Source organism: Luxibacter massiliensis (assembly GCF_900604355.1).
GTDB lineage: Bacteria > Bacillota > Clostridia > Lachnospirales > Lachnospiraceae > Luxibacter > Luxibacter massiliensis.
The window spans coordinates 3,686,081-3,742,562 of the sequence record NZ_UWOE01000001.1 but is presented as its reverse complement, the minus strand read 5'-3'; the positions used below and the strand labels follow the sequence as shown (position 1 = coordinate 3,742,562).

Sequence of the window (56,482 nt, the reverse complement as noted above, 5' to 3'; positions counted from 1 at the left end):
GCAGATAAGCAGTCTACAGAGGCCGTGATTGAGGATCTGAACGAAGAAGGCCCTCCGATTGATGAAAGAACGATGCAGGATATTGCGGATGCCATGGCAGCATTTAGAAATATGTGATACAGGTCTTTGGGGAGAACTCGCATGGGTTCTCCCTCTTTTTCACCGTTTTTTCAGAATTTCCATAGAAAATCCATAGAACTTTTATAAAGATTTCCGAGAAGTGTATCTTACAATGGCAGAAGAGGTGGTTATGTGGGGTTCTCTGTCCGGGTATGTAGTCCTTTCAAGAGGCCTCGCAGCGTTTGCAGCACAATTACCTGCTCTTCTTCTGAGCAAGACTCCAATTCTATCAAGATCTGCTGCATCGTCGTACTGCCGCTATTGTTCTTACGGTCTTTGATCACCGCATCAATAGAAATGTTCAGATAGGACGCCAGGGAGCAGAGACTGTCAAAACGAGGGTTCGCCTTATAAGTTTCAATATCTGAAATAGTACGAAGGGATACGTGGGACCGTTCAGCGAGCGTATTCTGCGATAATTCCAAATTCATTCTGGCTTCTCTTACAGCATCCCCCAATCGTTGTCTATACATCCAATCACCTCATTTCCTGCATATATTTTACCGCAGACAAGCGGTATATGAAATGCGCTATCGTGCGTGTTGATAGGCGATATAACGCATACATAGAGGGGGAATCTACGGAAGATAAGGTGTGAACAGCCGGATGGATCAGACGCTATCTGAAACAATTTCAAAAAAATCCTGCTTCTTTTTGCAGGTGAAGAAACTCTTTTACACGCAGTATATGTGTTGGTTCTGACCACATATACTGCGTGTTCTCATGTAAAGTTAAATCCGCCGGATAGGATCGGGCTGCCGTTGGCAGCTTTCGGTCTTATTTTTTTGCCGTGGGAACGGAACGAAAGACTGCCAGGGTGCCGCTCGCCGCCGGCCTTCTGAATTTCTTTGGAACTACAGATGAAATTCAGGAGGAATCACATATGAATGAAAAACATACCTATTCAGGAGATCGGACAAAGAACCATTTTACGGCATACTTACTGGAGTTTATCAAAGGGCGCAGGAGCAGTTACCTGGACAAAAAAATCCGGACAGAGAAGGACTCCTTCTTGATGGAGGAAATTGCGGAGATTGAAGAACGGATCACATTTGAAGAAATGAGGGAGAACCAGGAGCGGGAAGAGATTCTGCTCAAAGAGGCTGCAGGTGAGTTCCCGGAGTGGAACGAACTCTCGGATGAAAAACTTGTGAAATCGCTGCTGATGCTCAATGAGAAAGAACGGGAGCTGATCTATCTTCACGTATTTGAGGAGCGCTCATTTAAAAAGATTGGCGAGATGACCGGGATGACAGCAGAGCGCTGCAAGGATGCGTACTTCTATGCAATCCGTAAAATACGCAAAAGATTGGGGGATAAAAAGAATGAGCTTTGATGAATTATTATACCGGGCAAAAGCTGGGGACATGGAAGCAAGAGCAGAAATTTTTGCAATGTACAGGCCGCTGTTGATTAAGTATTCATTGGTGAACAGAAGATTTGATGAAGATCTGTATCAGGAGCTGGCAGTGGAGCTGATGAAGTGCATCCGGTATTTCCGGGATGTGGAGTAATTAAGAAGGGACCGGGCGGTGTAAGCTGCCCGGTATTAGATAGGTACGCTATTACAGATTATGTTACAAAGATGGACGCCATGTTGCCCCGCATGATGGAGGCGGCGGGAGTTACCGAGGAATTGAAAGCCCGCGACCCTATGCAGTGGGTGGGGCTGATGAATACGCTGAAAGCACAGGTGGAGGAAATTATAGAAAATGAATTGATATATATTTAGCATAGGCAAAAGGCCGAAACACAAGCATAAGTGTTTGCTTGTATTTCGGTCTTTCATTTTGTCAATCCCACCCGTTGGTCTTGTTGCGATATTCGGATGGCGAAAATCCTGTTTCTTTTCTAAACCAATCTGAAAAACTGCCTTGATTTTTGAACCCTATGGAATGGGCAATTTCATAAATACTAATCCCTGGATGTTCCAGTTGTTTTTGCGCCTTCTCTAAACGCATTTTTTGAATATAATCAGGGATGCTTTCGCTATAAACCAAACGAAAGAGATAAGAGAGTTTGTTTTTATTGGTATAAAAAATCTTACCTAACGTTTCAAGTGTAAGGTGCTGATCGCAATGGTTTTGCAAAAAGGCTGCTAAACGATGTATCATGGCAATCGTATCTTCATCTAATGCTAATGTATCAGGAAATACCTTTTGCTGTTCTTGCTGTATCTGTATCAACGAAAGTAATTCCAGTACCTTGCTCTCAAAATAAAGTCCGCCGTATTTAGCCGATGGGTTGACGCGACAGATTTGAGCGAACAGATATTCAAGCTCCGGCATCGTTACCATACCAGCCAATCCTTCGACAGAGTGAACAAGCTCCTGATGGTCTACTGAAAAACATTTCGGGAGAAAGGAGCGAAAATATCCCGGCAGCATCGTTACAGATACACAGCGCATTGTACCGCCCTCGGATATTCCAGCACGAAACCTTGAGGCGTTGTTGATATAACCGACCAGATGATTTTCTGTCCGTACACACCGGGCAGAATAAGAGGCCACAGTGTTCCCTTGAAAATGTGGTACTAATGGCGGCGCATAATTGCCTACTGCAAGGAAAGAAGGGTGTTCGTAATTTAATTCTACTTCTTTCTTAAAAGTCAAATCAGCGATTGTAACCGCACACAAATTACGAATTGGTTGCACCCAATAATATCCCTCCCCCACATCCGGCGTGGGACGATAAGTGATGCCACTGCCTTTAATCTGATTGTTACCAGAAACAGGGCGTAAAGATATTTGCCTGAATTGAGGTTCAAATATCTGCTCTATGATATTTTCCAAAAGTAATGCCCCCTTTTTCGGCTTCTGGCACGAACCTTTCGGCTGTCAGCACAAAGGCCGTTAACCATATTGACCAAAGTATAAAATGACGCTAATGTAGAGATGTGTTAGTGATGTCTAACCGATAGAATAACACAAATAAAGAGAAAATGCAAATCGCATTTGGAAAGGGGTGTCCATCTATGGCACAAAAAAAGCAGGCAAGTGGAATATCACGCCTGATGCAATTTGCAGGAACCAAGAAATACTTAGTTTTTCTTTCCTGCGTGTTATCTGCAATCAGTACGGTTCTTTCGCTTTGCCCGTTCATTTGGCTTTGGTTTGTAGCAAAAGAAATATTTACCGCTCTTCCTGATCTCAGTCAAGTTTCTATTTCTGCTCTGATGCAATATGCGTGGCTTGCTGTGGCGTTTGCTGCGGGTGGTTTTTTGCTCTACTACATTGCGCTGCTTTGTTCCCATCTGGCGGCTTTTAGCGTTGCAAAAAACATGAAAATGACCGTTTTACAGCACCTGACGACATTGCCTCTTGGATTTTTTGGCAGTCAGGGCAGCGGCAAGATCCGCAAAGTGATTGATGAAAACTCTGACTCCACAGAAGCATTTATCGCTCATCAGTTACCAGATTTAGTGGGAGCTTTTATTACGCCTTTTACTATTTTGGCGTTTTTATTTATTTTTGATTGGCGGCTGGGTCTGCTTAGTTTAATTCCTCTGGCTTTGGGGTTTGTCGTGCAGGGCGCTGTCATGGGAACTACCGCTCCAAAATACATCAAACAAGTGCAGGATGCAGGGGAAACAATGAACCGCGAAGCTGTCGAGTATGTGCGGGGCATCCCTGTTGTAAAAGTATTTCAGCAGACTATTTATTCTTTCAAAAGTTTTTACCGTTCTATTCTGAACTACAAAGAAAACATTACAGCCTTTGCTCTTGTCTGTGAATGGCCTATGAGTATTTTTTACGCGTTAATCAATGCGTCATTTTTACTTTTAATTCCCTTTGGTCTGCTATTCCTTTCCGGGGCCGCAGATTACCGGGGGTTTGTGATCGACTGGCTGTTTTATATTCTGTTCACGCCAGCCTGTGCAGGAATGATTAACAAGATCATGTATGTGTCCTCTTATAAAATCGCGGCAGAAGAAGCCGTCAAGAGAATTGATTCCCTTTTAGGTGAAAAGCCGCTGGACAAAGCAAAACAGCCGATGGCGCCTGATGGGAATGACGTTACTTTCTCCCATGTCACGTTTACTTATCCGGGGGCACATACACCAGCGTTAAATGATTTGTCATTTGAACTCCCGTCTGGAAAGACCTATGCGCTTGTAGGAGTATCCGGCTCTGGAAAAACAACGGCGGCCAGCCTTATTCCACGTTTTTACGATGTGGATGAAGGCAGTATTAAAATAGGCGGTGTAGATGTTCGGGATATTTCTGAAGAACGTCTTTCGGAACAGATTGCATTTGTACTCCAAACAACACGACTGTTTAAGACCAGCATTTTAGAAAATGTCCGTATGGCCCGTTCCACCGCGACAGAGGCCGAAGTCTTGGCAGCACTCCATCAGGCACAATGCGATGATATAGTTCAGAAATTTCCGCAAGGTATTCATACAACCATCGGAACAGAGGGAGTCTATCTTTCTGGAGGCGAAGTGCAGCGGCTTGCTTTGGCAAGGGCTGTTTTGAAAAATGCACCGATCATCATTTTAGACGAGGCAACTTCCTTTGCGGATGCCGAGAATGAGTACCAAATACAAAAGGCATTTGAGTATTTGATGAACGGCAAAACGGTTCTGATGATTGCCCATAGACTGACTACGGTTCAAAATGCGGATTGTATTCTTGTTATGGATGATGGAAAAATCGTTGAAATGGGAACACACGAAAAATTGCTGAAGTTGGATGGTGTGTATGCAAAGATGTGGCGGGAGTATCAAAAGTCCGTTACATGGAATTTGGGAAAGGAGGTTGTGGCTCATGCTTAAACGATTGTTTGCTCTTAGCGATAAAGGAGCGGCAGACTTAAAAAAGGGCGGTGCTGCCTCCGCGTTTTCAAGTCTTAGTCTGTTTGTGCCGATGGCACTGTGTCTTATGCTTTTGCAAGAAATTTGTAAGCCCCTTTTAGGCGAAAAGGCCGATAGTCCTAACATTTGGCTCTATACCGTTCTTGCAGTAGTCAGCGTTGTTGTCATTTTCATTGCGAATTTTATTGAATATCGCTGTACCTATATTGCAGCTTATGAAGAGAGCGCGACACGGCGTATTACTTTGGCAGAAAAACTCCGCAAACTCCCGCTGTCTTATTTTGGAGAACATGACCTTGCAGAGATGACTACTTCCATGATGAGTGACTGCAATGAGTTGGAACGGACTTTTTCTGGTGCCATACCAAAGATGATTGGTTCTGTTATCAGTATTATTCTCATTATGATTGGTTTGTTTGCTATGGACTGGCGCATGGCGCTGGCGTTGTTCTGTGTTGCGCCCGTGGCCTTACTGCTGATTGTCGGCAGCAAAAAGATACAAGATAAAATGGGAACCAGAAGGATGGAGGCGAGGCTTGCTGCTGCCGATGGTATTCAGGAGTTTTTGGACAACATTGCTGACCTTAAAACCTGTAATCAAACAGAAAAGTATTTGACAGATCTTGAAACAAAATTACAGGATGTGGTCAATGCATCGGTCAAAGTAGAGCTTACTTCCGGCACGTTGCTGACCTCTGCTCAAATGCTTTTGAGACTCGGCCTTCCTTTGGTTATTTTAGTGGGAACTACTTTGCTAATCGGTGGCGGTATAGATTTTTTTACCTATTTACTATTTTTGCTGGCAGCATCAAGGGTATATGAACCACTAAGCGGCGTTATGATGCAGTTGTCTGAAATCTTCAACGCCAATCTGCAGATCAAGCGTATGAAAGAAATGGAAAGTCAGCCGGAGCTGTCTGGAACAGATAGCTGTGCGAATAAAGGATATGACATTACCTTTGACCATGTTTCCTTTTCCTATCAGGACGGAGAAACTGTTCTGAAAAACGTGAGCTTTACAGCAAAGCAGGGAGAAGTAACAGCCTTAGTCGGCCCATCTGGAAGTGGTAAAAGTACCGCCGTAAAGCTGGCAGCCCGCTTTTGGGATGCAACGGGTGGAGAAATCCGACTTGGCGGCATCAATATCAGGACAGTTGAACCGGAAACGCTGCTTTCCAATTACTCGATTGTTTTTCAGGATGTAGTTTTGTTCAGCGATACAATCATGGAGAATATCCGTATTGGCCGAATAAACGCCACGGATGAAGAAGTCATTGCGGTTGCAAAGGCTGCCTGCTGTGACGAGTTTATATCTCGTTTCCCACAAGGGTATCAGACGATGATTGGAGAAAACGGTTCTACCCTGTCCGGCGGTGAGCGTCAGCGTATTTCCATTGCAAGGGCGTTGTTAAAGGATGCTCCTGTTATTCTGCTCGACGAGGCCACAGCATCCCTTGATGTGGAGAATGAAACCTCTGTGCAAAACGCAATCACCCGGCTAACGAAAGGAAAGACGGTTCTTGTTATTGCACATCGTATGCGTACTGTTGCTGGTGCAGATAAAGTTGTTGTTCTGGAACAGGGAAAAGTTGTTCAGCAAGGTGCGCCTTCCAAACTCATAGAGGAAGATGGATTATATCGCCATCTTGTAGAATTACAGCAGCATAGTCAAACATGGACAATAAACACAAAAAATCAGGAGGATTGATTACTATGAATACGAAAACGGCTCGGATTGGAGCAAAAGACCTTGTTACAGTTGGCATTTATTCAGCCATTTATCTTGTCATTACCTGTGCGCTGGCTTTTTTAAGCCTGATTCCAATTATGTATCCGCTAATGACGATTATCTGCCCGATTGTCGGAGGCATCCCCTTTATGCTCTTTCTGACGAAAACAAAAAAATTTGGCATGATTACCATTATGGGCATTTTGATGGGCCTTGTCATGCTTTTGACTGGTATGGGATATTGGAGCCTTATTACAGGAGTAATTGCTGGACTTTTGGCTGACCTTGTATGGAAAGCTGGAAAATATTCCAGCGCAAAAATGAGTATCGTAACAAATGGAGTATTCAGCCTTTGGTATATTGGCAACTATATGGCGGTATTTGTAACCAGAGAAGCTTACTTTCAGCACGCAGTTGAAAGCTATGGTCAGGCATGGGCCGATACGATTCAAACTTACCTGCCAAATTGGATGGCGGTTGTGCTGTTAATCGTTTGCTTTATCAGCGGACTTGTGGGTGGTTTGATTGGAAAGAGCCTGTTGAAAAAGCATTTCAAGAAAGCAGGAATAGCATAATGTCCTGGGAATTGCTGAGTGCCTCAAAAAAAACAAAGGGAGTTACTCTCGATCCACGCACAAAACTAATTGTGTTGATTACTATTTGCTTTCTGGTTCTCGGCGGCGAGGGCGGCGGTCTTGCGTTGGTTACAAAGCCAATGCTGACCGCCATCCCCATTCTGCTGCTTTTCTGTTTTGGAAAAAAGAAAGCGGCTCTCGTTTGCGTAATCATTTATACGATCTGCTATTTTGGGGAACAGTTTGTTGTGCCTGTGACTACCGGGGCTGTAAATTTCATTTTGCTCTTTTTGTGTGGCTTTATTTCCCGTGTCTTGCCTGGACTGGCAATGGGATATTACACCGTTCGTACAACAACAGTCAGTGAGCTTGTAGCTGCCATGCAACGTATTCATTTGACAGAAAAGCTGATTATTCCTTTGTCTGTTATGTTCCGCTTTTTCCCCACGGTAGGCGAGGAATACCATGCGATTGGTGACGCTATGCGGATGCGGGGGATTCGTTTTGGCGGGAAGAAAACTGTAAAAATGCTGGAATATCGGTTTGTTCCGATGATGATTTGTTCTATTAAAATTGGTGAGGAATTGTCTGCGGCGGCTTTAACCCGCGGACTTGGAGCGCCAGTACGCCGTACTAATATCTGCAAGATTGGGTTTAAGGCATTAGACATAGTTCTCGTTGCATTTTGTGCTGTGCTTTTCATTCTGACCATCTTACGGAAATTTGGACTGCTGGGGGTGTTGGCATGATTGAATTTCAAAATGTTTCTTTTGCCTATGAAAACGGCGATCATGCCGGACAGCTTCATAACATCAATTTTACGATTCCGGACGGACAGGTTGTCCTGCTCTGCGGTGAGTCAGGTTGTGGGAAAACCACATTGACCAGGCTGTTAAACGGACTTATACCAAACTATTATGAGGGACGGCTTGAAGGGCGTGTTTTTATTGATGGGAAAAGTATTGTAGAAAAACCGTTGTACGAAATTGCTTCTCTGACAGGCTCGGTATTTCAAAATCCACGGAGTCAGTTTTTTGCCGTTTATACAAATTCTGAATTGGCTTTCGGATGTGAAAACTTGGGGATAGCGGAAAATGAGATTATCGCCCGGATGAAAAGAACAGTGGCGGAGCTGCATATTGAAACGTTGATGGACAGAAGTATCTTTGCGCTTTCAGGAGGAGAAAAGCAAAAAATAGCTTGTGCGTCGGCAGCCATGATGGAGCCGGAGATTTTTGTATTAGATGAACCATCTTCCAATCTGGATATAAAATCTATTCGTGAACTTGCAGAAGTTATTACACTTTGGAAAAATCAAGGCAAAACTATTTTAATTGCTGAACACAGACTAAGTTATTTAATGGATTTGGCAGACCGCGTTCTTTACATGAAAGACGGACAGATTGAGAATGACTTCTCAATGGCCGATTTCCGAAAAATCCCCCCGGATGAAATATCGCGTATGGGACTTCGTTCTCTTTACCCGGTGACATTCCACAATCATCACACTTTTACAGCAAAGAACAAAGACGAAATCATTTTATCCGATTTCCGATTTGCGTATGCTGAGAGCTTAGTGTTAAAAGTTGAACATCTTGTAATTCCACAAGGCAGCATTGTGGGGGTTATAGGCAATAATGGCGCAGGAAAAACAACTTTCGCCCGTTGCTTATGTGGTTTGGAAAAAAAGGCATCCGGGGCAATTACGATAAAGGGGAAAACTTACTTACGAAAAAAACGTCTCAATCAATGTTATATGGTGATGCAAAATCCAAGCCATCAACTTTTTACAGAAGATGTGTTGGATGAAGTTCTTTTGAGTATGGATGGAGACGAAGAAGAAAATCGGCCAATAGCAGAGAAAATTTTATCTGATCTAAATTTGACGCCATTTACTGAACGGCATCCTATGTCTTTGTCTGGTGGTCAGCAACAACGAGTGGCAGTAGCCAGCGCTGTGGCATCTGGCCGGGAAATCATGATTTTTGATGAACCGACCAGCGGATTAGACTTTCGCCACATGGAGGAAGTCGCAAAGGTGCTTGGAAAATTGCAAAAAGCGGGAAAAACATTGTTCATTATTACGCATGACCCGGAATTGATAGAAAGATGCTGTGATTACTTCATTTTCATTGAAAATGGAGAAGTGAGTTGGCATGGCGGCTGGAATTTGCAAAATAAACAGCAGTTAGAATTATTCTTCGGGCCACAAAGGAAAAGGAGATGAAAGATGAAACTTCATGAATCCGGAGAAGATTATCTGGAAGCGATCTTTGTTCTACAGCAGAAAAAAGGAATGGTTCGATCTGTTGATGTGTCTCAGCATCTGGGTGTGAAAAAGCCCAGTGTGTGTAATGCTGTGTCAATTTTGGAGCAAGGCGGCTTCCTAGTTAAAGATAAAGACCATTTTCTTCACTTAACTGAAAAAGGCCGTAAGACGGCTGAGACAATCTATGAACGGCACTGCTATTTTAAAAGCTGGCTGATTGAGGCAGGTGTGGAGGATGACACAGCGGAACAGGAAGCCTGCAGGATCGAGCATGACATCAGTGAGCAGAGCTTCCAGAAACTGAAGAGATGGAAGGAGCTGGAACATTCTGAAGAAACAAATGGTGATTGAATTTCCAGAGGAACGGCTGCCGGAGATCTGCAGCTTCAAGAGAAAGCTCCAGGCTCTGGAAGGTGTGAAAATCTACATGGAGCCGCAACAGATCCGATATCCGGGATTTTTCCTGGATATGCTCCAGCGTAAGGTTATGGTGGAGGAAAAAGAGGTGCTGTTGACTGCCAGAGAATTTGATGTCCTCGCAGTCATGGCCCGGCATCCGGGACGTGTGTATACCTATGCGCAGATCTGTCGTATGATCTATGGAGAAACGGATATAGGGGAAGAAATGTACAGCAGTGCCTACTGTCTGATTAGTAGCCTGCGGAAGAAGCTGGAGAAAGATACACGGCATCCCCGGTATCTCCATACCGTATATGGTGTCGGGTATCGGTTTGAGGACGTATTAGAAAAGTAAATTTATGATGAGATTAACAAGAGGGTGTTGCGTAAAAGCAGCATCCTTTATTTTATATGCGACATAGTTTTAGTACCAGGAACTGGAAGTGGAACTGATGAGGTATATCCGGTATTTCCTGGATATGGAGTGATTAAGAAGGAACTGTGTGGCGTAAGATATTCACTTTTGAAATCTTTATGAAATCTTCAAAATTATCCTGTATCCTATCTTTGAAATCGAGAGAAAGGATAAAAGGATATGGATTTGATCTTGAAAACAACTGACCTCTGCAAAAACTTCAAAGGGCAGATGGCTGTAAATAATGTATCGCTGAACATTCAGAGAAATTCCGTGTATGGCCTTCTGGGGCCAAATGGGGCGGGCAAGTCTACCACGCTAAAAATGATTACAGGTATTTTGCGGCCCACTTCCGGCAGTATCGAGTTTGACGGTCATCCGTGGCAGCGTGGCGATTTGACACAGATCGGTGCATTGATTGAAACGCCGCCCTTATATGAAAACCTGACCGCATACGAAAATCTGAAAGTGCGGACAACGATGCTGGGGCTGCCGGATAATCGGATTGATGAAGTCCTGCACATTGTCCGTCTGACCGATACAGGGAAGAAGCGGGCCGGACAATTTTCCCTCGGTATGAAGCAGCGGCTTGGCATTGCCATCGCCTTGCTGAATAACCCGCAACTTTTAATTCTTGACGAGCCGACCAATGGTCTTGACCCGGTAGGTATCGAAGAATTACGGGAGTTGATCCGTTCTTTCCCGGAAAAAGGGATTACAGTGATTTTGTCCAGCCACATTTTATCGGAAGTCCAGCAGATTGCCGACCATGTGGGTATTATTGCCGGTGGTGTGTTGGGATATGAGAATGAGCTTCGCAACGGCGAAAATCTGGAACAGCTATTTATGGATGTGGTAAAACGCCACCGAATGGAGGTGTAAGGAATGAATTACTTGAAAGCAGAACACCTGAAATTCAAACGGACAATTTCAAATAAGCTACTGTTTATTGCACCATTTTTGACGGCCCTCTTTGCATGGATCATCGGCGGTTTTTATGGCTTCCAGTATATGACCTTTTACTGGTGGTATGCGTTTCTTCTTCCCGGAACTATTGCTATCCTGTGTTCACTTGCCCATCAGAAAGAAGAACGGGCCGGAAAGTATTATTCTGTATTATCTGCGCCTATCAACCTGAAACGGTTTGAATATGCAAAAGCATTGCTCATGATCGAGAAACTACTTGTGGCTGCGGTATTCTTGGCCGTTTTTGTCGCAGTAAGCAATTTGATCTCCCCGGCTCTGGCTGTGTATTCTGCGGGACGAAACTTTGCCGGAAGTATTGCCTTGATAATTGCCTCAATCTGGCAAATCCCTCTTTGCCTGCTTTTGGCCCGGAAAACTGGCTTGTTTCTCCCGATTGCAGCCAACTCTCTGCTGGGTATTCTCATGCCTATCCTGCTTGGAAATACAGCTCTTGCATGGGTATGTCCCTATTGCTGGGCTGCGAAAACAGCGGAGTTGCTTATGGGAATAGAAAGCAACGGAACCTTTGCAGGTGTCGATCCTTTTTCATGGAGCGTTTTGCTGCCGCTGGTATTCTCCGTGATACTGTATGTCCTGCTCACTCTTTGGGATGCGGCCAATTTTTCAAAGAAAGAAGGGATGTAAATGGGAATGATTGCTCTGGTTCGTGCCGATTTTCTGAAACAGAGGCACACATCCTATTGGGGTATTCATACAGTGATCCCTATAGCTGGGGCCATCCTGTTTGTATTTTACTTCCTGCTTTATCAGAATGTCGATGAATTGAAAAAATTACGTTTGCTTCTGGAACTGACGGCAATGGTATTTCCACTTTTGATAAGCGTTATTGTCGGTCTGAATATCACGCAGGAAGAAAGGACCTCGCATTTTCAAAGTCTGCTGGCGGTGCCAGATCGCCGGAAAATACTGCTGGCAAAGTTTGCTGCCCTGTATCTGTCAGGCATCTTTTCCTTGGCGCTGCTTTTTGTACTATTTGCGATTGGGGCAGGAATGAACCGAACAGGGACTATCCCGTGGGGGATGTTGATACAATCCGTGCTGGGGCTGGCAATGGGCAGCTTCGTAATATATGCGCTACACCTGCTCCTTAGTCTGAAATTTGGATTGGGCATTTCCCTGTTTTGGGGCGTGTTTGAATGTCTGCAATGTATCTTATACAGCAACATTGAATTGCATGGCCTGTGGCGGTACATTCCTTTTTCGTGGTCTGTAAATTGGGTGCATGACGTTTTGAACGACAGGCTGATTGCCAATGCTGCACAGTGGCTTTTGATTGCCATATTATCTGTTGGCATTTTGCTTGCAATTCTCTATTGGTTTTCTCGTTGGGAGGGACGAAAGAATAATGAATAAAACAATGAAATTATTCCGGGTGATGTTTCTCATGGTATGCCTCTGCTGTGTCCTGCCTGGCTGCTCTGTCCTGCAAAACGGGATCAGAGAATATTCTAGCGACAAGGAGCAATGCCACTTAGTCAGTGAAGATGTGACGCAGTTTACCTATAAAGGAGAGGCATACACTATTTTGGATAACACCGTTTCCAATGATGGACTTGGAGAATGGCTTGGGTACATCCGACAGCTTGCAGCGGTGGACGAGGACGGAACTGTTTTGCTTCAGGAAACGATTGAAACCGCCTCTTTTGAAACCTTGTCCGATCTGGCAGATAAAGCCCCGGACGCCAAATACATCATCCCGTTTTTAAATGTGTATGCAGCCCCCAATAATGCCTCTCACCTGATTGTGGATGTCAATGGCGGCTACCATGAAGCGGTGCCGAGCGACCAGCTTACAGCAGAGGATGTAATTTTTGATTTCAAAGTTGCCGCTGAAAATACAAGCAGCAGTTATGAAGTTAATCCACAAAACGCAACACAACTGACTTATGGAGATCGTATTTATCAGGTAACAGAGGAAACCGTGCCGACAGAACAGCTTGGGGCGTATCTGGATATTTTGAACAAAACCGTAACTTTTGACATGGACAGCAAGCGCCCTCTATCAAAGGAAGAACTGAACAGAATTGATTGGGCCGGTACTTCTGCCGGGCAGCAACGGGAACGCTGGTTCTATATGGATGTGTATGAGATCTCCGACACCAATCCGGCGGACGCTGTTGCCGTAAAAGTAAATAATCAGTACCATATTGCAAGGGTACAGTAAATTCCCTTTGCTTGTGATATAATGGTAAATACAGATTTCAACGAAAGGAAGAGAGGGAATGGCTACTATTCTTGCGGTAGATGATGAACAGTCCATTTTGGACCTGATAAAAAACGGACTGCAAAAGGACGGACACTTGGTTACGGGTTATACATCTGCGGAGTTGGTGCCGCTGGATAAGCTGAACCGCTATGATTTAATTATACTGGATATTATGATGCCTGGAACCGATGGCTTTTCGTTCTGCGAAAAAATCCGGGATATGGTTGACTGTCCGATCTTGTTTCTTACAGCTAAAACGATGGAAAATGACATTACCTTTGGTCTGGGGCTTGGCGCTGACGACTATCTGACGAAGCCTTTCCGCATCCCGGAGCTGCGGGCCAGAGTAAATGCCCATATACGCCGGGAACAAAGGGAACGCCATAGCAGCCTGAACTTCGACCGCATCAAAATAGACCTGTCGGCTAAAACGGTACAGGTAGACGGAGAAACTGTGCCCCTTACTAAAAGCGAGTATATGATCTGTGAATTTCTTGCCCGCAATAAAGGGCAAGTGTTTACACGGGAACAGATTTATGAGGCTGTTTTCAGTTTGGACGGAGAAAGTGATAATTCCACGATTGCCACCCATATTAAGAACATCCGGGCGAAACTGAACCATTACGATATTCAGCCAATCACAACAGCATGGGGGATTGGGTACAAATGGGAATGAAGAAACCGTCATCACTTAAAACAGCTTTTTGGCGTTTCTTATTTATGCTGCTTGGTGGATTGTTTGGTGCGGTTGCTGTTCCTTTTCTACTTGTGACTGTCAGCACAACGTTAGGGCTTACTACTTATGGGGACTATTCAGAAATCCGTGCAAACGAACTTGCGCCAATCCTTGCGGCTACGCCAGATTTATCCGATGTGCAGATACCGATGGGGATTGAATATGCGCTGCTGGATAAAAACTATCAGCTTATTGAAACCACCTTAGATGAAACCGAGTTGGAACAGGCCATGCGGTATGCAACCACAGGTGCCAGCGACCAAAACCTACAGAAAAGATACCTGCTTATCACCCGAGAAAATGAGTATGTTGTCCTGCAATATTATATTGGCGCTCAATATACTAATGAGTGGATGAATGAGCATCTGCCGTCCCCGGATATACTACTGATTGTATTGATCGCAGCGGGTGGAATTTTTGTCTGTCTGCTCCTGACAACCAGATTTGCCAAAAAGCTACGATTGCAGCTTGTCCCGCTGTTTGAAGCCACTTCGGAGGTGGCAAAGCAGAACCTTGATTTCGAGGTGGGGCATTCAAATATCAAAGAATTTGAAGATGTGCTGATTTCTTTTTCTCACATGAAAGAAAGTCTGAAAGCCTCTTTAGAACAACAGTGGAAAGCCGAACAGATGCAGAAAGAACAGATTGCCGCACTTGCCCACGATTTGAAAACACCCCTGACAGTTATTCAGGGAAATGCCGACCTTATCAGCGAAACAGAGTTGGATGAGGAACAGCGTTTATATACAGAATATATCAGCAGTAGTTCCGAACAGATGCAGTTATATATTCGGACGTTGATTGATATTTCACGGGCAACTACCGGCTATCAGCTCCACATGGAGGATATTGACCTGCCTGCCTATGTGGAACAATTACGGGGGCAGGTTGCCGCTCTGTGCCAGACGAAAAAAATTGGATTGCAGATAGAAATTGAAAGCTTGCCTGCTGTTCTGTCTGCGGATAAGCTACTGATGGAACGGGCGATTATGAATGTGGTAAATAATGCGCTGGATTATTCCCCGCAGGGTAGCCATATTTCAATCTTAATAGCGGGTGATAAAAGAAGTCTGAAAATTTCGGTAACAGATGCAGGACCCGGTTTTTCGCAGGAAGATTTGCTGCACGCCGAAGAACAGTTTTACATGGCGGACCGCAGCCGTAGTTCTAACCTGCATTTTGGAATGGGCCTGTTTATCACAAAGTCTATTGTTCGACAGCATGGTGGACAACTGATTTTGAGCAATTCCGAAAAAACCGGCGGCGCACAAGTTACAATCTTAATTTTTAACATAAGGTAAATGGCATATTTTCTTTACTTATACGTTTGGCACGGGAGAACAATAAGAAAAATACTACTGCTTCAAGGGAAGCCTGCAGGATCGAGCATGACATCAGTGAGCAGAGCTTCCAGAAACTGAAGAGATGGAAGGAGCTGGGACACTCTGAAGAGACAAATGGTAATTGAATTTCCAGAGGAACGGCTGCCGGAGATCAGCTGTATCAAGAGAAAGCTTCAGACTCTGGAGGGTGTGAAGATCTACATGGAACCGCAGCAGATCCGATATCCGGGATTTTTCCTGGATACGCTCCAGCGTAAGGTCATGGTGGAGGAAAAGGAGGTATTGCTGACTGCCAGGGAATTTGATGTCCTCGCAGTCATGGCCAGACATCCGGGACGTGTGTATACCTATGCTCAGATCTGTCGTATGATCTATGGAGAAACGGATGTAGGGGAAGAAATGTACAGCAGCGCCTACTGTCTGATCAGCAGCCTGCGTAAGAAGCTGGAGAAGGATCCACGGCACCCTCGGTATCTTGATACCGTATATGGTGTCGGGTATCGGTTTGAGGACGTATTAGAAAAGTAAATCATAATGAGATTAGCAAGAGGGTGTTGCGTAGAAGCAGCATCCTTTATTTTATATACGACATAGTTTTAGTACCAGGAACTGGAAGCGGAACTGATAAGGTGTATCCGGTATTTACGGGATGTGGAGTAATTGGGAAGGTATCGAGCAGCGTAAGGAGCCCGGTCTTCGATAAGGATACTATTACGGATTATGTGGTAGAGATATGATAATAAGGTAATACTTTGTATCGCCACACAAGAAGCTCGCAGGTCTTGATAAGCTGAATTACGACCGGGAGACTGAGAATTGTCCTTTATGTTAATGTTGGTGAGATACTGTCACTTAATACCTACCATTTTCGCCAGCGCCTTACTCGCCAGACGCCGGGCTTTCCGCGCAGCTTTTATATCCGCATCGAAGGTTTCAAAGCCGGGGCAAATTTCTGCTTTCTCCATATAACATCAGCACTCACATTGTATAGTTCATATATTCCAATGGAATGATGTAATACGCGCTTTAGGTTTATATAATTTGTATATTGCCCGCCCTAGAGAAATTAGAAGTGGGAAGAAAATCTTGCCGTGATGACGGATAATTTTGTAATTGTAAACTTTTTGATATGTATTGCCTTCTTCTGTTTTGTGTGTTATACTGTTATGCATAAAACCATAACAGTTAAAACAGGAGGGGTGAGGATGGATTGAAGCTAATTATTTCAAATGTATCAGGCGTACCTATTTACGAGCAAATTAAACAGCAGGTCAAAGCCGCTATCCTGTCAGGAGAACTAAAAGAGGAAGAAGCCTTGCCTTCTCTCCGCACTCTGGCAAAGGACTTAAAGATCAGTGTTTTGACAGTTACAAGGGCCTATACAGAACTGGAACAGGAAGGGTTTGTCAAAAATGTTCAGGGCCGCGGTTGTTTTGTACTTGGCAGCGGCTCCGAACTTATGAAGGAGCAGTTAATTTGCAAAGTGGAAAATGGCTTAACAGAAGCTATAAAAGCAGCAAAAATTGCTAACCTATCTAATGAGGAACTACATCATCTTTTAGATATTTTATTGGAGGCGAATACAGATGACTAATTATTTGGAAGTAAAAAATCTGTCAAAATCTTTCGACAGTTTTCAGCTTCACAACATTACTTTTACACTCCCCAAAGGCTATATCATGGGGCTGATCGGGCCGAACGGTTCCGGCAAAACAACTACAATTAAGCTCATTCTGAATATGCTCAAACGCAACGGCGGAGAAATCAAAATCATGGGCTTGGACAATATCGCCGATGAACAGAGGGCAAAGGCAGAGCTTGGCGTGGTGTTTGATACAAACTATTTCAGTGATGATTGGAAAGTTTCTGAGGTAGAAAAATCCATCTCTGTTTTCTATCCCAACTGGAACACGGAGCGTTTTAGTGAAATGCTACGGAAATTTCATATCGCTCCGACCAAAAAGGTCAAAGAACTTTCAAAAGGTATGCAGATGAAGTTGATGCTGGCTTGTGCGTTCTCCTATGACGCAAAGCTGCTGATTTTGGATGAACCTACCAGCGGCCTTGATCCAGTTTCCAGAGATGAATTGCTTCAGATCCTTTCGGAATACATTGAGGACGGAGAACACAGCGTTTTGTTTTCCACCCATATTACTGGCGATTTGGAACGAGCCGCTGATTATATCACATACATCAGTTATGGGGAACTTTTTTTCACCGGCAGCAAGGATGAATTTGTTGATATGTTCCGCATCGTTAAGGGTGGTATGGATGAACTTTCCGCTGATCTACAAGCGAAGGCGGTTGGTGTTCGTACTTTCCCGACTGGTTTTGAAGCTCTGGTAAAAACCGAGGATATTGGCTCATTTACTGCATTGGACATTGAACCGGCTACCATTGACGAAATCGTTGTGTTTACAAGCAAGAAAGGTGAGGATTATGAGTAATATATTGAAAGCTACAAGACTGGATTTTTCCCTTGTAAAACCGTATGTCAAAGTGATTGGGTTTACTATGCTTCTCCCCATCGCTTTTGCAGCAATCAACCGCTCTATATTGACAGGAGTTTCTTTCGCCATGTGCTTTATCGCCATGACAACCGGCTATACTTTCTCCGTTACAGAAAAAAATAGCATGGAACGCCTATATGGTATTTTGCCTGTAAAGAAAAGTGAAATGGTGATGGGACGGTATCTTTTTGTTGTTGTGCTTGGAGCTATCGCTTTGGTGGTGTCCCTTATCACACAGCCGATTGTATTACGGGCATTGGGAGAAACCGTCGAACCGTTTGACATTATCAGCGCGGCCATTGGCGGTCTGTTCTTGTTTGCGCTTTACACGGTATTTCAAATTCCCGGATATTATAAATTTGGCTCTATCAAGGGTCGGGTGTTTATGTATATTCCGGTTGCAGGATTTTTAGTGACTTTGTTTCTTCTTCCTAAACTGCCTGCTGACAACCCCATTGTCAACTCGATTGCCAGTTCACCTGTGCTGCTTCTCACTCTTGCGATTGCGCTGGTGGTTATTATGTATGCTGTGTCGATCTGGTTCTCTGTCCAGATTATGAAAAATAAAGAAATGTGAGGTGGATAGTATGGATTTCACGATTTTGGCAGTAGTGCTTCTGATTGGTGTCGGCGTTCCTGTTCGGAATAAACTCATCCGCAAATATCGGGAGGAAAAAAAGAAGCAGGATAAGGAGCGGGATACAAAGTGATAGATATAGGAAAAACCGATTTTATCCATTGCCCCATGACTAATATTTAAGCATACAAAAAAGGTTATTGATAAACGTCAAATCTCCGAAATGAACAGTTTATTAAGCTACGCAACCCAAAGTTGCGTATATTCGAGGTTGATATTGTAATTATATACGCTCTATTTTTTAGATAATTTTTGCAAAATTTGTAACTGCCAAACGGAATAAAAAAACCGTTGTTGTGGCAGTAGTTCTTTCATGCAACTAAAGTATCGGGAAGAATAAGGAAAATGACCATGAAGAAAACAAAACCTGAAATACTTGTACGCCGACGACAGTTCACACGATTATTTTACAAAAATAATCATTTGAATCTTGCGCTTTCAATCTTATCAACAGTGCTAGGGGCAGGACTTAGCTTGGTTATTTCATGGCTTCTCCAGCAGACTATAGACTTAGCTACTGGTAGTGGCAAGACATTAACTTTGATCCAACTAGCGCTGTTGGCTGTAACAACGCTGCTATTTTGTGCCGTAGATGACTTAATAGGAGCATTTGCTAAACCAAAATTCCTTTCACGTGCTATTGGACAATATAGAGAGTTTGCTTATGCTGAGCTTTTGAAAAAAAATTTAGTGACCTTTATCCGAGAAAATACGGCAACTTACTTATCAGCATTATCCAACGATGTGAACAGTATCGAAATCAACTATTTACAAAAACTGCTTGATTTTGTAGGTAATACATTTCTTTTTCTTGGATCATTAGCACTGATGCTTTGGTATAGCCCGTCACTAACCATAATTGCACTGACACTCTCAGTCTTGCCACTGGTAGTATCCGTAAAAATTAGCCCGAGTTTATCCAAAGCGGAGACTCAAGTTTCACAGGAAAATGCAAGCTTTGTATCAACCCTAAAGGAAGGATTGAGTGGTTTTTCGGTTATAAAAAGTTTTCAAGCTGAAAGGGAAATTTATAGGCTGTTTACGAAAAGTAATCAACAGATACAGGAAGCTAAATGTCGTCGTTTGCGATATGCAGCAATCCTGACATCTGTTGGTTCTACAATAGCGACCGCCGTACAGTTATGTGTTTTTCTGATCGGCTGTTGGATGGCTCTTTCTGGCTGGGGTGTTACTCCGGGTATGATGGTAGTGTTTGTCAACCTAATGAACTACTTTAATATGTTTATTTCCGCCCTTCCGGATTTTATTTCTAATAGATCAGCTTGTAATGCTTTAATCGACAAATTGGCTGCTGTGTTGTCAGTAAATGTTAAAAAAGAAGGTATTGCTATTCCAAAAAGATTAGAACATAAGATTACAATAAAAAATCTTACATTTGGCTATAATAAAAGCCATCCAGTTCTACATAATATTTCTACTCATTTTACGGTGGGAAAAAGTTACGCAGTGGTTGGTTCTTCTGGCAGTGGTAAATCGACATTACTGCGTTTACTGATGGCAGCCGATGATAGTTACACCGGCAGTATTTATTACGACAACATTGAATTACGTACAGTTAACCCTAACTTGGTTTATGAACTGGTTTCTTTGGTAGAGCAGAATGTTTTTGTGTTCGACAGTTCTATACGCAATAATATTACAATGTTCAGGAATTTCCCGCAGGAGCAAGTAGAGTGTGCCGTAAGACTCGCTGGTCTTGAACAGTTGTTTAAAGCCAAAGGAGATGGTTTCTTATGCGGAGAAAACGGATGCAATTTGTCTGGGGGTGAACGGCAACGCATTTCTATTGCTCGGTGTCTTATGCGCCAGACACCGGTACTCTTGGTAGACGAAGCTACCGCAATGTTGGATAAAGAGACAGCATTTCAGGTATCCAGTGCAATTATAGACTTAGAAGGATTGACACGCATTGTTGTGACGCATACGTTAGACGAAGCCTTATTGCGACGTTACGACAGCATTTTAGTGTTGAAAAATGGAAGTATTGTCGAAAGCGGAAACTTTGATGAATTGATGGAAAAAACAGGATATTTTTATTCTTTATATACAGTGTCTCAGTAATTGTTTTGGAAATGTGAGTAATGAAAAATATATGAGATATAAAAAAGCAGATAGGATACAAGGTGAATATATGGAGAAAACAGACTTTATCCGTTGCCCCGTTTGTGGGAATAAAACCCGTGATAAAATTAGAGAGGATACCGTTCTCAAAAATTTTCCACTCTTTTGCCCTAAGTGTAAAAGAGAGTGTTTGATTGATGTTGAGCAATTCCATATAACAGTTATCAAAGCGCCAGACGCACAGCCGCAGAGCCGATAACACACAAGGTCAATTTCTTGTGGTTATCGGCTCTTTTGAATGGGGGTGCCGCTATCAAGCTATTAAAAACGATGAAGGAGGTCTGCCTATATGAATGAAGTTTTGAAACTGGAACATATCCAAAAATATTACGGCAGTAAAGGTAATGTCACAAAAGCAATTCAGGATATTAGCTTTTCTGTTCAGGAAGGGGAATTTGTGGGGATTATGGGGGCATCCGGTTCCGGCAAGACCACTCTGCTCAACTGCATTTCCACTATTGATACGGTCAGCGCAGGGCATATCTATCTGAATGGAACCGATGTGACGGAAATCACTGAAAAGCAGATTGCCCGGTTTCGCCGGGAGAACCTTGGATTTGTGTTTCAGGACTTTAACCTGCTGGACACTCTGACCATTAGCGAGAATATTGCTTTGGCATTGACAATCAATAGAGTTCCCGCAGGTGAGATTGATGGTAGGGTACGAGAAATAGCCGGAAAGCTGAACATCACGGATATTCTTGACAAATATCCCTATCAGGTGTCTGGCGGTCAGAAGCAACGATGTGCTTGCGCCAGGGCAATCATCAATCAACCCAAACTGATTTTGGCAGATGAACCTACGGGCGCTCTGGACAGCCATTCATCCCAAATGCTACTTTCCGCTATCCAGAGTATCAATGAAACGCTTGGAGCGACAATTTTAATGGTAACACACGATGCTTTTTCCGCAAGTTACGCAAACCGTATTCTTTTTTTGCGTGACGGTACTATTTTTACGGAGATTTTCAAAGGCAGCAATTCCCGCAGGACTTTCTTTGAAAAAATTCTGGATGTCCTCACCATGACGGGAGGGGGCGTGAGTGATGTATGCTAAACTTGCATTTCGGAATATTCGCAGGAGCCTTCGGGATTATATCATCTACTTTGTGACGCTTACGCTGACTGCGGCATTGATGTATTCTTTCTTGGCGCTGGGACTTTCCCCGGACATTCTTGCCATGACAGAAAATATGTCAATGCTTACCACTGGCATTTTGATACTGTCGGCACTAATTGCCTTTATGTCCTCGTTTGTCATTGGATATGCTGTTCACTTCATGTTGGGCCAACGCAAAAAGGAATTTGCTGCCTATGAGCTGATGGGCATGGAAGTGAAAACCGTCCGAAATCTATTTTTGGTGGAAAATGGCATAATTGGCGGGGTAGCTTTTTTGCTGGGAGCTTTGATCGGAACCGGCTTATCCGGATTGCTAAATCAGGTTATCCAGAATATTTTCGAGGTTCCGCACACTTATCGGGTTTTGTTTTCTTTCCGCGCATGGGGAATGACACTTTTCTTCTTCATTCTGATGTATGGATTTGGAATGTTTCGCGCAGCAAAGGTTATCCGGCGGCAAAAAGTGATTGATCTGCTTTACGATAACCAAAAAAACGAGGAAATCGGTTTTCATTCTTTGCTTCGGAGTGTTCTAACTGGCTTACTCTCGATTGCTGTTATGGTTGCAGGTGTAATTCTGCTGGAAAAAGGACTTCACATCCAGACTAATGAAGCATTGTTGTATTGTGGCGGAGCCTGTCTGCTAATTCTTGTGGCTGTTTATGAGCTACACCGAAAGATCCCGGTTTTGCTGTACCTGCTTGCCAAACGAACCCCCCAGCGAAAATATCGAGAGGAAAATCTGTTTTTCTTGGGGCAGATTGGCAGGCGTATTCAATCTTCCGGGCGTACAATGGCTGTTGTGGCAATCTTGTTGACGATTTCTCTTACAACGATGTTTATAGGACTGACAATGGGCGCAGGCTATAAGGCCAATATGGAGGCGTATTATCCCTATGACGCCGGTGTAGCCATTGACGCACCCTTGACCAAGGATAGCATGAATTCTGTCCTCTCCTTTGTGGAGGAACGCTGCAAGGTGGAGGACAGTGCAACCTATTACTTATATACAGTTCCCGGTAAAGCCATCGAAGCCTTGTCTTTGTCTGACTATAATCGCTTGCGAGAGATTTTAGGGCTTTCGTCTGTTTCCATAAGTAATAACGAATTTTTAGTTCACTGTGATACATGGAATTATGTGGATGACATCCAGCAGAGATTGGAACAGCAGTCTGAAATTACATTGAATGGTCAGACCTTGACCGCAGCGGAAACGCCGATCTTGACTGAGCCAATGGAGCAGTATCAAATGGCAGGAACAAATGGATATGTGCTTGTCCTGCCGGATAAAGTGGCTTCACAGCTATCCGGGGAGAAAATTCGCCTTGTGATGAAACTGGCGGATGGTGGATACCCGGAACTTAGAAGCGAACTAAGACAGTTTTTGAACAGTGGAGAATGGTTGCCAGACATCCAACCCGGACAGGAACTACCGGAGAAAATGACAATGGGGATAACAGTAAAAGCGTGGGGTGTTGCCAATTCACTGACCGGATTTACAACTCTCTCCTTCTGCGGGCTGTATTTGAGTATTATTTTTATCATTCTTTCCTGCTCGGTTCTGGCTTTTGAACAGCTTTCTTCTATAGACAAAAACCGGAAAAATTATGCGGTGATTGATCGGCTGGGCGTATCAAGGCAGAAACAGGTTGCCTTGATACGCAAGGAACTTTCCACTATGTTTTTTATCCCCTTGCTATTCCCCATCATACTTACCGTTTTCCTGATTGCAGGAACACAGCTCCTTTTCGGGAAATCGTTTTTGCAGGAAGGACTTGTGTTGTTCTATGGCATGGTGACAATTCTGTTATTCTGTGCTATTTACCTAACCTATTTTGGAGCAACAATGTTCCTGTTCAAAAAGGTAATTCTTCGGCCCAAAATAAGATAGAGATTGTTGAAAGGAACGGTATTGTATGAGCTGGGATATTGATGTTAGCGAAAAATTGTATCAACGCCTTGCAAATGAGATTTTCTTTCGTATTTTACACGGCAAATATAGAACAGGAGATAAAATGCCTTCTTACACCGAGCTGGCAAAAGAAGCTGGAAGTAGCCCGGAAACTGTTAGGAAAGCATTTCGAGAACTACAACATTATGGCGTGATTGAAAAAATGCGGCGAGGTTATTTTGTAACTGCGGATGAAGCGGTTGTAATGGCTTATCGTCAACAATATCTTACAACCATTGAGAAAAAATATCTTGTTGCAAAAGCAAAAGTAGAAATCTGAAACAGTATATTGAAGCTATCCTGCCCCCAACGGGGAAAGAAAAAAAACGTTGCAGGGCAGGTGCTTTTGTGCGCTCATTTCACAATTTTATCCTGACGGCGGTTTTGAACAAATCTAGGCCATCGTTCTCTTTGCCCCTCAAACTGACGACGCCCTGACGCTGGCAGGATCGGCGGCCCACGGAGGGAGCCGCCATGAAGCAAAGAGCGTTTCGACAAATTAAGACGGGCTATGCACTGTCAAAAAAAGCCCGTCCCCGGCTACGGGGACAAGCGGCCATGAGTATGCACTATATTATGTCGTACGATTTTTGCTGCATAAAAAGCAGTATGAGGAAGTCCTAGCAGAATAAGAAATCTGCTGGATAAAATGATGTCAGTGAGCAGAGCTTCCCCAAAATAAGGAGATGGAAGGAGCGAGAACACTTTGAGAAAGCAAATGGTGATTGAATTTCCAGAGGAGCGGATGCCGGAGATCTGCAGCATCAAAAGAAAGCTCCAGGCTCTGGAGGGGGTAAAAATCTACATGGAGCCGCAACAGATCCTATATCCGGGATTTTTCCTAGATATGCTCCAGCGTAAGGTTATGGTGGAGGAAAAAGAGGTGCTGTTGACTGCTAGGGAATTTGATATCCTCGCAGTCATGGCCCGGCATCCAGGGCGTGTGTATACCTATGCGCAGATCTGTCGCATGATCTATGGAGAAACGGATATAAGGGAAGAAATGTACAGCAGTGCTTACTGTTTGATCGGCAGCCTGCGGAAGAAGCTGGAGAAAGATCCACGGCACCCTCGGTATCTTCATACCGTATATGGTGTCGGGTATCGGTTTGAGATTGCATAAAATAATAATCGTTAAAACCATCAAGGGGCGCTGCTTTTTACACAGCGTCCCTTGAGTTCTTTCATAAGATATTTACTACAGTTTCTATTACGAGAACGGCATGGTCGAGCCATGGTAACCATCCACATGAAGCGGGAGGACTGTAGCTCCGGATTCTACTTTTTTGATCTGCGCGTCATGAGATAATCCCAGGACAGCGCAGCCACACGAAACCTTTTCAATGACCGACTGGCCCGATGCCAGGTCAACGATTGTATGCCCGTTCATTGTCCCAAGCCGTGCATTTCCATTCAAGCTCAGAATACGGGAGTTGTCCTGCATGGTATGGATCTGGCTATCCCTATATGCATGATGAATAAGTGAAATATCTTTCATTTTATGGACAACTGCATTTTCGCACAAATTAGTGATCATAGCATGGTCATCCAGGCATTGGATCTGGGCGTTTCCCTGAACATTCTTAATGAAAGAGTTCCCTGTGATGATCTCTGCCTGAGCATGATCCTCCATAGTATCGATGACAGAATCAAAACAGTAGATTTCTGCATCTCCGCATACGGTTTCCACGTCACAGTGATACAGGATATGCTTACCACTGCTGATCAACTTAATCGTCTCATTTGCCCGTAAGTATTTCTTCTGCCAATCTTCCAGCGCTTTTATGATTCTTTCCTGTATAGCTGGATTGTCACAATCAGATTCAGTAGAAGAACTGTAACAAGAGCAAAAATCTGGACGATGTAATCTGGGATTAAGCCACCATTTCCAGGCGTATGGATCCAGCGTAAATATGCGATAGCTGTCATCATCCATTACATAACCAGTATCTCCTGCTTTAGAGGCAAGTATTTCATTGATACCCGTATTCCTCCTTGCTGTTGCGTAACCTTCATTTTCAAATAATACAATACTAAATTCTAATCTCATTTTTTCTCCTTTCTTGTGGCGTGTTCCTCCGGAATATTCCTGCAATCCTCCTTTCCTGCTTTTAGGCATAAAAAAAAGAATGAAGCCGGGGGCTCATTCTCAAACTTCGTACAGAAATCTCTGCAAAATAAAAAAAGCCAGAAGGTACTGCTCTAATAGCAGAATATCCCCCTGACTGATTACAAACCTAAACAGCATATCCTTTTCCGGATAAACACAAGTAATGATTACAAAGTAAGTATATTACCATATATAGTATGTGTCAAACAAAAATACAACAAAATATAGTTTTGTTCGGATTTTTTCAATAAAAGTTGCTATTTACGCATCCCATACGTATGAAATAAGTAACAGAGCCATATGAAGCGTTAAGGGAAGTTTTAGTAGAACAAACAGAAAATCATCCACTCTGCGAAAATGCAGCCCTATTATTCTTATGAAAAGTAAAAATACAGGAGGAAATTACTATGGTAAAGAAAAAAGGCGTTTTATGCTATGACCGGGAATCTGGGAGGTATGACATCTACTTTGGAAACGGAAGCTATTACGGCGGTCTGCATTGTGGGGACTGCTTTGATGTGGAGATGGATGGAGACTGGGTGCCGGTTCGGATTGAAATGGATGATGACTGGTATCTTGTGGGAGTTCCGAAGATCCGGCTGGACGGCCTGACAGTCCGGGCGGATTGGTACGAATAATCTTGTCAGGAGGGCGAACATGAAAAAGGAATGGGTGAAACCTGAGATCAAGTTTATCACGGATCCGGATATTATCCTGGGATGCCTCTATGAAGTGTATGGACAGGAACAGAAGTCTGTATTGGCTGGGAAGAATATCCGGCATACGATGATCTTCCCTTTTCTCCGGATGCTGGCAAATAACACACAGGGAGATGTCAGGAATCTGGAAGCTCTGCATCAGCGGCTCTGGAAGATATATGAAAAAGAACCGGAAAAGCAGGTGTTTGTACAGCAGGGAGAGAAAATCCTGGAAGCTGTCAGGAAAGGAGAAGATGGTGGATGATTTCCTATGAAAAAGCAAAAATGGGGAAGCAGCTGATGAAACAATTCATTGCGGAAGGGGAACTGGAAAAAGCAGCGTTAATCGGGTTGATGTACCAGATGCCGATTCGGATAGGGGATGCGATAAAGCTGCGGAAAAGTGACCTTTCCGGGAGGAATGTTTTAAAGATCTCTGCCAAATATGGAAAACCTTATACGAACCGGCATGGCAATCCTTATCGGATCACCAGACAGCTGAGGAGTCTTCTAAATTCTATCAACAGGGACTCTGATTTCATCTTCACACGGAAGAAGGAGTATTATATACATTTATTCCACATATATTGGGGGTATTATCATCTAAATGACTTCCGGTGTGAATATTTGAGGAACGAAGAACTGCTTGAATGTCAGAGACGGAAGAAACAGTCCAAACCAGCCCAGCGCTTCACCGTTGAGGTAAAGGACGGGAAGCTGATTTTCAAAAGGGTGAGCGGCACCTAAGCTGCCCCCTGAAATCATCCAGATCGGACAGCGGAAAAAATCTGCTGTCCTTTTTGCGTTTTTATGCTGTGAAACGTATGGATTATATATAGGAAGCGTGTCAGAACCATGCCATTTTCTGAACGCAACATAATAGCAATTATGTTGTGTTGGAGCTGAGCGAGGCAGGGGTAATCCCATCTGAACGCAACATAATTACGTACACATCACTGAAAAGTGAACGCAACATAATCGCAGAGGGGAATGAGAAGCATGGCATTACTGGATGATTATAGAATTTATCTGAAGGAACAGGGGAAAGCGAAAAATACCATTCAGACTTATAGCAGGCACGTTGATGAATACTGTCGGTGGTACAGGGACACGTTTGGGGAGGAACTGACGCTGCTTTACCATACCAACATTCTGGATTTCCGGTCATACCTTCAGAATGTCAAGAGGCTGAAATTTAAAAGCATTGATACGAAACTATCTTCGCTTTCCAGCTTTAATGAATTTCTGATCAAGTCTGGCATTCAGGAAGATCTGGTAATTATGCGGGAGGACCGGCTGAAATTCCAGCAGGAGATTGCAAGCCCGGCGGATATAGAAAAAGAGGAGGTGGATGCGTTTCTGCAGAAGGTTTTGGTAAATACCGGGAAGCGGAATTATGCCATTGCAACAGTCCTGGCCTACGCAGGTCTGCGGGTCAGTGAGTGCATCAATATCAGTCTTAGGGACATGGATTTGCAGGCAAGAGAGCTTCTGGTAATTGGGAAAGGGAATAAGCAAAGGATCGTGTTCATCAATGACAAGATCATTCATGCAGTCCGGGAGTATCTGAAAGAAAGGAACTCCCAGTCTGAGTATATGTTTATCAGCAGGAACGGTGGGAAACTCCACCGCAGCAGTGTGAACCGGTTTTTTAATCAGTGTTCAGATAAGATCACACCGCACTCGCTCCGGCATTACTTCTGTTCCCGGGCCCTGGAGATGGGCTATACGATGGCAGAGGTCTCAAACCAGGCGGGCCATGCCAGCGAGCGGACTACGGCTATTTATACGAATGCCAGCCGGCAGAAGATGAAGGAGAAGGCGAATCTGCTTTAACTAGATACGAATGATGTGAAATCCCCCGCAGTCAAGCCGGAACACACGATAAAAATAAACTTAGAAAAGGAGATGTATGCAAAATGAGTATTTGTGACAAGGCACGTCAGGGAAAGCGACTGATGAATCAGCTGATAACGGAAGGAAATCTGGAACTGGCAGCTTTAGTCGGCTTAATGTATCAGACCCCAATCTGTATAGCTGATCTGACAAGAATGAAAAAGAGTAATCTTAAAGGGAACGCTGTCTGGACTGTTGCAAAAAAGACAGGAAAACCCTACGTTGACATTTGTGGACACGCATATCGAGTCACAAAAGAATTAAGAAATTTGCTTCTTTCTATTAATTGTGACACTGATATGATTTTTACAAAATCTGCGGCTATTTATAGGAAGGAACTCAAAAAATATGGTCTTCCATTTCCCTTGCATGAATTTCGGCATGAGTTTATTTTCTATGAATATATCAGGCATCGAAGTAAGAGGCGACACAAAAGCCGGCTGACAATGATAGATGTGTATTTGCATGAAAAGTAGACTGGCGGTGTACAACTGATGATAAAAATGTCCTTGTATAAAATGACAAAAAGTTGATTATAATAAAAATGTGAGGTATAATAATGATAAAATTCATGAAGGATGTGGAATGTATGGAAATGATAAGACGAAATCTATATCTGAATCGGATCCGACCTTTTATAGACCAGGATTTGATTAAGGTGTTGATTGGACTTAGAAGAAGCGGAAAGACCATCCTGCTCTCACAGATACGAGACATCCTCCTGGAGCGCGGAGTCGCGGAAGAGAATATTATTGAAATCAATTTTGAATCCAGACGGTTTAAAAAGCTGGAGGATGCGGATACCTTTTATCAGTATGTAACTAATCGTGTAGAAAAGGCAAATGGAAAAGTATACTTATTTCTGGATGAAATCCAGCATGTAACAGAGTGGCACTCAGTCATCCCTTCCTTCCGGATTGATTTTGACTGCGATATCTATGTGACAGGCTCCAACAGCAAATTGCTGTCCGGTGAACTGGCAACAAATATGGCAGGCCGATATGTTTCTTTTCATGTGTATCCTTTTGTGTTGTCCGAGATACAGGAATTTTATGAGGTCAATGGACTCCCATACACCAGGGAACAGCTTTTTACGGATTACCTGAAATATGGCGGTCTGCCGATGCGCCTGGTGCTGCCGGATGAACATTCCGTCCGCACATATCTGGAGGATGTCTATGATTCTGTCGTGATGAAAGATATTCTCTCCAGATATGCCATTCGCAATGAGAGTCTTTTGCGAAAGCTGCTGGAATTTCTGCTGGACAATATCGGAAATCCGTTCTCTGCACGCTCGATCAGCCGTTCCCTGATATCAGCCGGCCAATCAACCACAGTGGACACGGTGCTGAATTATATTGATAAGCTGCAGGCAGGTATGATCCTTTCAAAAGCGGAAAGATATGATATAAAAGGGAAAAACATCCTGGCTTCAACAGAAAAGTATTATGCTGGTGACATCGGGCTTCGTAATGTGAGCAAAGCCAGTGAGCAGATCGACACAAGTAAACTGTTGGAGAATGTGGTATATCTGGAAATGTTGAGCCGGGGATATGAGGTGAAGGTAGGAAAACTGGATACTCAGGAAATTGACTTCGTATGTTACAAAGGACAGAAGAAACTCTATATCCAGGTGGCCTATGTACTGTCAGAGGACTGCATTGCAAGAGAATTTGGCAATCTGGAGAAGATCGATGACAATTATCCGAAATATGTGATCAGCAGTGACATCGTAGATCTAAGCAGGAATGGTATTGTCCATAATAATATCATTGACTTTCTGCTGGATGAGAAGGATATATAAATCAGCGAAAAAGGAGCCGTCCGTGAGGGCGGCTCCGAGCCGTTTGTATGCGCCATTTGAGGACTACACCATGGCAGAGGTGGCAAATCAGGCCGGTCATGCAAGCGAGCAGACTACAGCTGTTTATACGAATATGACCTGGGAGATTATTATACCTTGGATATAAGGTTTCCTATTTGGAAACTTTTCGCAGAAAAGTTAAATGTGTGTCTATTGTCTGTTGAACATAGATTATAAGCAAAACGAGCTTGTCGCACAGTGTCAGGAGTATGCAAAGGAATCAGGTGCAACGATCACGCTGACATCCGATGTAAAAGAGGGAACAAAAGATGCCGACGTTATCTACACAGATGTATGGGTATCCATGGGAGAGCCGGACGAAGTATGGGAGAAGAGGATTAAAGAGCTCTCTCCATATAAAGTGACAAAAGAAGTGATGGCAAACGCAAAAGACAGCGCGATCTTCCTGCACTGTCTTCCCGCATTCCACGATCTGAAGACAAAGATCGGAAAAGAAATGGGTGAGCGTTTTAATATAGAAGATATGGAAGTGACGGACGAAGTGTTCGAGTCCGAACAGTCTAAAGTGTTTGACGAGGCAGAGAACCGTATGCATACGATCAAGGCTGTGATGATGGCTACGCTGGGAATTGAAGAATAAGAACAGATACCGCAGGTAAACATATTTTTGAAGCGGCGTCTTCGGACAAGTGCCGGACAGAGTTAGAAGTATTAATTCTGTCCGGCATTTTTACGTGCTTTTTACATGGATGTAATACAACCGGGAAAAGATATCTGTTAGAATTACACTTGAATATGTCTGTCGGACGAATATGACGCCATGTTGCGGCTAAAATTATTAGAATGGAGAAATAGAAGATGAACATATTTGATATTCTCGGCCCTGTTATGGTTGGCCCGTCCAGTTCCCATACGGCGGGAGCGGTCAGAATAGGGTATGTTACAAGGACAATGCTGGGAGAAGAGCCTGTGAATGCCATGATCAGCTTGAGCGGTTCATTTGCAGCGACAGGGAGCGGACACGGAACAGACCGGGCGCTTATCGCAGGGCTTCTTGGTATGAAGCCGGATGATATGCGCATACCGGACAGCTTTGAACTGGCAGAACAGGAGGGGCTGTCTTTTTCTTTTGCAAATATACGGCTCCCAGGGGCACATCCGAATACGGCTGTACTGGAAGTGGAAGGGAAAACAGGACTGTCAATAAAAATACAGGCATCCTCGCTTGGCGGAGGCCGGATTATGATCGATAAACTGGATGATACGGAAGTACACTGTACAGGTTCCTGTCCGACTTTGATTATACACAATCAGGACAGTCCGGGTATGGTATCGGAAGTAACAGGTATTTTGTCGCGGAAGAATGTTAATATTGCGACTCTGCAGCTTTATCGGGATAAGAGGGGCGGACTTGCAGTAATGGTGATAGAGACAGATCAGACGGTTCCTCGGGAAACAGTCTCCATGCTGGAGAAGTTGGAAGGTATTGAGCGTATTATGTATATCCGTGGGGAGGAAGTGTAATGTCGTATTCATCTTTAAATGAGATCACACAGAGGTGTAACAGCGAAGGTATTCCGTTTTGGAAGGCGGTACAGTATTCAGATATGGAGGAACGGGAAGTAACAGAGCAGGCGTCCTTTCAGATGATGCAGAAGATGTGGAATGCTATGAAAGCAGCGGGAGATTCTTACGATAAGGATCAGAAATCGCGCAGCGGTCTTGTAGGGGGCATGGGCGGTCAGATGAGGAGTTATATGGAAAAAGGCGATACGCTGAGCGGGGATTTTATGTCCGAAGTGATTGCACAGGCATTGGAGATGGGCGAGTCGAATGCCTGTATGCACCGGATTGTCGCAGCGCCGACTGCCGGAGCCTGCGGTGTGCTTCCGGCAGTGCTCCTTCCGATATACAGCCGAAAAACAGCATCGGATACTGAGATCACGGAGGCAATGTATACAGCCGCAGGGATAGGGCAGGTTATTGCGTCCCGGGCTTTTATTGCAGGTGCGGCAGGCGGTTGTCAGGCTGAAATCGGCTCGGCATCGGCAATGGCTGCGGGGGCGCTGGTATCCCTCAGGGGAGGAACGGCAGAGCAGATCGCACATGCGGCTGCTATGGCGCTCAAAAATCTTCTCGGGCTTGTCTGTGATCCGGTGGCGGGACTGGTTGAAGTGCCCTGCGTTAAGCGGAATGTGATAGGTGCGGTTAATGCCGTTTCAAGCGCAGATATGGCTCTTGCCGGAATTGTAAGTAGAATCCCGCCGGATCAGGTCATCGATGCGATGAAAGAAGTAGGGGAGAGTATGCATATTTCTTTAAAAGAGACAGGGGAAGGCGGAGTGGCCAATACTCCGGAGGCAAGAAAAATAAAATTTAACCTGAACTTACAATGACTTAACGTTCCGTTGGTGATTATTTTACATCATTTTCCTATAATGTATCTCGGTAATTCAAAAGAAAAGAAGTTGAAAAAGGGAGAACAGGAATGAAAAGAAGAATAATAAGTGCGTTGCTGCTTGTCTGTATTACTGCGGCAATCGCTTCAGGATGCGGTTCTGATGAACCGGTTGAAACAGTTGATCTGAACAGTATGACTCTGGAAGAGATTGAAGCACAGGCAAAAGAAGAGGGAGAACTTGCATCTGCGGCGATGCCTGATACATGGGCCAACTGGGGTGAAACATGGCAGGAGTACACAGATACGTACGGGATTGAGCATGTGGATACTGATATGTCTTCTGCGGAAGAAATTTCGCTGTTTGAGACAGAGGGGACAGATGCTACGAAGGATATTGGTGATGTAGGACAGGCATTCGGACCGGTAGCGGAAGAGCAGGGAGTTACACTTCCGTATAAGACAAGCTACTGGGATTCGATTCCGGACTGGGCGAAAGACGATGACGGAGACTGGATCATAGGATATTACGGCACAATGTCTGTTATTGTTAACAACAAGATCGTAAAAGACACACCTACATCTTTTGAAGATATCTTAAACGGTGATTATATAGTTGCAGTCGGAGACGTGCAGGCTGCCACTCAGGCTCAGTATGCAGTCCTTGCTGCAGCAATTGCTTACGGCGGAGATGAAAGCAACATTCAGCCGGGACTTGATTACTTCAGACAGATTGCTGAGCAGGGAAGACTTGACCTCGGCGAGTTTACTCAGGCACGTATCGAGAAAGGAGAAGTCGGAGTAGCTTTCTTATGGGATTTCAACGCTCTTGGTTACAGAGAGCAGTTTGTAGAGAATAATCCGGATGCAGACTTTACAGTTTTTATCCCGTCTGAGGCATCTATCCAGACCGGATATGCTACAATTATCAACAAATATTCAAAGCATCCGTGTGCTGCGGCTCTTGCGAGAGAATACATTTTAAGTGATGAGGGACAGATCAATCTTGCAAAAGGTTATGCAACACCGATACGTGAGGATGTGGAGCTTCCGGACGATGTGGCTTCAAAACTCCTGGACGACAGCCAGTATGCAAACGCGAGAATGGTAGAAGATCAGGATGCATGGGACGAGACCGCGCAGACGATCGGAACATTGTGGCAGGAAGAGGTTGTAGCTTACGCACAATAAAATGTATTGACGGATGACCGGACTGCTGCATAAAGTGCAGCGGTCCGTTTTATGTAAAAGGTGAGGTTAATATGAAAACACAAAAGAAAACATACATATTTGCGCTGGTGCCGTTTTTGCTGCTATGTCTTCTGTTTGAGATCATACCGGTCATTTTTACGGTCATCAGAAGTTTCTTCCCGGAGGGAGGAGACATGGGATTTACACTTGATAACTATATTAATATATTTACCGGAAAACTGTATCAGCAGGCCATAGTCAACAGTCTGCTCATCTCGATTCTTTCTTCGGTTATCGGGCTGCTCGTGGCATTTATCGGTGCAAAAGCAGTCCATGAGGAAAAAGGTAAACTGAAGCAGGTATTCATGAGTATTCTGAATATGGTATCAAATTTTTCGGGCGTACCGCTGGCGTTTGCATATATCATTATGTTTGGAAACATCGGTGTCATGACGATGATCGGCGCGAATTACGGAATTGAATTTCTGGCGGAGTTCCCCCTGTATTCTGTATGGGGACTTCTGCTGATATATGTATATTTCCAAATCCCCCTGTCCACACTCCTGCTGATCCCGGCATTTGATTCGATCAGAAAAGAGTGGAAAGAAGCGGTTGCCCTTCTGGGCGGCAGCCGGATGACATTCTGGAGGAAAGTCGGCATCCCAGTACTGATGCCGAGTATACTGGGAACATTTTCTGTATTGTTTGCCAACGCACTGGCAGCTTATGCGTCTGCCTATGCACTGCTGATGAACAATGTATCACTGCTTCCGATCCGTCTGTCGGAACAGTTCGTCGGCGATATCATACAGAGACCGGAGTTCGGAAGTGCGATTGCAGTCATCATGATGGTCTTCATGGTGATCGCCATTGGCGTACAGAATAAGATGACTCCAAAGAAAGGGGGGAGACGCTGATGAATACAGAAAAAAAGAAACGCAATGCAGGATCAAAGATTGCGATTATTGTAATTATAGTGTATCTGCTTCTCCCACTGGTAATGACGCTGATTTACTCCCTTTTTCAGGAGTGGATCGACGTGATGCCGACAGGTTTTACTCTGGGAGCTTATACAGAGCTGTTTACTGATCCTCTGTTCTGGAAAGCAGTCGGGCGTACGGTTATTATTTCTATTGTTCCGATCGTGCTGTGTACAGTGTTTGTACTGCTGGCGATGTATGTGGTAGTTGTCTACCATCCGGAATGGGATAAAATGATTCAGATTCTGTGTACGATTCCGTATGCAATCCAGGGCGTCATCCTTCCAATCTGCGTTCTGTCGCTTTACAGCAGTGCGCCGGAACCTTTCGGAGACAGAATGTTCATGCTTGTTGCGACTTATATGGTTGTAATCCTTCCCTATGTATATCAGGGAATCAGAAATAATCTGAACGGTGTCGGGGCGCCAAGGCTTATCGAGGCGGCGCAGATGCTGGGAGCGAGCAAGTTTTACGCATTCTTCCGCGTCGTTATTCCGAATATTATGAGCGGTGTCACAATTTCAGCCATGCTGGCGATGGCAATTGTATTTGGTGATTTCGTTATCATTAATACACTGGCGGGCGGACAGTTTATGACAGCACAGATGTATTTATATGATGTAATGAAAAAATCCGGGCAGAGGACCTGCGCCGTGATCGTTATACTTTTCCTCGTAACTCTGATCATTTCGGCTTGTGCATTTTTCCTGCAGTCGAAGGGCAAAGACAGAAAGGACAGATAAAGAAAATGGCTTATATTGAATTTAAAAATATCGATAAATTTTATGGTGATAATCATGTGTTAAAGGGAATCAATCTGGAAATCCAGAAAGGTGATTTTGTTACACTTCTGGGCCCTTCCGGATGTGGAAAGAGTACGCTGCTCCGCTGTCTCGCAGGACTTGAGCAGATCTCAGGGGGACAGATACTGCTGGACGGTGAGGATATTACAAACAAAGATCCAAAGGACCGTAATATCGGAATGGTGTTCCAGCAGTACAGCCTTTTCCCGAATATGACGGTAGAAGAGAATCTTTCTTTCGGATTAAAACTTCAGAAACTTCCGTCAGATGAGATTGGAAGACGTGTAAGAGATGCCATTGATATGGTAGAGTTAAAAGGAAAAGAAAAAGAGTACCCGGGAAATCTTTCCGGAGGACAGCAACAGAGGGTCGCTCTTGCGAGAGGAATTGTGATGCAGCCGAAAGTGCTGCTTCTGGATGAACCTCTGAGTGCTATTGATGCGAAACTGAGAAAATCTCTTCAGACGAGCATTCGGAGAATACACAAAGATCTTGGTCTGACGTCTGTGTTCGTAACCCATGATCAGGATGAGGCAATGGTAATGTCTGATGTGATACACCTGTTCCATGACGGCGTTATTGAACAGTCGGGCAGTCCTGTAGAAGTTTATACAAAACCGGAGACGACTTTTGCGGCAGGATTCATCGGAAATTATAATATTCTGGATGCGAATGCCATGGAAGCAATTACAGGAAAGAAATGGAACAGCGGACAGTTTGCAATCCGTCCTGAGACTTTCCTGCTGTCCAAGGATACGATCACGACGGAAGATTACCGTATGAACGGAACGATCATTGACTATGTGCCAAGAGGAAATGTGCTCCGCTACCATATTGATATCAATGGCGTGGAAGTGTATGCAGACGTGCTGTTCCGGAGTATGTCTATGTTTAATGTGGGTGAGAAGATCAATGTAGGAGTGGCCGATCATAACTGTGTGCGGCTTTAAGACCGGGCGGCAAGGAGGAAAAAAGTGGATAAAATTACAATACGCGGATTTTCGGAAAAAGGAAACTGGTACAAGGGGAATCTTCACAGCCATACGGTGAATTCTGATGGAATGCTTACCCCTGAACAGTCTGTAAAGCTTTTTAAAGAGCATGGATACAACTTTCTGTGCTTTTCCGAACATGATAAGTATACGGATTACAGAGCGGAATTTGACTGTGATGACTTCATTATCCTGCCGGGGCTTGAGGCGTCCGCAATCCTTTATTATGATGAGGTTTCCGGGAGAAGAAAAAAAGTACATCACATTCATGGCATTCTCGGCACAGAGGAGATGCAGAGAAATGCGGTCCTTCCATTGTATCAGCACAATGAGATCCATCCGGTGCATAAATATTACGGACAATGGGACGGGGCTGCGGCTGCCCAGAAACTGGCGGATGAAATGATACAGCACGGTATGGTAGCTACATACAATCATCCGATATGGTCGAGAGTGAGAGAAGAGGAATTTATAAATACAGAAGGAATCTGGGCACTTGAGATTTATAACTATAATACAGTTAATGAAAGTAATACCGGATATGATGAAACATATTTCGATGTGATGTTAAGAGAAGGAAAGAAAATTTTTGCTTTTGCATCGGACGACAATCATAATGAAGGAAATTTCGATGACGCATGCGGAGGCTACATCGTGGTCAAAGCAGAGAGGCTGACGCATGAAGATATTGTACAGAATATGCTGGCAGGAAATTATTATTCATCATCGGGACCGGAGATCCGTGACTGGGGAATCAGAGACAATGTGGCCTACGTTGACTGCAGTCCGGTCTACAGGATTGACTTTGTTGCTGGAAATGATATAAATGACGGTATTTCCAGAGTGTGCGGATCTTATGACGATACGATTGAGCACGGAGAATACGAACTGAAGGGTCATGAGACTTATGTTCGGGTAAAATGTACGGACAAGAACGGAAAAACTGCATGGAGTAACCCGATCTGGCTTGCAAAATGATAAATTTTTTACTTGTTTCTTTGGAAAAGGTATAATAAAATAGCATCACAGAAGAGGTGTTTATATGAGAGAAGACATGAAAGCAGTGATTGCAGATACCTTTTCCCAGATGCTGGATAAGGAAGACATAGATAAAATTACGGTGACAAAGCTGATCGCGGAATGCCATATCTCAAGGCAGACATTTTATTATCACTTTAAAGATATTATGGATGTGCTGGAGTGGACGTTCCGACGTGCCACGCAGGAGCTGGTGCAGAAGAGCCTGAATGAAGAAGACCGTTTGGGAGCACTGACCACTTATGTCGCGTTTGTGCGGCAGAACAGGAAAAAATTCGAGCGGTTGCTCTATTCCCGCCGCTGGGTTCAGATCGAGGGGATGCTTGTCGAGGCGGTAACCGTATATCTGGCGCAGATAGCGCGCAGTAAGGTTCCGGAGCTTGACCTGAGCGTGGATGATCTGGAAGTGATGCTGAGGTTTTATGCCTGCGGAATGGTGGGAGTCCTGCTGCAGTATATGGAAAAACCAAACCTGAATGAGGAAAAGCTGGTCATACAGATGGAAAAGATCATCACGGGAAAGATGTTTCCGGGAAAACATGATTGAGAATATTGTAAATGAAGAGGGGCTGTCGCACTAAATAATTAGTGCGGCAGCACTTTTTTGCAGAGAATAAGAGCCAGGTCTGTGCAAGGCCTGGCTCTTGGTGTAAAATTTATTTATGCGAATAAATAAAATCCTACAGAAAGATTATACCTTATCTTCTCTGTACTATCAAATCAAACTTCCGCTGGATGTGGAAATTTTGATTCCGGCGTTACTGTTCAGACGCTAACTTGAATTAGGAAAACCGATGGTTTAGACTATTCTCAGTCAAAGCCATCGGTTTTCTTATCCAAAAATCTGCGAGATCTTTTCAAATAAATTCTGTTCCTCTTTTTGGCGCATCATAACAAGCACGCTCATACATTTGCACAGGGAATCGATGCTTTCCTGACTCCGAAATGACACAGCCTGCTGTTGTTTCCTTTTATAGCTCCGAAGAAGCCGTTCCGCTTCATTGTTCGTAGCGGGAACTCTGTGATCGTGAAGGAATAGTAAGTGGTTCTCCATATATTTTTCCATTCGCCGGTATAGATTATATCCCTCTTTATAATACTCATTCGGAGGCACATCCTTATATTCTTCCTCCGCTTTGTGCAGGATTTCCCTGTAGCGCGTTTCAAATCCTGCTATTTTTTCACTATCCGGCTCATCTTCCGGGGAAAGCCCGTTCCGGTAATGAATCATTTCCTGGATCAGGATCCGCATTTCTCTGTTCCACGTACGGTCCTGCTCGTTCTGGATGCTGTCCTTGAGGTATCTCAGGATATGGGCAAGACATTCCTGATGTCCTGTCTGATATTGATAAAACGTGCTCTCATGGTCATGTACGAGGATCCCCTGGTAATCCTCTGTTACTGTCCCTTTTACCCCTTCGTGCCCTTTCCTGTCACGGGCAAAATACAGCGTTTTCCCGTCCGGAGTCGCACATACAAAAACATACATAGGTTTTCCATTTACTTTTGCATTGGTACAGTCCGTATGCATGACTGGGGAAAGAAGCATTTCTGCAAAAAGTTTTTTCCGTTCCTGCTCTGTTTTTGCAGCAAACTCCTGGCACAGGCTGCTGACCATACCCTTTGAGATATTCAGTTTTCCCTCAGTCAGATCACACAGGAATTTCCTGCTTTTATCGATGGAAGTGCAGCATTCATTATTCAGCAGAAAAAGAAATGCCCGGACACTCCCGCCGTAATTCACATCATTGACCACTCCCGCTGGGAACGGTGCATGTGCCAGTTCTCCGGTCTTGGAATTACGGTATACGTCTGCATGATATTCCCGGACATCAAGCATAAGCCGGATGTTGACCAGCTGCTTTATGATCGTTTTTTTTGTCTTTTTAAAATCAGGATCATCCAGTACTTCCTGTGGAGGCAGAAGGCAGATCGGTGGCACAGTCGGTGTCTGACGTTTTCTGCAGTGCCCTTTATGCCCGGTCTGTCCCCCTGGCTTCCTTCCGCTTTTTTCCCGGTTGTTCGCAATCTTTTTATGACGGATTGTTTTGGAAGATGGAATGGATGAATTCTCATAATCGCGGTTCAGCTGGGCCCTCAATTTCAGGTTCTTTCCCTTTTCTTCCTCCAGAGCGGTTTCTGCGTCATATCTCAGATGGAGCTGTTCCAGATATTTTTCTTTCCACTGATCACGGGAGTCAGTTGTTTCCCGAAGCATCTTCCGCAGTGCCCGGATCTCTGATTCTTTTCTTCTGCTTATTTTCTTTGTTTCTTTTTCCATGTCTTCATAGACCTGGAACCAGTTCTCCCTGTTCCGAACAGACTGTCGGATGGCTTCTTCCAGTTTGGCTTTCAGCTGGCGGATTTCCCGATCTTTCTCTTCCAGCAGTCGCTCGTATTCTTTCCGCAGACGGAGCATTGCCGCGCCGGATTCCAGCAGCCGGATCCGTTCCCGGAGCGCTTTGTTTTCATACTGAAGCTGTGTGGCATACTCAAAACTAACCTTCATAAAAACCCCTGTTCTATCGTTTCTTTTCTATATCTCCCAAAATGGTATTCAGAATCTCTTCCTGTTCCTTACAGATCTTTTCCAGCAGATCACATTCCCGTGCCATTTCTTTTCCCTTTTTCAGAAGTTCACGGTTCTCTTTCTTTAGATCCTGGATCAAGTCCTCCTGTACCTGGATCTGTTTTTCCTGGATCTGCAGCATATCGTCCTGAGCCATGCATCTTTGTTCCAGGGCAGTGCATTCCTCTTTTAATGTACGGATTAATTCTTCATATCGATCCATCTTTTCAAAAATCTCCTGCTACGATTGAATTCATGGTTATATTATAGCGGAATCAGCGTAGAAAAGCGAATTTGCCTATATGTGGATAAAGTCAAAATGACAAGAAAAAAGCTCTTCATCAAAGACAGAAAAGAGCGTGAAAACAGAGAAGAGAGAGAGGCTTTACCTCAATAAAAGGGCATTCAGAACATTTTGGGGGTAAGTTATCCACACAGCAAAAAAGACCAATTGATTTATTAACAAATGGCCTTTTCTAGTAGAAAAAAAGTTTTTTTAATTTCGTCATTTTTACTATAACGGATTAATAGGGTGTGAACAGTAACATTCCGGCAGATGATCCGGTCCGTCTTCTGAGTGCATTTGTGGAGGGAATGGAACTCAGCGATCTTTATCAGACTTATGGAAAGATAAAGAAAAATCAGGCGACACCGAGACAGCTGTTTAAGATCATGGTCTACGCCAGCATGAATCGGATCTATTCCAGCCGGGATATCGAAACTGCATGCCGCAGGGATATCAACTTCATGTACCTTTTGGAAGGGAAACCAGCACCTGACCATGCAACCTTTGCACGTTTTATTTCTCTGCATTTCGCACAATGCTCGAAAAAGACATTGGCCGAGGTGTCGAAACTCTTATATTCCCTTGGGGAGATTTCCGGGAAAAGTATCTTTATTGACGGAACGAAAATAGAATCCGTTGCGAATAAATATACTTTTGTCTGGAAAAAAGCCATTACGAAAAATCAGGCAAAACTATTCGATAAGATTCTTGTCTTTGTGGAAGAGTGTGAAAATCTTTACGGTTTCAGGATCGCTTATAACGGGAAAGTCTCTCTTCACACATTAAAAAGGCTGCGAAAAAAGCTGTGCAGGATCAGGCAGGAGGAAGGGATTGTCTTTGTTCATGGAACCGGACGACGAAAAACACACCTTCAGAAATCGCTGGAAACTCTGGAAACTTACATAGCAAAACTGAAGGAGTACAATAAAAAGCTTTATGTCTGTGGAGACCGTAACAGTTATTCTAAAACAGACCCGGATGCGACTTTTATGCGAATGAAAGAAGATGCCATGCTCAATGGGCAGCTGAAACCGGCTTATAATCTTCAGCATGGAGTGGATTCAGAATACATCACATGGCTGGATATCAGTCCACGGCCTACGGATACGAGGACCTTGATCCCATTCCTGAAAGATATGGAGTTGTATCTTCCGTTTAAATATCAGGAGATTGTGGCAGATGCAGGATATGAAAGCGAAGAGAATTACCTGTTTCTCGAAGAAAACGGTCAGCTGGCCTATATCAAACCCCAGAACTATGAAATTTCCAAAACCCGAAAATACCGTCAGGATATCGGGCGGATGGAAAACATGAAATATGATGAGAAAGCGGACTGTTATTACTGTAAAAATGGACAGGTGTTGACGATGCAGTACGAAAAGAGAGAAAAGACGGCCAGTGGATACCGGAGAACCGTTACCGTATATCGAAGTAACGGATGCAGCGGATGCCCTTTCAAAACAGACTGCATCAAGGGGAACAACTGCAAAACACCAATGGAAGACCGCCAGAAAGTACTGTACGTTTCGAAAAAAATGAAAGAAAAACGTCAGGAGACATTGGAGCGGATTACCAGTGATTATGGTACACAGCTCCGAATGAACCGAAGTATCCAGGCCGAGGGAAGTTTTGCAAACATCAAAGAGGATATGGAACTCAGACGATATTTATATCGAGGGAATGCAAATGTAACCGCCCAGAGTATCCTGCTGGCGATCGGGTATAACATAAACAAACTTCATCATAAGATTCAGGCAGGAAGGACAGGGCGTCATTTATTTCCACTCAAACAAACCGCCTGATTTTGACAGCTCAAAAGTAAATCCTGAAAATGAACCTTTTTTCAGAAAAGGTTTATTAAAGTTCGCCTTTTTATAGAAACGGAATAAAAGAAGTGAATATTTCGGCTTAAAAATAGCAAAAAGATGCTGCCGCATCTATGATTTTCTAATCATTGATGCGACAGCCCCGCCTTTGTTAATGGTATTCTGTTCAGTCTTTGCGCTGGATCACGGGAACCTGTTTTACCTTTTTGCCCTCGGTCAAGTCAGATTTGTTGAATAGCTGTCCATTAAATTCAACGGTTTCATTAGAATCTATATCCTCAGAAATAGGGGTCAATGCCTTTAATAAATCTTCGCCTGTAACACCTAACTGAGCATCATCACTTGCAAATGGAATCCGCAACAAATATTCTCCGTCTACTTCATAAACATATACATAAATACCAGAACCGATGTCTTGCGTATCACCTAAGAATGAAAGGACTTCCTCTCTTGTCATGGTCGGTGTTAATTCTCTTATCTGTTCAGATGTTACCTGTGTTGGTGTTTCAATCGGTTCTTTATTATCTGGCAATCGGTTAAGTATTTCTTCGGTCAATGGACTACTTTCTCCGGCGTCAATCGTTTTTGCGGCTTCCTTTATTTCTTTTCGAGAATAATCGCTTAAATCTTCAACAGGAATACCGAGAGAAGTAAGATAATCAACAGCCGCATTATATTGAATTGTATCAATAGCAAATGCGGTTAATGGTACTATCAAGCACAAACAGGCCGCAATAACTCCCCATTTAATCCAGAAAGGCTTTTTGGCTTTCTTTTTGTAATTGAGGGCTTCGTCAATGTATTTGTTGTCAAGCTCGCTCATAGCGTCGGAAAACTTTTTCGCGTTCATACAAATACCTCTCTTTCAATCAAGTATTGTTTCATCTTTTCGCGGATACGGGTCAGCCGGACGGAGATGTTTTTCTCCGAAAGCCCCATAAACTCGGCTATGTCCTTGTAACTGTCAGCAAACCAATAGCGACGCATGAAGATAACGCGGTTTTCGAGGGTCAGCGTGTCCAAAAATTCCCCAATGATACGGGCTAATTCCCTGGCTTCGATTTCATCTTCTACGGTTTTCTGGTCTGCGATGTAGCCCTCGATTTCCTCTAAGGCAATCTTATAGTGCCCGCTTCGTTTGGCTGCTTCCTTTCTCCAATAGATTTTGAGTGAAATGTTCCGAACGATTTTCACGATGTAACTGAGCAACGGGTTAGGCCGTACCGGGGGAATGGCGTTCCATGCGCCTAAGTAAGCGTCATTGACACATTCCTCCGCGTCCTGTCTGTTGTTCACGATGTTATACGAGAGGTTGTGGCAGACTGCTCCATATTTATTATCCAGTTCCCGTATGCCTTGCTCGGAACGCTCAAAAAACAGGTCTATGATTTTTTCATCATCTATCATCTCACCGCCTCCTTTCCGGCTTCACCTATATACTACGGTTTTAGCGGCGAATACTACATCAAATCCAAAACTTTTTCAAAAAAATTATACCATACTTCGTGTGAGATTGCTCGCGGCGGCTTTCGCCGCTTCACTGGCGGCTCTCCGGCGTTCCTCACTGTATGGGGCGGTCAGACGGAAAGAGAAGCGGCCTTTCTCAATATCAAACTCCATGCAGCCCGTTTCCGGGTCTGCGTCGGTCTGCTGGCAGATCGCCGGATAACGGCGGCTGTATGCAAGCAGACGCTTTTTCAAGGCGGTGTTGTGGGTGCGGATATGGATAAGGGGGTCTTTCTCGTCAAACCAAATATCGGTGGTCTTTTCCTGCTTGGTAAGCCCTGTTCTCATGCAAGCTCCTTTCTGCGCCCCTGTTACTGAGTAGGGGCATTTTTCGGGTGTTTTCTCCGGCTCTTGACTTGGAGAAAACAGCGTTTTTGACGATAAAAACCGCCCGGATGGGGAATGTATCGTCGGGGCGGCTGTTATCGCAAGATTTCCGATTTTTCCGGCTCTTGACCGTCAGACACGGATAAATGCGAACTGTCGGCAAGTACCAGTTTGAGCAGCTTGTCGCGGAATGTTTCTGTGCTGCTGTGATTGAAAAATAACTCCGCAACAATGGTCTGCCCGTTCCTCTGCGTCGTGATGATACTGTCGGGGGTCTGTTCTGCCATAGGCGGCTCCTTTCTCCGGGCGCGAAAAAGAGGATTTCCCGTAGTTGGAAAATCCCCTCTCGGCTGTCGGTTATTCTGTTTTACTGTGCGGGCTGTGCGGCGGCGGTCTGCGCCTTTCTCCTTGCCCGGTATTCCCGCGCCTTGATACGCTCATACTCCCGCTGCTTTTCAAGGTTTCGCGCCCGGTACTCCCTTGAATACTGCCGGTGGTAGGCGCGGCTCTTTTCCTTTTTGGCTTCTTCGATTTCCTCCCGCATTTGCCGGATTTCCTGCTCGGTCGGCTCTGCAAGCTGCGTTACTTCGTTCTCAAACCTGCCGATATAGTTGAAATATATGCTGATGTGTTGGATTGCGTATCTCGCCCTTTTCTGGTCGCGCTCATGCACTTCAATCCGGTTGATAAACTCGTTGAGAATGGCGGGGGTGAGGTCTGTAAAGGCGGCATGGCGTTCCGTCAGCTTCAAAAACTTCTGCGCCCGCCCTCCCGCGTTCTCATAAGCGGATAGCTGCTCTTGGAGTGTGGCAAGCTCCGTTTTCAGTGTGTAGTATTCTTCCGAATATTTCTGCGACATTTGCTCATAGCGGTCTTGCGGGATAGTGCCGAGGGCGTTGTCCTCATAGAGCTTATTCAGCACCTTGTCAATCTGTTCAAGGCGTGTCGTGATTTGCGGGATACGTTTCTGCTGCTTCTTGGTCTGGTCGGTCTGCTGCATGGCAAGGTTCTTTTTGCGTATCCTCGAACAGAAGGACAGCAGGACGTTCCAGAAAATCTCGCTGCCGCCAAGGGGACTCTTCCTTCTCCTGGTAACGGAGCCGGTATCCGAGCTGGCATTGACTGTATTTGCAGCGTTGGAGCTGGACCTGGATACAGGGATGAATAGAAATTCCCCCGTTATCCATATAGGCCAGATAACCTGGCTTGGACCGATTGACCTGCTCAAAAGGGATATTGTCATGGTTCTGAACTGGCAGCATGGCGTTTTCCTTCTGAAATGCTATTTGAGAAAAACCAAATGTATCACAGAAATAGAAACGGCTTTCTCCCGGTGAGTGCTGTATTTCCAGAATGTCAGAGACTGACATGGAATGTCCGGTGAAACCGATCTTTTCCAAATAGCGGGCATCCGCTTCATCTTTGCGGTTGAATATCCGGTAGATTTCTTCCAGCGTGGCGACTTCCGTTTCTCCGCAGAATACGGATTCATAAATTTCTGCAGGCGGTGATGGATACCCGGCTTTTTGAAAATAGGAAAGGGGCATAAATATCAGCCGGTCCTGATCCAATTCCGGGATGATCTGATAGATCGTTATTTTCATAAGGTATCGTCCTCCTTTGCAAAAGAAGGACCTCCCTGGTTGGAAGATCCTTCGTAATCATTATGGTTATTCGTTACACAATTCTTTTTCATAGTTCAGGAGCTGCTCCCAGGTCAGCCATTCCGGTTTCCCGTCAGCAGGAAGCTCCTTCCACAATTCTTTCATACGGTCAATATGATGCTGGGGATCACTTTCGGATAAGATGGTAACGCTCCGGTTCCCGTAGCCGAGAAAATATTCGCAGTCACGCTGCATCCGGCTTAACATCATATACTGGAACTCATACGGGGATCTTCGGAACGGTTCTGGCTCAAAGGTATATTCCTGCTGGATGTGGGATACTGGTTCCCCATCCAGGTCGTTCCTCGTAGTAGAATATAAGTCCGGGGTTTCGGATTTCCCCAGGTTAAGGTCTTTCCAGAACCGTCCGTACTGATCTTCATAAGTTGGACAGTCAAAATCATCGATGCCGATGAATTTCAGAGCCAAGACCGTCGATTTTTTCTCTTTCATAATTTTTGTCACTCCTTCTCAAAAATATGGGCTGCCTGCAACTTAAACCAGAAATCACATTTTTCATCTTCCGGGAAGCGACCTCTTTTATCCGGAATTATGACTCGTAGAACCTCTTGGCCGTACATCTGATAAGTGTCCAGACGAATCGGGACATGGGGAAGTAAATCCTCCACCAGATCTCCGGATTGAAACTGTTTCCCATCTGCCACTTTTTTCATCAGTTCTTTTAAAAGGTAATGGATTAAAGCAGGAGGCAGCTTCAGAATCACCTGGAACTCTGGATGCTGATACCGGTTCATTCCTTCGGTATGCACATTATTAAGAGGAAATTCTTTTTCTGTTATGTCACAAATAATCTTATATCGTTCTTTTTTGTTCCATTTCCAAAGACCACTCATGCTGTTTCGTCCTCCATTTCCAGGCTCCATTTCAGCTTTTCTCGTACATCCATAAGGATAAGCCCTAACTGGTTTTCTCCGTGGCCGTTGACCTTGCCCCAGAAGTAATCGCCCCAGGTATTGCCTTCTATGAGAAGACTGTTTCCTGTGGCAAGCAGGGCATCCCGCAGCTTTGGGTTCTGCATGAATTTACACATACAGATTTCATACATCAGGGAAATCTTTACCTTATCCCAGTCCGGGCGCAGCGTGAGGTTCTTTCCACGCTTTTTGGCTTCTGCCGGATTGTGCAGGCGGAAAATAGAGAATTGCTGCTGCTCTTTTGCACAGCAGGTCTTCTGCGCCTGGAAAGCTGCTTCATTATTGGCGTAGGTCTGCCCCATGTAGGTAACAGGAGCCGGATAAAAATTACTGAGAAATGCATATTTTCCTGTAAAAGAGGAGATGACATTCCTGTGAGTTTGTTTATGGATAGTTTCTTTTGGTTGATCATTGGATTTCATGCACATTCCTTTCCGCACAAAAAAAGGAACCGCCTATCCTATAGGTAGTTCCCTTCTTAAACAAAGTGCTTAAATCTTCAGTTTGTCTGTAATTCTTTTTGTTCCTGTTCTTCGTAGAACCGGTCTGCGATATAGCCCGCTGACTCCGCCCAAAGCGTATTCTCGGTATTCTGCAGAGCCTGATACGTCTTAGAATGGTAAAAGGCTCCGGCGGCATCTTGGAAAGAAAGATGGCTCCGTTCCTTGATGATGTCGATCACATCCCGGATCTGGATACACAGGTTCATCGTGATATCTTTGTTATTGAAAAAATATTTTCCTTCCATAGTTTACGAAACCTCCCTTCGGGATTCCAGCGTCAGGTGCTCCAGGGCAAGGGGCGTATGGAAAGACACCTGGTTGTTGACTTTATTATAGCGAAGCCTTTCCACTGCTTCCTCGGCTTTTAAAATACCTGACAGGTATAACTGCACAGTCTCCATTGTATTGTCGTCTGCAACAGGCCCTACGACCACATCATAAGCGTGCTGGATGCCGCCTTTCGTGCGGTTTTCTTTGATAAACTCCAGCCACTCCCGATCCAGAGCAGCAAAGTGCTTGATCTTCAGGTCCTCTGTCTGGTGGAACAGGTAACGGTAAACATATCTGCCGCCTTTGTGGGAGCGCAGATAAAGACGTTTGGCCCATTCCTCCGCCTGGCTTTCCAAGACGGTACAGTAAAATCCCCGGCCAAAGTCACGGCGATTATGGGATTTTCCCAGGTCAATCTCATCAAATGCGATGTTGGAACCGTGGTAAAGTACCAGTTCCAGAGCATTTTCTTTGATGATTTCCTCCACATATTGAAAAGTCTCTTCCATATCCAACTGATGAAGCATTTCGTGCTGTATCAGGATTTTTTCAAAAACCTGATGCTTACAGAAGAGATCAAAGACGTCCCCTTCAGACAGATGATGCTTTTGTGCGTAATACTCGACTGCTTGTACAGATAAGATTTCCACATCGGATTGAATACTCATACTTATCATTGCCTCCATTTGCCCCTATTATACCAGAAATGAATTTGTATTCCAACGGAATTATTTGTGGAATGGCTGCATCATTTTCGGGACTGTAATGACAGGAGCTGGCTGGAACTTTCTTCTAAAGGGAAGGGAACTGCCCGGCAGTTCCTTTCCCGAAATCATTATTCAGCGAAAACCGTAAGTGGGATTTAAGAGATCTTAGCCAGAAACTCTGCTTCTGACAGAATGGTTATGCCTAAAGACTTGGCCTTCGCCAGTTTGCTTCCGGCTTTTTCGCCGCAGACGAGATAATCCGTTTTGCCTGTCACAGAGCTGCCCGGTTTGGCACCAATCTCCAGGATCTTATCATTGATCTCAGCGCGGGTGAAATTCTCCAGCTTTCCGGTTGCTACGATAGTCTTTCCTGCAAATTCAGTATTTTTTGCCATAGTGTTTTCTTCCTTTCTTTCTTCAAATGTAAATTCATTCTGTAACGTGTCCCAGAGCATCAGATTTTCTTCATCCGCAAACCAGTCGTGAATGTTCTGGTTCAGTGTGGCGCCAAAGTCCTCTAACTGTGTGAAGTCATAGTCATCGGTGGCAGCCGCCCGGAAGGCATTCAGACTGCCGGAGAATACGGTATCCAATACCCGGCTTTTTGTACGGCCTACCATGGGAATATCCATGCTGACCAGATAGCGGACAAAGGTGGTGCTGCGGCTGGCCTGAATTGCGTTCCAGAGCCGGTCAAAGGATTTCTCCCCGAACCCTTCCAGCCGGATGATCTCTTCCCGGTGCTGATCCAGATGGTAGATGTCATGGAAGGTCTGAAGGTATCCCAGATTCAGGAATTTCTCCAGAGTAGCCTCACTTAATCCTTCAATATTCATGGCTTTCCGGCATACGAAATGGACGAATTTTTTCAACTGCTGGCTTTCACAGGATGGATTGCTGCAGTGTACGGTTTCAATGATCCGTCCTTTTTCTCCTTTTTTTCGATGGAGTTCTGTTGGAGCGCCGCAGCACGGGCAGATAGCAGGGGCTGCATCCCGGTAATGTCCACGGTCCAGGTTCTCCTCTACATGGGGAATGATCATGTTCCGTTTGGATACCAGGATACGGCATCCCGGCACCAGCTCCAGTTCCCGGATAAAGGTGAGGTTATGAAGCGTGGCCTTGGATACGGAGCACCCATCAATCTCCACGGTGTCAAAGACTGCCACAGGTGCCAGTTCCCCGAAACGGGAAGGCGTCCATTCAATACTCCGGAGGATGGTTTCATAGGTTTCGTCCTCAAATTTGAAAGCAAGTCCGTCCTTGTAGTGATGTCCGGTTCTTCCGCAGCTTGCGGAATACGCCAAGTCATCGAAGATCAGTACCATTCCGTCAATGGGAAGACCCAGTGTTTCTGCCTTCTCCTTCAGGTCCTGGATACGAAGCTCCAGATATTCCGGCGAAATCTGATCCGGATTGAGGGGAATATAGGGGCAGGAACCAAAGCCCAGTTTTGATAACTGGTACAGACGTTCCTCCCGGCTGTTGCTGTGTTCCCCCGCATTTAGCCCTTCCAGTACGTTGAAGGGGAGGAAGGTGACACAGCGGCCTTTACAGTTCTCCGGATCCAGGCTCCGCACAGATCCGGCAGCCAGGTTCCGGGCGTTTTTATAAGGTTCCCCGTTCCTGTCCCGGAGTGTGGTATTCAGCCGTTCAAAATCCTTTCTGTGTATGAAGGCTTCCCCGGTGACAACCAGCCGTTTCTTATAAGCAATGGAGATCGGTACATTCTCAAAGGTGGGAATGTTATGGGTGATCTCTTCCCCGATCTCCCCGTCTCCCCGTGTGGCTGCCTCTGTCAGCCTGCCATTTTCATAAGTGAGTTTTACGGTCAGCCCATCCAGCTTCAGCATAAGCAAAGCTGCGTGATCGCCACAAAAACGGCATAAATCTTCCACCTGCTTTGTCTTATCCAGAGACAGAAGCGGATGGGGATGCGGCACTTTCTCCAGTTCGCTGACGGGTGGGTAGCCTACGGTCTGGGTTGGGGAATTGGAGTAGATGATCCCTGTCTCCCTTTCCAGACTTTCCAGCTGTTCGTACAGCCGGTCATACTCCGCATCGGAGATTACCGGTGCGTTCAGGTTATAGTAGGCGTGACGGTGTTTGTTAAGGTTGTCTACAAGCAATTTTACTTCTTTTACATGGTGCATGATTGGATGCTCCTTTCTTGGGATTCGCATAAATTATTAAGCGCATTTTAAGGTATGTAAATTACGGTCATAGTAGTATGGATGTGATGACAGAATGTCCGTATCCAACACGGTTGTCTGATTGACAGATGTAATTAACTCTGAAAGACCTCCTTCTTCTGGAGACAAATGTTTACGCAGAATCAGAAGCTCGTGGATACTACTGGGAATTACATAGAAATCCTCCTGTAATACTTCTGCTATTTTTTCCAACATATTGTCATACAGGATACAAGCTGCACCGTCTATACGGCTTTGATTCGTTAAGACCAGAAGGTCTTCCTCCGGCATTACAGATAATGGGGCGGTAAGATTTTCTGACATTTCGTTAAGCGTGGCGCATACCGACTGAAGTGAATAGGGAAACAGTCGGCAAGTGTTCTTATGGGCATACTTGTATAATTCGTTTTGCTGGATTCCCCAGAGATCCAAATGGGAATTATGAATGAGAAAACCAGCAGTCTGTTCATCCGTGTTCGCAATGCAGCAATAGAAAACGATTGCCAAATCAAGATACGGGATATAAGGAATATCGTCCAAAAGATCCTTGTTCATATCCAGATTGATTAATTTATAGATGATTTTTTCCTTCAGTTCCTCGAAATTAGTTAAGTCCTTCAGCTTAAAATCTCCAGTCTGCTTGGCGTTCCGATATAACTTATATATGGTTTTTGCTATCTCTTCAAAAGATGATCCATTACACAAGTCTCTATAGAAATCATCCAGATAGATAACCGGGGATGCTGAGAAACGCTCTCCATCGGAGGCGTCTTCAATGAGAAGACCTTGGCAGAGGGTTTGATTGTTCTTTCTCGCCGTGTATGTGCTGACAGTAACGTCAGCACCGAGGTTCTCCTCCAGATACGTTTTTACTTGCATTTCAAATTCTTTGTAAGTCATTTTGATTCTCCTTTCTGTTACTATGTCCATCCGGAGCATTGAAAAACAACCCTCCTTTCCCATGTTCAGGCATAAAAAAAGAGAATGACGCAAAATGTTCATTCTCTGACAGCGTGCAGTTCTCTGCAAAATAAAAAAAGCCAGAAGGTACTGCCTGATGGCAGAGTATCCCTCTGACTGATTACAAACCTAAACAGCGTGTGATAAATCCTTTCCGGATAGACACAAAATATATGGTACAAAATGAGTATAACACTAGATATATGGTGTGTCAAATGCAAAGAGATGGTTTTACACTATATATAGTATATCGGTACAGGTTCCGTGAGAAGGGAGTCCTCTTTTGACAGAAAAATCCTCTTGACGAAAGAACGTATGTTCTCCATAATAGAAGAAAAAAGGAGGCGAACATACGTTTGAAACATGGAAGAACGGTAATTTTTCATATTGATGTCAATTCAGCGTTCCTTTCCTGGGAAGCCGTCTACCGCCTCCACCATTTAGGCGGGAAGGAGGATCTGCGGGAAAAGGTGTCTGCTGTTGGCGGTGATATGGCAATGCGGCACGGAATTATATTGGCGAAATCCATTCCGGCCAAAAAGTTCCATATAAAAACGGGAGAAACTATTCTGGAGGCGAAACAGAAATGTCCGGAGTTGATCCTAGTTCCGCCTAACTATGGGCTATATGAAAAGTGCTCCAAGGCATTTATGGATATCCTGCGCCGGTATTCTCCAGACGTAGAGCAATACTCGATAGACGAAGCCTTTGTGGATATGACAGGTACGGAAGGACTCTGGGGCGATCCGGTGACGGCAGCATACAGGATGAAAGATCAAATCCGGGATACGCTGGGATTTACCGTCAATATCGGGATCTCGGAGAACAAGCTGCTGGCCAAGATGGCATCAGATTTCCAGAAGCCAGACCGGGTGCATACGCTGTGGCATAATGAGATTGAAGATAAAATGTGGCCGCTTCCGGTGAGTGATTTGTTTTTTGTCGGGCGGGCGACTGCAAAAAAGCTGTTTAACCTGGGGATCCATACCATAGGGGAACTGGCCCATGCGGATCCGCATCTGCTGAAAGTCCATCTGAAAAAGCACGGGGAGGTCATCTGGGCGTTTGCCAATGGGATGGATGTATCCGTGGTGCAGTCTGAAGCCCCGGCCAATAAAGGATACGGGAACTCCACCACCATTGCCTTTGATGTAAGGGATGCGTCCACTGCGAAGCTGGTGTTGTTGGCGTTGGCGGAGACGGTGGGAACCAGACTGCGGGCAGCAAAGGTGCGGGCGGAAGTGATTGCTGTGGGAATCAAATCTCATGACCTGCGTTATGCCAGCCACCAGATGACGCTGCGGAACACTACGAACATTACCATTGAGATCCATCGCTGTGCCTGCCAGCTTTTTGACCAATTATGGGATGGGACAGCCATCCGGTATCTGGGGATCCACACCAGCCGGGTAAAGGATGGGTTCAACATGCGCCAGTTGGATATGTTTGACACGACAGATTATGAAAAGCTGGAGAAAATGGATGCTGCGGTGGACCGGATTCGTGGACGGTATGGGATCGACTCGGTGAAGCGGGCGGCATTTGTGGGAAGTCCTATTGACCATATGTCCGGTGGAATCTCAAGAGAAAAAAGGACTGTTGATTATAAGAAAATCGGGGTAAAATAGGAGGTAGAGATCTATGAGCATGGGGATTGGAACGAACACCCAGAAACCGGATGAGGGCGAGCTGAAAAGAAAAATGAAGGAAATTGCCTGTTCTGTCTGGTATACGAGCAAAGGCAGAACAATTCCTATGATGTTCAAATATCAAGATGAGGAAGGCGTAATTCATAAAGTTACGCACATTAATGTACAGAAGCAGGCAGAAAAATTTTATTGTGGTATTCCTATTCAGGAGTTCTGCTGTAGTACAGTGGTGGAAAATCAGGAATATCTATTTCGGTTATATTATTATCCGGAGTCGCATTGTTGGAAGGTAAGTTGGGGAGAGGAATAGTGAATAAGCATATTTTAAAATTTCCAGAGGAGGGATTAAAGCAACTGCAGTTTTTTATGGAAGGACTAAGCTTTCCTGTGGCAGTTGCTGCATATACAGAACAGGATATTGTGAAGATCTCTTATCTGGTCCGGCTGCTTCAGAGGGGCGATATTCATAGCACCTATGCACTGTGTATCTGGTGTATCCGTCAGGGGATCATTTATCAGATATTGTTTCGGTTTTCTTTTAAAGCGATGATTAAAAATCCTGTTCGTACCTATGATTATTTACGGCTCCAGAGATTGCTGAAGAAATGCAGGGAACAAACGCTGGGAAAGTCGAGATAAGGAGAAGAAAATGTGTGGACGTTATTATGTGGATGATGAGACGGCAAGGGAGATTGAGAAGCTGGTACGGGATCTGGATAGGAAATTGCAGATAGAGCGCACTGGTGATGTTTTCCCAGCGCAAAATGCTACAATAATAAAAGGGCAGGAGCACCATCTTGCTGCAGAACAGATGAGATGGGGCTTCCCAGGGTTTGAGAAAGGAAAGCTGCTGATCAACGCAAGGGCAGAGAGTGCCCTGGAACGTCGGGCTTTTCGGGATAGTATACAGAACAGGCGTTGCATCATTCCGTCCAGAGGTTTTTACGAATGGAATAAGAACAAGGAGAAGTTCACTTTTGAACGGGAAGATGCTACAGTGCTATTTATGGCAGGATGCTATAATCGATATGAGGATGAGGAAAGGTTTGTGATCCTCACAACGGAGGCAAACTCTTCCGTGGCGCTGATCCACAACCGGATGCCGTTGATCCTGGAGCCGGAGGAGGTGGAGGACTGGGTACTGGATGACAGGGCAACCGAGTATTTGTTGCATAAGACGCCGGGACTGTTAAAGGCTCATGCTGAGTATGAACAGATGCGGTTGTTTTAATGAGGCTTGTCTGGTATGAATACTTGTAGAAGTGGCTATGTTTTTACAAAAATATTCTAGTCGGAAGATGATTTGCCAGAACAGATAAGTGTAATATACTCTAAGCAGCGTCTGTACAGAGAAGCCGGCTGCTTAGAGTATATTATTGTAAGGAGGAATGAATGATGTACACACAGGAACAAAACAGAGAAATTGAGAAGGTTATGAATGCTTTTGCTGATTACATTCGGGATACCCCGCGTTTTGATCTGTTATGGTCAGATAAGGTGGGATATGTATTCCTTGACGGGATTTCTGAGGAGCAGGATGACTTTTGCATGGCGCCGATTATTCTCCGGGATGGTGAAACGCTTTGTGAGGAAATAATCTATCACATCGCTTGTGATGTAGTGGAGGAAAAGGGAAAATCCCATGACCTGCGTTTGTGCGGTCCGGAAGAACGGGAAGAGATCCAAAAGCGGCTGTTACCATATCTGCGACAGCTTCCGGAATATGAACATCTGGTGGAAGAACTGTTTGAAGATTAATAGTCTGCCAGACACAAGAGGAGCCGTCCGTGAGGGCGGAACGGATGTTACTGATCTTAGAATATGGGCAGATGCGGTTATTTTAATGAGGTTGACGTGGTGTTAATGGAAAGAATTTGGTATAATTGAGATAGCAATAAATTGGAATTTGCAGGACTGAAGGCTATAAACTAATAAAAATTTCCTTGTCAAAAAATCTTTGCGTTTATAATAGCGGACTGTAAAAGATGGATTGCTTTTCTTTTTGTTACATTCCACTGATAATATCCTTAGGAGGTAAAACGATGAGTATTGGAAAAACAATATTAAATGTTCGAAAGGAAAAAGGAATGTCACAGGAGGAATTCGGCGAATTATTTCATGTTACCAGACAGACGGTATCAAATTGGGAGAATGAAAAAAACTATCCAGATTTGAATACGTTAGTAACTATGAGTGATATGTTTGAAATTTCTCTGGATAAATTATTGAAGGAGGACAAACAAATGGTAAAAACAATAGATAAGGAAAGATTATACGGGAAGTATTATAAACATAAGCAATCTATTATTGATTTTTTTACAGGTGCTGGTACAGGACTAGTGATTTCGTGTTGTATTTCTCCAGATTCAATTAGAAGAACGGTTATACTTTGCATTGGGATTGCGATGTTTTTAATTGGTGGAGTTAAGAAACTTAGATGGGACAAAGAGGTTGTTAAGTATCTGGAAAAGCAAGAAAAGGAGCAATAAAGATACAAACAAATCCTAAGTTGTAGAGCAGATAATTGGAATTTCTCGGAGAAGTAATATATGGATAAGAAACGGTTGAAACGAGCAGTGGGAGTTGCAATCCCGCTTGCTGTCCTTATAATCGGTATAAGCTATAACAGCTATATTAAGATGCACACTTTCACCCTTTCAGGTGACGAGAGAGTGAAAAGCGAACAGATACAACCTGTTACCGGAAGTGTAAAAGTTACTGGTACTGCTGATACCGATGTTGTATTTACGGATATTGAAAGCGGAGAAACTTATGCAATAGGTTACATTACTTCTGGGACAGGTGGCACAATTAAACTTGAACGAGGAAAATGGTACAGGGTTGAAGGTGTTGGAGAACTTACAGTGAGACCAGTTAATGTTCGTATAGAATAACAACTCCTAATCCGTTTTTGACCGCCATATTTATTACATAAATTTAATCAAACGTAAAAAGAGCCGTCCATAAGACGGCTCGATGTCATTTAGTCCAGTTAGGCTTATCAGTTGGAACTGATAGAAATCTCAAACAGAGGGAGTCGGCTGTTCTTCGGGAACCTTCAGCTCCAGTTCCGCAATCTGCCATTCCATCCAGTCTCCATGTACAACAGCAGTAGCAGACCAGCCTTCCAGAAAGCTGTATTCCCGGTCAGAATCTTCTTGTTCTACCCCGTCCAGGGCGCTTTCATAGGCAGCTTTCATTG

67 protein-coding genes and 4 pseudogenes (2 of these 71 cut by a window edge) are annotated in these 56,482 nt (G+C 44.4%); 52 read left to right on the top strand and 19 right to left on the bottom strand.

Annotation, left to right across the window (positions count from 1 at the left end; genetic code table 11):
- Window positions 1–117, top strand: the end of a protein-coding gene (locus tag EFA47_RS17570) for a hypothetical protein (RefSeq protein ID WP_087200823.1). 285 nt of this gene lie to the left of the window's left edge; 117 of the gene's 402 nt are visible here — the last part of the coding sequence; its start codon lies beyond the left edge, outside the window; it ends in the stop codon at window positions 115–117.
- A 131-nt stretch (window positions 118–248) separates the two neighbouring features.
- Here EFA47_RS17570 and EFA47_RS17565 read toward each other — a convergent pair whose 3' ends face one another.
- Window positions 249–593, bottom strand: a complete 345-nt coding sequence (locus EFA47_RS17565) for a helix-turn-helix domain-containing protein (protein WP_087200826.1) — start codon at window positions 591–593, stop codon at window positions 249–251.
- Between the two features lie 410 nt (window positions 594–1,003).
- On the opposite strand from EFA47_RS17565, the gene EFA47_RS17560 reads away from it, so the two are divergent.
- The 3 genes and pseudogenes from EFA47_RS17560 to EFA47_RS17550 form a co-directional block, all read left to right on the top strand.
- Window positions 1,004–1,456, top strand: coding sequence for a sigma-70 family RNA polymerase sigma factor (locus EFA47_RS17560; protein WP_122644335.1), 453 nt, complete (start codon window positions 1,004–1,006; stop codon window positions 1,454–1,456).
- Entirely contained in the window at window positions 1,446–1,634 is a 189-nt protein-coding gene (locus EFA47_RS17555; RefSeq protein ID WP_087200830.1) for a helix-turn-helix domain-containing protein, read from the top strand. Before EFA47_RS17560 ends, EFA47_RS17555 begins: the two co-directional genes overlap by 11 nt.
- 68 nt (window positions 1,635–1,702) lie before the next feature.
- Window positions 1,703–1,852: pseudogene (locus EFA47_RS17550) on the top strand (TnpV protein); the annotation flags it as partial.
- Between the two features lie 61 nt (window positions 1,853–1,913).
- Here EFA47_RS17550 and EFA47_RS17545 read toward each other — a convergent pair.
- Window positions 1,914–2,912, bottom strand: coding sequence for a helix-turn-helix domain-containing protein (locus tag EFA47_RS17545; protein ID WP_087200834.1), 999 nt, complete (start codon window positions 2,910–2,912; stop codon window positions 1,914–1,916).
- Window positions 2,913–3,094: 182 nt separating this feature from the next.
- Here EFA47_RS17545 and EFA47_RS17540 point away from each other — a divergent pair, with 182 nt between their 5' ends.
- The 24 genes from EFA47_RS17540 (at window position 3,095) to EFA47_RS17425 (ending at window position 25,078) form a co-directional block, all read left to right on the top strand.
- Window positions 3,095–4,897, top strand: coding sequence for an ABC transporter ATP-binding protein (locus tag EFA47_RS17540; RefSeq protein WP_087200835.1), 1,803 nt, complete (start codon window positions 3,095–3,097; stop codon window positions 4,895–4,897).
- Window positions 4,881–6,644, top strand: coding sequence for an ABC transporter ATP-binding protein (locus EFA47_RS17535; protein WP_087200838.1), 1,764 nt, complete (start codon window positions 4,881–4,883; stop codon window positions 6,642–6,644). Before EFA47_RS17540 ends, EFA47_RS17535 begins: the two co-directional genes overlap by 17 nt.
- A gap of 5 nt (window positions 6,645–6,649) precedes the next feature.
- Complete coding sequence (locus EFA47_RS17530) at window positions 6,650–7,240, top strand: MptD family putative ECF transporter S component (RefSeq protein WP_087200840.1); 591 nt, start codon at window positions 6,650–6,652, stop codon at window positions 7,238–7,240.
- Window positions 7,240–7,989: an energy-coupling factor transporter transmembrane component T gene (locus EFA47_RS17525; protein WP_087200843.1), complete on the top strand. Its 750-nt coding sequence runs from the start codon at window positions 7,240–7,242 to the stop codon at window positions 7,987–7,989. Before EFA47_RS17530 ends, EFA47_RS17525 begins: the two co-directional genes overlap by 1 nt.
- Window positions 7,986–9,467 carry an ABC transporter ATP-binding protein gene (locus EFA47_RS17520; protein ID WP_087200846.1) on the top strand — a complete coding sequence of 494 codons (1,482 nt, stop codon included), beginning with the start codon at window positions 7,986–7,988 and terminating at the stop codon, window positions 9,465–9,467. Before EFA47_RS17525 ends, EFA47_RS17520 begins: the two co-directional genes overlap by 4 nt.
- Window positions 9,468–9,470: 3 nt before the next feature.
- On the top strand, window positions 9,471–9,860 hold the full coding sequence (locus tag EFA47_RS17515) for a metal-dependent transcriptional regulator (RefSeq protein ID WP_087200848.1): 390 nt from the start codon (window positions 9,471–9,473) through the stop codon (window positions 9,858–9,860).
- Complete coding sequence (locus tag EFA47_RS17510) at window positions 9,850–10,263, top strand: winged helix-turn-helix domain-containing protein (protein WP_087200850.1); 414 nt, start codon at window positions 9,850–9,852, stop codon at window positions 10,261–10,263. Before EFA47_RS17515 ends, EFA47_RS17510 begins: the two co-directional genes overlap by 11 nt.
- Before the next feature lie 240 nt (window positions 10,264–10,503).
- Window positions 10,504–11,205, top strand: coding sequence for a lantibiotic protection ABC transporter ATP-binding protein (locus EFA47_RS17505; protein WP_122644334.1), 702 nt, complete (start codon window positions 10,504–10,506; stop codon window positions 11,203–11,205).
- Between the two features lie 3 nt (window positions 11,206–11,208).
- Window positions 11,209–11,934, top strand: a complete 726-nt coding sequence (locus EFA47_RS17500) for a lantibiotic immunity ABC transporter MutE/EpiE family permease subunit (RefSeq protein WP_122644333.1) — start codon at window positions 11,209–11,211, stop codon at window positions 11,932–11,934.
- Complete coding sequence (locus EFA47_RS17495) at window positions 11,935–12,663, top strand: lantibiotic immunity ABC transporter MutG family permease subunit (protein WP_122644332.1); 729 nt, start codon at window positions 11,935–11,937, stop codon at window positions 12,661–12,663.
- A complete protein-coding gene (locus EFA47_RS17490; RefSeq protein WP_122644331.1) occupies window positions 12,656–13,474 on the top strand; it encodes a NisI/SpaI family lantibiotic immunity lipoprotein in 819 nt (272 codons plus the stop codon). The genes EFA47_RS17495 and EFA47_RS17490 overlap by 8 nt, the downstream gene beginning before the upstream one ends.
- A gap of 58 nt (window positions 13,475–13,532) precedes the next feature.
- Window positions 13,533–14,192 carry a response regulator transcription factor gene (locus EFA47_RS17485; protein ID WP_122644330.1) on the top strand — a complete coding sequence of 220 codons (660 nt, stop codon included), beginning with the start codon at window positions 13,533–13,535 and terminating at the stop codon, window positions 14,190–14,192.
- Window positions 14,183–15,553 carry a sensor histidine kinase gene (locus EFA47_RS17480; RefSeq protein ID WP_122644329.1) on the top strand — a complete coding sequence of 457 codons (1,371 nt, stop codon included), beginning with the start codon at window positions 14,183–14,185 and terminating at the stop codon, window positions 15,551–15,553. The genes EFA47_RS17485 and EFA47_RS17480 overlap by 10 nt, the downstream gene beginning before the upstream one ends.
- 156 nt (window positions 15,554–15,709) lie before the next feature.
- Window positions 15,710–16,123, top strand: coding sequence for a winged helix-turn-helix domain-containing protein (locus EFA47_RS17470; RefSeq protein ID WP_122644328.1), 414 nt, complete (start codon window positions 15,710–15,712; stop codon window positions 16,121–16,123).
- A 682-nt stretch (window positions 16,124–16,805) separates the two neighbouring features.
- Entirely contained in the window at window positions 16,806–17,189 is a 384-nt protein-coding gene (locus EFA47_RS17465; protein ID WP_122644327.1) for a GntR family transcriptional regulator, read from the top strand.
- Window positions 17,182–18,042: an ABC transporter ATP-binding protein gene (locus EFA47_RS17460; RefSeq protein ID WP_122644326.1), complete on the top strand. Its 861-nt coding sequence runs from the start codon at window positions 17,182–17,184 to the stop codon at window positions 18,040–18,042. Before EFA47_RS17465 ends, EFA47_RS17460 begins: the two co-directional genes overlap by 8 nt.
- Window positions 18,035–18,682: an ABC-2 transporter permease gene (locus EFA47_RS17455; RefSeq protein WP_122644325.1), complete on the top strand. Its 648-nt coding sequence runs from the start codon at window positions 18,035–18,037 to the stop codon at window positions 18,680–18,682. Before EFA47_RS17460 ends, EFA47_RS17455 begins: the two co-directional genes overlap by 8 nt.
- Before the next feature lie 10 nt (window positions 18,683–18,692).
- Window positions 18,693–18,815 (top strand): hypothetical protein, encoded by a 123-nt coding sequence (locus EFA47_RS20285; RefSeq protein WP_268888473.1) that lies wholly within the window; start codon window positions 18,693–18,695, stop codon window positions 18,813–18,815.
- Between the two features lie 278 nt (window positions 18,816–19,093).
- The gene (locus EFA47_RS17450; RefSeq protein ID WP_164690048.1) at window positions 19,094–20,824 is read left to right on the top strand and encodes an ABC transporter ATP-binding protein; all 1,731 of its coding nucleotides are present in this window, start codon (window positions 19,094–19,096) and stop codon (window positions 20,822–20,824) included.
- 70 nt (window positions 20,825–20,894) lie between these two features.
- On the top strand, window positions 20,895–21,083 hold the full coding sequence (locus EFA47_RS17445; RefSeq protein WP_122644600.1) for a cysteine-rich KTR domain-containing protein: 189 nt from the start codon (window positions 20,895–20,897) through the stop codon (window positions 21,081–21,083).
- Window positions 21,084–21,173: 90 nt separating this feature from the next.
- Window positions 21,174–21,941: an ABC transporter ATP-binding protein gene (locus tag EFA47_RS17440; RefSeq protein WP_122644323.1), complete on the top strand. Its 768-nt coding sequence runs from the start codon at window positions 21,174–21,176 to the stop codon at window positions 21,939–21,941.
- Entirely contained in the window at window positions 21,931–23,895 is a 1,965-nt protein-coding gene (locus EFA47_RS17435; protein ID WP_206215544.1) for an ABC transporter permease, read from the top strand. Before EFA47_RS17440 ends, EFA47_RS17435 begins: the two co-directional genes overlap by 11 nt.
- Window positions 23,896–23,920: 25 nt before the next feature.
- Complete coding sequence (locus EFA47_RS17430) at window positions 23,921–24,235, top strand: GntR family transcriptional regulator (protein WP_081707233.1); 315 nt, start codon at window positions 23,921–23,923, stop codon at window positions 24,233–24,235.
- A 426-nt stretch (window positions 24,236–24,661) separates the two neighbouring features.
- Window positions 24,662–25,078: a winged helix-turn-helix domain-containing protein gene (locus EFA47_RS17425; RefSeq protein ID WP_164690047.1), complete on the top strand. Its 417-nt coding sequence runs from the start codon at window positions 24,662–24,664 to the stop codon at window positions 25,076–25,078.
- Window positions 25,079–25,165: 87 nt separating this feature from the next.
- Here EFA47_RS17425 and EFA47_RS17420 read toward each other — a convergent pair whose 3' ends face one another.
- Window positions 25,166–26,005, bottom strand: coding sequence for a hypothetical protein (locus EFA47_RS17420; protein ID WP_164690046.1), 840 nt, complete (start codon window positions 26,003–26,005; stop codon window positions 25,166–25,168).
- Between the two features lie 467 nt (window positions 26,006–26,472).
- Between EFA47_RS17420 and EFA47_RS17415 the strand changes: the two genes are divergently transcribed.
- From EFA47_RS17415 to EFA47_RS17345, 16 genes and pseudogenes are all read left to right on the top strand, one after another.
- Entirely contained in the window at window positions 26,473–26,703 is a 231-nt protein-coding gene (locus EFA47_RS17415; RefSeq protein ID WP_087162982.1) for a DUF5348 domain-containing protein, read from the top strand.
- 19 nt (window positions 26,704–26,722) lie between these two features.
- Window positions 26,723–27,028 carry a hypothetical protein gene (locus EFA47_RS17410; protein WP_087200876.1) on the top strand — a complete coding sequence of 102 codons (306 nt, stop codon included), beginning with the start codon at window positions 26,723–26,725 and terminating at the stop codon, window positions 27,026–27,028.
- On the top strand, window positions 27,025–27,510 hold the full coding sequence (locus tag EFA47_RS17405; protein WP_087162984.1) for a hypothetical protein: 486 nt from the start codon (window positions 27,025–27,027) through the stop codon (window positions 27,508–27,510). The genes EFA47_RS17410 and EFA47_RS17405 overlap by 4 nt, the downstream gene beginning before the upstream one ends.
- Before the next feature lie 252 nt (window positions 27,511–27,762).
- Window positions 27,763–28,599, top strand: coding sequence for a tyrosine-type recombinase/integrase (locus EFA47_RS17400; protein WP_087162985.1), 837 nt, complete (start codon window positions 27,763–27,765; stop codon window positions 28,597–28,599).
- 83 nt (window positions 28,600–28,682) lie between these two features.
- Window positions 28,683–29,135, top strand: coding sequence for a hypothetical protein (locus tag EFA47_RS17395; protein WP_087162986.1), 453 nt, complete (start codon window positions 28,683–28,685; stop codon window positions 29,133–29,135).
- 113 nt (window positions 29,136–29,248) lie between these two features.
- A complete protein-coding gene (locus EFA47_RS17390; protein WP_235853302.1) occupies window positions 29,249–30,463 on the top strand; it encodes an ATP-binding protein in 1,215 nt (404 codons plus the stop codon).
- A gap of 22 nt (window positions 30,464–30,485) precedes the next feature.
- Entirely contained in the window at window positions 30,486–30,629 is a 144-nt protein-coding gene (locus EFA47_RS19975; protein ID WP_158095389.1) for a hypothetical protein, read from the top strand.
- A 75-nt stretch (window positions 30,630–30,704) separates the two neighbouring features.
- Window positions 30,705–31,124 (top strand): annotated as a pseudogene (locus EFA47_RS17385) (ornithine carbamoyltransferase); the annotation flags it as partial.
- Between the two features lie 218 nt (window positions 31,125–31,342).
- Entirely contained in the window at window positions 31,343–32,008 is a 666-nt protein-coding gene (gene sdaAB / locus EFA47_RS17380; protein WP_008394686.1) for an L-serine ammonia-lyase, iron-sulfur-dependent subunit beta, read from the top strand.
- On the top strand, window positions 32,008–32,880 hold the full coding sequence (gene sdaAA, locus EFA47_RS17375) for an L-serine ammonia-lyase, iron-sulfur-dependent, subunit alpha (protein ID WP_021966152.1): 873 nt from the start codon (window positions 32,008–32,010) through the stop codon (window positions 32,878–32,880). The genes sdaAB and sdaAA overlap by 1 nt, the downstream gene beginning before the upstream one ends.
- Before the next feature lie 92 nt (window positions 32,881–32,972).
- A complete protein-coding gene (locus EFA47_RS17370; protein WP_008394689.1) occupies window positions 32,973–34,073 on the top strand; it encodes an ABC transporter substrate-binding protein in 1,101 nt (366 codons plus the stop codon).
- A 71-nt stretch (window positions 34,074–34,144) separates the two neighbouring features.
- A complete protein-coding gene (locus tag EFA47_RS17365; protein WP_008394690.1) occupies window positions 34,145–34,990 on the top strand; it encodes an ABC transporter permease in 846 nt (281 codons plus the stop codon).
- Window positions 34,990–35,796 carry an ABC transporter permease gene (locus EFA47_RS17360; protein ID WP_087162989.1) on the top strand — a complete coding sequence of 269 codons (807 nt, stop codon included), beginning with the start codon at window positions 34,990–34,992 and terminating at the stop codon, window positions 35,794–35,796. Before EFA47_RS17365 ends, EFA47_RS17360 begins: the two co-directional genes overlap by 1 nt.
- A gap of 5 nt (window positions 35,797–35,801) precedes the next feature.
- Window positions 35,802–36,806: an ABC transporter ATP-binding protein gene (locus tag EFA47_RS17355; protein ID WP_015572993.1), complete on the top strand. Its 1,005-nt coding sequence runs from the start codon at window positions 35,802–35,804 to the stop codon at window positions 36,804–36,806.
- Window positions 36,807–36,830: 24 nt separating this feature from the next.
- Window positions 36,831–37,826, top strand: a complete 996-nt coding sequence (locus tag EFA47_RS17350; protein ID WP_008394697.1) for a PHP domain-containing protein — start codon at window positions 36,831–36,833, stop codon at window positions 37,824–37,826.
- 64 nt (window positions 37,827–37,890) lie between these two features.
- Entirely contained in the window at window positions 37,891–38,433 is a 543-nt protein-coding gene (locus tag EFA47_RS17345; RefSeq protein WP_008394698.1) for a TetR/AcrR family transcriptional regulator C-terminal domain-containing protein, read from the top strand.
- A 285-nt stretch (window positions 38,434–38,718) separates the two neighbouring features.
- Here EFA47_RS17345 and EFA47_RS17340 read toward each other — a convergent pair whose 3' ends face one another.
- A complete protein-coding gene (locus tag EFA47_RS17340; protein ID WP_087162990.1) occupies window positions 38,719–40,395 on the bottom strand; it encodes an IS66 family transposase in 1,677 nt (558 codons plus the stop codon).
- Window positions 40,396–40,408: 13 nt separating this feature from the next.
- Window positions 40,409–40,678, bottom strand: coding sequence for a hypothetical protein (locus tag EFA47_RS17335; protein WP_087162991.1), 270 nt, complete (start codon window positions 40,676–40,678; stop codon window positions 40,409–40,411).
- Window positions 40,679–41,001: 323 nt separating this feature from the next.
- Here EFA47_RS17335 and EFA47_RS17330 point away from each other — a divergent pair.
- A pseudogene (locus EFA47_RS17330) lies at window positions 41,002–42,543 on the top strand (IS1182 family transposase); the annotation flags it as partial.
- A 190-nt stretch (window positions 42,544–42,733) separates the two neighbouring features.
- On the opposite strand, the gene EFA47_RS17325 reads toward EFA47_RS17330, so the two are convergent.
- From EFA47_RS17325 to EFA47_RS17265, 13 genes and pseudogenes are all read right to left on the bottom strand, one after another.
- Window positions 42,734–43,417, bottom strand: a complete 684-nt coding sequence (locus tag EFA47_RS17325; protein ID WP_122644319.1) for a hypothetical protein — start codon at window positions 43,415–43,417, stop codon at window positions 42,734–42,736.
- Complete coding sequence (locus tag EFA47_RS17320) at window positions 43,414–43,974, bottom strand: RNA polymerase sigma factor (RefSeq protein ID WP_054353169.1); 561 nt, start codon at window positions 43,972–43,974, stop codon at window positions 43,414–43,416. Before EFA47_RS17320 ends, EFA47_RS17325 begins: the two co-directional genes overlap by 4 nt.
- An 84-nt stretch (window positions 43,975–44,058) precedes the next feature.
- Complete coding sequence (locus tag EFA47_RS17315; protein WP_087162992.1) at window positions 44,059–44,361, bottom strand: hypothetical protein; 303 nt, start codon at window positions 44,359–44,361, stop codon at window positions 44,059–44,061.
- A 134-nt stretch (window positions 44,362–44,495) separates the two neighbouring features.
- Entirely contained in the window at window positions 44,496–44,687 is a 192-nt protein-coding gene (locus tag EFA47_RS17310) for a transposon-encoded TnpW family protein (protein WP_054353167.1), read from the bottom strand.
- Between the two features lie 80 nt (window positions 44,688–44,767).
- Window positions 44,768–45,415 (bottom strand): annotated as a pseudogene (locus EFA47_RS17305) (DUF4368 domain-containing protein); the annotation flags it as partial.
- Window positions 45,336–46,004, bottom strand: a complete 669-nt coding sequence (locus EFA47_RS17300) for a YodL domain-containing protein (RefSeq protein WP_087162993.1) — start codon at window positions 46,002–46,004, stop codon at window positions 45,336–45,338. The pseudogene EFA47_RS17305 and the gene EFA47_RS17300, both read right to left, overlap by 80 nt.
- Before the next feature lie 66 nt (window positions 46,005–46,070).
- Entirely contained in the window at window positions 46,071–46,517 is a 447-nt protein-coding gene (locus EFA47_RS17295) for an LPD11 domain-containing protein (RefSeq protein WP_054353206.1), read from the bottom strand.
- Between the two features lie 8 nt (window positions 46,518–46,525).
- Complete coding sequence (locus EFA47_RS17290; RefSeq protein WP_158229571.1) at window positions 46,526–46,918, bottom strand: DUF4262 domain-containing protein; 393 nt, start codon at window positions 46,916–46,918, stop codon at window positions 46,526–46,528.
- Window positions 46,915–47,439, bottom strand: coding sequence for an NADAR family protein (locus EFA47_RS17285; RefSeq protein WP_235853298.1), 525 nt, complete (start codon window positions 47,437–47,439; stop codon window positions 46,915–46,917). The genes EFA47_RS17290 and EFA47_RS17285 overlap by 4 nt, the downstream gene beginning before the upstream one ends.
- 59 nt (window positions 47,440–47,498) lie before the next feature.
- Entirely contained in the window at window positions 47,499–47,747 is a 249-nt protein-coding gene (locus EFA47_RS17280; protein ID WP_054353166.1) for a hypothetical protein, read from the bottom strand.
- 3 nt (window positions 47,748–47,750) lie between these two features.
- Window positions 47,751–48,440, bottom strand: a complete 690-nt coding sequence (locus EFA47_RS17275; RefSeq protein WP_204248873.1) for a DUF3990 domain-containing protein — start codon at window positions 48,438–48,440, stop codon at window positions 47,751–47,753.
- A 194-nt stretch (window positions 48,441–48,634) separates the two neighbouring features.
- Window positions 48,635–50,632: an NAD-dependent DNA ligase LigA gene (gene ligA / locus EFA47_RS17270; RefSeq protein WP_235853297.1), complete on the bottom strand. Its 1,998-nt coding sequence runs from the start codon at window positions 50,630–50,632 to the stop codon at window positions 48,635–48,637.
- Window positions 50,633–50,668: 36 nt separating this feature from the next.
- Entirely contained in the window at window positions 50,669–51,571 is a 903-nt protein-coding gene (locus EFA47_RS17265; protein ID WP_140398064.1) for a DUF5688 family protein, read from the bottom strand.
- Between the two features lie 416 nt (window positions 51,572–51,987).
- Between EFA47_RS17265 and EFA47_RS17260 the strand changes: the two genes are divergently transcribed.
- The 7 genes from EFA47_RS17260 to EFA47_RS17230 all read left to right on the top strand — a co-directional run bounded on the left by EFA47_RS17260 (window position 51,988) and on the right by EFA47_RS17230 (window position 56,174).
- Window positions 51,988–53,259 carry a DNA polymerase Y family protein gene (locus EFA47_RS17260; RefSeq protein ID WP_087162998.1) on the top strand — a complete coding sequence of 424 codons (1,272 nt, stop codon included), beginning with the start codon at window positions 51,988–51,990 and terminating at the stop codon, window positions 53,257–53,259.
- 13 nt (window positions 53,260–53,272) lie between these two features.
- A complete protein-coding gene (locus EFA47_RS17255; protein ID WP_087162999.1) occupies window positions 53,273–53,590 on the top strand; it encodes a hypothetical protein in 318 nt (105 codons plus the stop codon).
- On the top strand, window positions 53,590–53,919 hold the full coding sequence (locus EFA47_RS17250; protein ID WP_087163000.1) for a hypothetical protein: 330 nt from the start codon (window positions 53,590–53,592) through the stop codon (window positions 53,917–53,919). Before EFA47_RS17255 ends, EFA47_RS17250 begins: the two co-directional genes overlap by 1 nt.
- Window positions 53,920–53,929: 10 nt before the next feature.
- Window positions 53,930–54,511, top strand: a complete 582-nt coding sequence (locus EFA47_RS17245) for an SOS response-associated peptidase (protein WP_087163001.1) — start codon at window positions 53,930–53,932, stop codon at window positions 54,509–54,511.
- Between the two features lie 161 nt (window positions 54,512–54,672).
- Entirely contained in the window at window positions 54,673–55,038 is a 366-nt protein-coding gene (locus EFA47_RS17240; protein WP_140398065.1) for a hypothetical protein, read from the top strand.
- A gap of 284 nt (window positions 55,039–55,322) precedes the next feature.
- Window positions 55,323–55,769 carry a helix-turn-helix domain-containing protein gene (locus EFA47_RS17235; RefSeq protein WP_106788251.1) on the top strand — a complete coding sequence of 149 codons (447 nt, stop codon included), beginning with the start codon at window positions 55,323–55,325 and terminating at the stop codon, window positions 55,767–55,769.
- 60 nt (window positions 55,770–55,829) lie between these two features.
- Window positions 55,830–56,174, top strand: a complete 345-nt coding sequence (locus EFA47_RS17230) for a hypothetical protein (RefSeq protein ID WP_087162321.1) — start codon at window positions 55,830–55,832, stop codon at window positions 56,172–56,174.
- A 129-nt stretch (window positions 56,175–56,303) separates the two neighbouring features.
- On the opposite strand, the gene EFA47_RS17225 is transcribed toward EFA47_RS17230, so the two are convergent.
- Window positions 56,304–56,482, bottom strand: partial view of a hypothetical protein gene (locus EFA47_RS17225; protein ID WP_227060799.1) — the 3' portion only. 121 nt of this gene lie beyond the right edge of the window; the window shows 179 of its 300 coding nt (coding positions 122–300); its start codon lies off the right edge, out of view; its stop codon occupies window positions 56,304–56,306.

Coding starts and splice junctions, on each gene's coding strand:
- EFA47_RS17505 (WP_122644334.1), top strand. CDS start 10,504: ATGGATTTGATCTTGAAAACAACTGACCTCTGCAAAAACTTCAAAGGG.
- EFA47_RS17230 (WP_087162321.1), top strand. CDS start 55,830: ATGGATAAGAAACGGTTGAAACGAGCAGTGGGAGTTGCAATCCCGCTT.
- EFA47_RS17370 (WP_008394689.1), top strand. CDS start 32,973: ATGAAAAGAAGAATAATAAGTGCGTTGCTGCTTGTCTGTATTACTGCG.
- EFA47_RS17255 (WP_087162999.1), top strand. CDS start 53,273: ATGAGCATGGGGATTGGAACGAACACCCAGAAACCGGATGAGGGCGAG.
- EFA47_RS17450 (WP_164690048.1), top strand. CDS start 19,094: ATGAAGAAAACAAAACCTGAAATACTTGTACGCCGACGACAGTTCACA.
- EFA47_RS17485 (WP_122644330.1), top strand. CDS start 13,533: ATGGCTACTATTCTTGCGGTAGATGATGAACAGTCCATTTTGGACCTG.
- EFA47_RS20285 (WP_268888473.1), top strand. CDS start 18,693: ATGGATTTCACGATTTTGGCAGTAGTGCTTCTGATTGGTGTCGGCGTT.
- EFA47_RS17455 (WP_122644325.1), top strand. CDS start 18,035: ATGAGTAATATATTGAAAGCTACAAGACTGGATTTTTCCCTTGTAAAA.
- EFA47_RS17500 (WP_122644333.1), top strand. CDS start 11,209: ATGAATTACTTGAAAGCAGAACACCTGAAATTCAAACGGACAATTTCA.
- EFA47_RS17470 (WP_122644328.1), top strand. CDS start 15,710: ATGGTAATTGAATTTCCAGAGGAACGGCTGCCGGAGATCAGCTGTATC.
- EFA47_RS17440 (WP_122644323.1), top strand. CDS start 21,174: ATGAATGAAGTTTTGAAACTGGAACATATCCAAAAATATTACGGCAGT.
- EFA47_RS17275 (WP_204248873.1), bottom strand. CDS start 48,440: ATGAGTATTCAATCCGATGTGGAAATCTTATCTGTACAAGCAGTCGAG.
- EFA47_RS17565 (WP_087200826.1), bottom strand. CDS start 593: ATGTATAGACAACGATTGGGGGATGCTGTAAGAGAAGCCAGAATGAAT.
- EFA47_RS17495 (WP_122644332.1), top strand. CDS start 11,935: ATGGGAATGATTGCTCTGGTTCGTGCCGATTTTCTGAAACAGAGGCAC.
- EFA47_RS17280 (WP_054353166.1), bottom strand. CDS start 47,747: ATGGAAGGAAAATATTTTTTCAATAACAAAGATATCACGATGAACCTG.
- EFA47_RS17405 (WP_087162984.1), top strand. CDS start 27,025: ATGATTTCCTATGAAAAAGCAAAAATGGGGAAGCAGCTGATGAAACAA.
- EFA47_RS17265 (WP_140398064.1), bottom strand. CDS start 51,571: ATGACTTACAAAGAATTTGAAATGCAAGTAAAAACGTATCTGGAGGAG.
- EFA47_RS17410 (WP_087200876.1), top strand. CDS start 26,723: ATGAAAAAGGAATGGGTGAAACCTGAGATCAAGTTTATCACGGATCCG.
- EFA47_RS17310 (WP_054353167.1), bottom strand. CDS start 44,687: ATGGCAGAACAGACCCCCGACAGTATCATCACGACGCAGAGGAACGGG.
- EFA47_RS17360 (WP_087162989.1), top strand. CDS start 34,990: ATGAATACAGAAAAAAAGAAACGCAATGCAGGATCAAAGATTGCGATT.
- EFA47_RS17390 (WP_235853302.1), top strand. CDS start 29,249: ATGGAAATGATAAGACGAAATCTATATCTGAATCGGATCCGACCTTTT.
- EFA47_RS17340 (WP_087162990.1), bottom strand. CDS start 40,395: ATGAAGGTTAGTTTTGAGTATGCCACACAGCTTCAGTATGAAAACAAA.
- EFA47_RS17435 (WP_206215544.1), top strand. CDS start 21,931: ATGTATGCTAAACTTGCATTTCGGAATATTCGCAGGAGCCTTCGGGAT.
- EFA47_RS17300 (WP_087162993.1), bottom strand. CDS start 46,004: ATGAAAATAACGATCTATCAGATCATCCCGGAATTGGATCAGGACCGG.
- EFA47_RS17245 (WP_087163001.1), top strand. CDS start 53,930: ATGTGTGGACGTTATTATGTGGATGATGAGACGGCAAGGGAGATTGAG.
- EFA47_RS17515 (WP_087200848.1), top strand. CDS start 9,471: ATGAAACTTCATGAATCCGGAGAAGATTATCTGGAAGCGATCTTTGTT.
- EFA47_RS17415 (WP_087162982.1), top strand. CDS start 26,473: ATGGTAAAGAAAAAAGGCGTTTTATGCTATGACCGGGAATCTGGGAGG.
- EFA47_RS17560 (WP_122644335.1), top strand. CDS start 1,004: ATGAATGAAAAACATACCTATTCAGGAGATCGGACAAAGAACCATTTT.
- EFA47_RS17365 (WP_008394690.1), top strand. CDS start 34,145: ATGAAAACACAAAAGAAAACATACATATTTGCGCTGGTGCCGTTTTTG.
- EFA47_RS17395 (WP_087162986.1), top strand. CDS start 28,683: ATGAGTATTTGTGACAAGGCACGTCAGGGAAAGCGACTGATGAATCAG.
- EFA47_RS17315 (WP_087162992.1), bottom strand. CDS start 44,361: ATGAGAACAGGGCTTACCAAGCAGGAAAAGACCACCGATATTTGGTTT.
- EFA47_RS17480 (WP_122644329.1), top strand. CDS start 14,183: ATGGGAATGAAGAAACCGTCATCACTTAAAACAGCTTTTTGGCGTTTC.
- EFA47_RS17320 (WP_054353169.1), bottom strand. CDS start 43,974: ATGATAGATGATGAAAAAATCATAGACCTGTTTTTTGAGCGTTCCGAG.
- EFA47_RS17355 (WP_015572993.1), top strand. CDS start 35,802: ATGGCTTATATTGAATTTAAAAATATCGATAAATTTTATGGTGATAAT.
- EFA47_RS17400 (WP_087162985.1), top strand. CDS start 27,763: ATGGCATTACTGGATGATTATAGAATTTATCTGAAGGAACAGGGGAAA.
- EFA47_RS17490 (WP_122644331.1), top strand. CDS start 12,656: ATGAATAAAACAATGAAATTATTCCGGGTGATGTTTCTCATGGTATGC.
- EFA47_RS17240 (WP_140398065.1), top strand. CDS start 54,673: ATGATGTACACACAGGAACAAAACAGAGAAATTGAGAAGGTTATGAAT.
- EFA47_RS17540 (WP_087200835.1), top strand. CDS start 3,095: ATGGCACAAAAAAAGCAGGCAAGTGGAATATCACGCCTGATGCAATTT.
- EFA47_RS17345 (WP_008394698.1), top strand. CDS start 37,891: ATGAGAGAAGACATGAAAGCAGTGATTGCAGATACCTTTTCCCAGATG.
- EFA47_RS17555 (WP_087200830.1), top strand. CDS start 1,446: ATGAGCTTTGATGAATTATTATACCGGGCAAAAGCTGGGGACATGGAA.
- EFA47_RS17510 (WP_087200850.1), top strand. CDS start 9,850: ATGGTGATTGAATTTCCAGAGGAACGGCTGCCGGAGATCTGCAGCTTC.
- EFA47_RS17430 (WP_081707233.1), top strand. CDS start 23,921: ATGAGCTGGGATATTGATGTTAGCGAAAAATTGTATCAACGCCTTGCA.
- sdaAA (WP_021966152.1), top strand. CDS start 32,008: ATGTCGTATTCATCTTTAAATGAGATCACACAGAGGTGTAACAGCGAA.
- EFA47_RS17520 (WP_087200846.1), top strand. CDS start 7,986: ATGATTGAATTTCAAAATGTTTCTTTTGCCTATGAAAACGGCGATCAT.
- EFA47_RS17525 (WP_087200843.1), top strand. CDS start 7,240: ATGTCCTGGGAATTGCTGAGTGCCTCAAAAAAAACAAAGGGAGTTACT.
- EFA47_RS17445 (WP_122644600.1), top strand. CDS start 20,895: ATGGAGAAAACAGACTTTATCCGTTGCCCCGTTTGTGGGAATAAAACC.
- EFA47_RS17295 (WP_054353206.1), bottom strand. CDS start 46,517: ATGAAAGAGAAAAAATCGACGGTCTTGGCTCTGAAATTCATCGGCATC.
- EFA47_RS17335 (WP_087162991.1), bottom strand. CDS start 40,678: ATGGATCGATATGAAGAATTAATCCGTACATTAAAAGAGGAATGCACT.
- EFA47_RS17420 (WP_164690046.1), bottom strand. CDS start 26,005: ATGAGATTAGAATTTAGTATTGTATTATTTGAAAATGAAGGTTACGCA.
- EFA47_RS17290 (WP_158229571.1), bottom strand. CDS start 46,918: ATGAGTGGTCTTTGGAAATGGAACAAAAAAGAACGATATAAGATTATT.
- EFA47_RS17460 (WP_122644326.1), top strand. CDS start 17,182: ATGACTAATTATTTGGAAGTAAAAAATCTGTCAAAATCTTTCGACAGT.
- EFA47_RS17235 (WP_106788251.1), top strand. CDS start 55,323: ATGAGTATTGGAAAAACAATATTAAATGTTCGAAAGGAAAAAGGAATG.
- sdaAB (WP_008394686.1), top strand. CDS start 31,343: ATGAACATATTTGATATTCTCGGCCCTGTTATGGTTGGCCCGTCCAGT.
- ligA (WP_235853297.1), bottom strand. CDS start 50,632: ATGCACCATGTAAAAGAAGTAAAATTGCTTGTAGACAACCTTAACAAA.
- EFA47_RS17530 (WP_087200840.1), top strand. CDS start 6,650: ATGAATACGAAAACGGCTCGGATTGGAGCAAAAGACCTTGTTACAGTT.
- EFA47_RS17325 (WP_122644319.1), bottom strand. CDS start 43,417: ATGAACGCGAAAAAGTTTTCCGACGCTATGAGCGAGCTTGACAACAAA.